The organism is Microbacterium indicum DSM 19969, assembly GCF_000422385.1.
Classification (GTDB): domain Bacteria; phylum Actinomycetota; class Actinomycetes; order Actinomycetales; family Microbacteriaceae; genus Microbacterium; species Microbacterium indicum.
The window spans coordinates 112,199-167,617 of the sequence record NZ_AULR01000002.1 but is presented as its reverse complement, the minus strand read 5'-3'; the positions used below and the strand labels follow the sequence as shown (position 1 = coordinate 167,617).

The window sequence follows — 55,419 nt, the reverse complement described above, 5'->3', positions numbered from 1 at the left end:
CGGCCCGCACACCGGGGACGCGCTCGACGGCGGCGAGCAGCGACTGCGCGATCTCAGCCTCGTGGCGTGCGATCGCGTCCATGCCGATCGCCGAGAGGTAGTCGACAGCCGCGCCGAAGCCGACGGCCTGGCTGACCGGCTGCGTCCCCGCCTCGAAGCGCTGCGGGGCCGGGAGGAACTCGGCCTCCTCCATCGTCACGACCGTGATCATCGACCCGCCCGTGCGGGCGGGGGGAAGCTCGTCGAGCAGCTCGGCGCGTCCGTACAGGGCGCCGATGCCCGTCGGGCCCGTCATCTTGTGCGCCGAGAACGCCGCGAAGTCGACGCCGAGGGTGCCGAGGTCGAGCGGCATGTGCGGCGCCGACTGGCACGCGTCGAGCACCGTGAGAGCGCCGACCTCGCGCGAGAGCTGCACGACGTCCTCGACGGGCGCGATCTGACCCGTGACGTTCGAGACGTGGGCGACCGCGATCACGCGGGTGCGCGGGCTCGTCGCCGCGCGGAGGCCGTCGATCGTCCAGAGGCCGCGCTCGTCGACCGGCGCCCAGCGCAGCGCAGCGCCCGTCTTGGCGGCGAGCCGCTGCCACGGGATGAGGTTCGCGTGGTGCTCGGCCCCCGTGACGACGATCTCGTCGCCGGGCGCGAGGGCGAAGCGCTCGCCCCCGAGGCCGGCCGAGGCGTCGGCCATGCCGAGGGCGATCATATTGAGCGCGTCGGTCGCGTTCTCGCTGAACGCGATCTCGCGTTCCCCGGCGCCGACGAAGCCCGCGATCCGCTCGCGCGCCGCCTCGTAGGCGCCGGTCGCCTCGCCCGTCGCCATGCTGGATCCGCGGTGGACGGCCGCGTAGTCGCTCCGCACGAAGGCCGCCTCGGCGTCGATGACGGCGGACGGGCGCTGCGCCGTCGCGCCGGTGTCGAGATACACCGAACGCGGGTGCGCGGCGAAGTAGGGGAAGTCGGCGCGTGCAACCGCGCCAGGAGTCGTCGGCATGCCTTCCATCCTCTCGCATCGGGGCGCACCGGGCGCCGGATCGGGGGCCGTCACCTGCGGTGGAACGCGAGCGGCTCGCCGATGTACGGCGTCCACGCGTCGCGCATCGCCCGCGGAAGGCGCACGGGGCGGCCCGACGCCTGGTCGATGAGGACGATCGTCGACGCCGCGCGCACGTGCACCGCGTCGCCGCGCACGATCTCGTACTGCAGCTCGGCCGACGAACCGCCGAGCTTCGCGAACCACATGCGCACGGTCACGGGCTCGTGCGCGTACGGCATCTGCACCGTGTACTCGACCTCGTGGCGAGCGATGACGACGAAATACGGCCCCTCGTCGCCGACCCGCAGATCGGGGCGGATCACGGCGGCGTCGTAGGAGCGGGCGGGATCCTCGTGGACCCAGAACGCCCGGAGGCGCGCCTCCTCGAGAATGCGCATCGCCTGCACGTTGTTGATGTGGCCGAAGGCGTCCTGATCGCCCCAGCGCAGGTGGATCGGGACGTCGATCGTGTGCGTCACGCGGATGCTCCGTTCTGACCGCCAGGTGAAGATCGTGTGACGGTCCGGGCGGCCCCTTCGACCCTAGCCGCGACGCCCGACACTTCTCTTATACGCGTGCGCGCGCGGGCGCGATACTCCGATCGGAAAACGGATTATGGCCGGTCCCGAGCCCTTTCGTCTGAGACCCCCGGCTATGCTTGATGAGCACGAGGCGCCGCCGCGCAACCCGGCGCCCGATGATTTCCGCCCTCGGTGACGCGTCAGACACGGCCAGGGCGACGCACTATCCAGATCCGTCAACCAGGGCTTCGAGCGTGCATGTTGCGTCATGGACGCGCTCGTCGCAGAGGAACGTGACAGAGAACAATTCAGACGTGCTCGTGCGCGTCGAGGGCCTCTACAAGGTCTTCGGACGCCGCCAGCACGAAGCCGTCGAGAAGCTGCGCGCGGGAACCCCGCGCACCGAGCTCGACGGGTCCACCGCCGCCGTGATCGACGCCTCCTTCGAGGTGAAGCGCGGCGAGATCTTCGTCGTCATGGGGCTCTCGGGCTCCGGCAAGTCGACGCTCATCCGCACCCTCAACGGGCTGCACCCCGCGACCGCGGGCTCGGTCGAGATCCTCGGCCAGGACATCACCCAGACCTCGGACGCGAAGCTGCGCGGCATCCGCCGCGACCACATCTCGATGGTCTTCCAGCACTTCGCGCTGCTTCCGCACCGCACCGTCATCGACAACGTGGCGTACCCGCTCGAGATCCAAGGCGTCGCGAAGGCCAAGCGCCTGGCTCGCGCGCAGGAGATCCTCGACCTCGTCGACCTCGGCTCGTGGGGCGACAAGCTCCCGAGCGAGCTCTCGGGAGGCATGCAGCAGCGCGTCGGCATCGCCCGCGCCCTCGCTGCCGACACCGACATCCTCCTGATGGATGAGGCGTTCAGCGCCCTCGACCCCCTGATCCGCCGCGAGATGCAGGAGCAGCTGCTCGAGCTGCAGGAGACGCTCGGCAAGACGATCATCTTCATCACGCACGACCTCAACGAGGCGATGTTCCTCGGCGACAGGATCGCGGTCATGCGCGACGGCCGCATCGTGCAGATCGGCTCGCCCGAGGACATCCTCACCGACCCCGCGAACGACTACGTCGAGCAGTTCGTCCAGGACGTCGACCGCGCGCGTGTGCTCACGGCCGGCAACGTCATGGAGCGCCCGCGACCCGTCGTCTCCGAGACGGCCGGCCCCCGCACGGCCCTACGCGCCATGCGCGACCCGTTCCTCGCCGCCGCGTACGTCGTCGACCGCAACCGCAAGCTCGTCGGCATGGTCTCGGACCGCGACGCCGTCAAGGCCGTGCGCCGCGGCGACCGCTCGCTCGCGAACATCATGAAGCCGGCTCCCGCCGTCGTCCACGCGACCGATGTGCTGGTGGACGTCTTCGTCCCCGCGGTCGAGTCGCCGCTGCCGCTCGCGGTCGTCGACGAGCGCGAGCGCCTGGTCGGGGTCATCCCCCGCGTCACGCTGCTGGCCGCCCTCGGCCCCGGCCCCGACGCGACGGGCGAGATCACCCTGCCGCAGGAGCCCGTGCCCACGAGCGTCATCGACCAGGTGCTCGCCGACTCCGACCCCGATGCCCAGCCCGCCGACACGAAGGAGGCGAACTGATGGACTTCCCCCGTCTTCCCCTCGGATCCTGGGCCGCCGACGTCGTCGACTGGCTCGTCGCCAACGCCCACGGGCTGTTCGACGTGCTCCGCACGATCTTCACGAGCATGTACAACGCGCTGTACACCCTGCTCGGCGCCGACTACTTCTGGATCGTCCCCGGCCAGCTCGCCGTCACCGGCATGTCGCTCGTCATCGTCGTCATCGTCGCGATCGCCCTCCTGGCGCGCGGCTGGGTGTTCGGCGCCGGAACGCTCATCGGCATGCTCTTCATCGCCTCGGTCGCGCAGTGGGACAACGCGATGGCGACGCTGTCGCTCGTGATCGTCGCGACCTTCTGGTCGCTCGTCATCGCGATCCCCCTCGGCATCGCGGCCGCCAAGAGCAACCGCTTCTCGGCGATCATCCGCCCCGTCCTCGACCTGCTGCAGACCATGCCGGCGTTCGTGTACCTCGTCCCCGCGCTGCTCCTGCTGCGCGTCGGCGTCGCCCCCGGCATCGTCGCGACGATCCTCTTCTCGCTCGCGCCGGGGGTCCGCCTCACCGAGCTGGGCATCCGCGGAGTCGACAGCGAGGTCGTCGAGGCCGGACAGGCGTTCGGCGCGGCCCCGAGCCGCATCCTGCGCCAGATCCAGCTCCCCCTCGCGCTCCCGTCGATCATGGCGGGCGTGAACCAGGTCATCATGCTCTCGCTCTCGATGGTCGTCATCGCGGGCATGGTCGGGGCCGGCGGCCTCGGAGGCGACGTCTACGCGAGCCTCGGCCGTCTCGACACCGCGCTCGGCGTCGAGGCAGGGCTCTCGGTGGTCGTCATCGCGATCATCCTCGACCGCCTCACGGGCGCCTTCGGCAAGAAGATGGGCCTGCTCGCGCAGATCCGCGCCTTCGTCGCGAAGCGCCGTTCGGCCAAGCAGGAAGCCGCAGCTTGACCTCCCTGACAGGCCTGCACGAAAGGAAACACACAGCATGAAGAAGCGGATCTTCTCCGCCACGGCCCTCATCGCGGCCGGAGCGCTCTCCCTCACGGGCTGCGTCGCCTCTGCAGAGGACGTGTCCGGCGGCTCGTCGGACTCCGGCGACTCGAAGGGCACCATCCGGATCGCCGAGTTCAGCGGCTGGGAGGAGGGCATCGCCACCAGCGAGCTGTGGCGCGTCATCCTCGAGGACGCCGGCTACGACGTCGAGATCGACCCCGTGGACGCCGGAACGGTGTTCCAGGGCCTGAGCGACGGCGACTACGACATCACGACCGACGTCTGGGAGCCTACGACCCACGCCGAGTACCTCGAGACCTATGGCGACCGCATCGAGAAGGTCGGCACCTGGAACGAGGACTCCAAGCTGACCGTCGCGGTCAACGCCGACGCCCCGATCGACTCGCTCGAGGACCTCGCGGCGAACGCCGACGAGTTCGGGAACACGATCGTCGGCATCGAGCCCGGCGCGGGCCTGACGAGCGCGATGACCGACTCGGTGATCCCGGAGTACGGCCTCGAGGGCATGGACTTCCAGACCTCGTCGACCCCCGCGATGCTCGCCGAGCTGCAGGCGTCGCTGAATGCGGGCGAGAACGTCGTCGTGACGCTGTGGGAGCCCCACTGGGCCTACTCGGCGTTCGACATCAAGAACCTCGACGACCCGAAGGGCGCGCTCGGCGACGCCGAGTCGCTCAACGTGTACAGCCGCGAGGGCTTCGCCGACGACTTCCCCGAGGTCGAGGGCTGGCTCGCCGGCTTCACGATGGACACCGACCTCCTCGCCGACCTCGAGGATCTGATGTTCAACCAGAACGCGGACGCCGAGGACTGGGAGCCCATCGTGCGCGACTGGGTCGCCGACAACCAGGACTACGTCGACGGGCTCACGGCCTGACCGACACGAGATACGTGTGAGGAAGGGGCCGTCACCGGCCAGGTGGCGGTCCCTTCGTCGTACACCGGCGGCGAGAGGTTCTCGCACGCCAGGAAGGACGAAGACATGCTCACCCGAAACCGAAACCGCAAGCTCCTCTTCTCCGGTGCCGCGCTCGGCGCCGTCACGCTCGCCCTCGCGGGATGCGTCGCGTCGGCCGACGACGTCGCATCCGGAGGGTCATCCTCGGGCGGCGATTCGAAGGGGTCCCTGACGATCCCCGCCATCGCCGGCTGGGACGAGGGCGTCGCGAGCTCCGAGCTCTGGAAGGCCGTGCTCGAGGAGCAGGGCTACTCCGTCGACATCGAGTACGCCGACGCCGCGACCGTCTACGCGGGCCTCGCTGCCGGCGACTACGACTTCTACACCGACACGTGGATGCCGCTGACGCACAAGACCTACATGGACGAGTACGGCGACGACATCGCGACCCTCGGCACGTGGAATGAGGACGCGCAGAACACCATCGCGGTCAACGCCGACGCGCCCATCGACTCGCTCACCGAGCTCGCCGACCACGCCGACGAGTTCGGCGACACACTCGTGGGCATCGAACCCGGCGCCGGCCTCACGGAGGCCACGCAGGACAGGGTGATCCCGACGTACGGCCTCGAGGGCATGGACTACCAGACCTCGTCGACCGCCGCGATGCTCACCGAGCTGCAGGCATCGGAGGACGCGGGCGAGAACGTCGTCGTGACGCTCTGGCAGCCCCACTGGGCCTACTCGAAGTTCGACCTCAAGAACCTCGAGGACCCGGAGAACACGCTCGGCGACGCCGAGACGATGCAGGTCACGGCGCGGTCCGACTTCGCCGACGACTACCCCGAGCTCGCCGACTGGCTGTCGAACTTCACGATGAGCCTCGACCAGCTCCAGTCGCTCGAGGCCGTCATGTTCTCGGACGACGAGGAGATCGACGACTTCGGTCCCGTCGTCTCCGACTGGATCGCCGACAACCAGGACTACGTCGACGGGCTCACCGCCTGATCGACCCGCCCATCGTGCGACGAGGGGGTCACAGCAGCGGCCCTGTGCCCTGCGGCGGCCCCCTCGTCGCGTGCGGACGGCGGGAGCGTCCCGCCGCCCAGGAAGGAAGCACATGATCACCCGAAGGATCGCGACGGCCGGAGCCCTCGCGGGCGCGGCCGCGCTCGCCCTGACGGGCTGCGTCGCCTCGACGGAGGACGTCGCCTCATCCGGAGGATCCGACGCGAAGGGATCCCTGACGATCCCCGCCATCGCCGGTTGGGACGAAGGGATCGCGAGCTCCGAGCTCTGGAAGGCCGTGCTCGAGGAGCAGGGCTACTCCGTCGACATCGAGTACGCCGACGCGGCCGCGGTCTACGCGGGCCTCGCGGCCGGCGACTACGACTTCTTCACCGACACGTGGCTGCCCGTCACGCACGCGTCGTACTTCGACGAGCTGGGCGACCAGCTCGACGTCCTCGGCACCTGGAACGAGGACGCGCAGAACCACCTCGCGGTCAACGCCGACGCCCCGATCGACTCGATCGCGGAGCTCGCCGACCACGCCGCCGAGTTCGACGGGACGATCGTGGGGACCGACCCCGGCGCCGGCCTCACGACCACGACGGCCGACGTCGTCATCCCGACCTACGGCCTCGAGGGGATGGACTTCACGACCTCCTCGAGCGCCGCGATGCTGTCCGAGCTCGACGCCGCGATGTCGTCGGGCGAGAACATCGTCGTCACGCTCTGGGAGCCGCACTGGGCTTACGACCAGTACGACCTCAAGAACCTCGAGGACCCCGAGAACACCTACGGCGACGCCGAGACCATGCAGATCACGGCGCGCACGGGCTTCCGGGAGGACGAACCCGAGGTCGCGGGGTGGCTCGAGGGCTTCACGATGGACCTCGACCACCTGCAGTCGCTCGAGGCCGCGATGTTCGCGAGCGGGGAGCAGGTCGACGACTACGGCCCCGTCGTCGCCGACTGGATCGCCGACAACCGCGACTACGTCGACGGCCTGACGGCGTAGCCCCCCCGGACGACGGATGGCCCGCACCGGGTTCGGTGCGGGCCATCCGTCGTCTGCGCGTCAGTCGCGCGTGAGCTTGCGGTGCGTCGTGCGGTGCGGGCGCGCGGCGTCGGGGCCGAGACGCTCGACCTTGTTCGCCTCGTAGGCCTCGAAGTTGCCCTCGAACCAGTACCAGTTCGCGGGGTTCTCCTCCGTGCCCTCGTAGGCGAGGATGTGGGTCGCGATCCGGTCGAGGAACCACCGGTCGTGCGTCACCACCACAGCGCAGCCCGGGAACTCGAGGAGCGCGTTCTCGAGCGAAGCCAGCGTCTCGACGTCGAGGTCGTTGGTCGGCTCGTCGAGGAGCAGCACGTTGCCGCCCTGCTTGAGCGTGAGCGCGAGGTTCAGGCGGTTGCGCTCGCCGCCCGAGAGGACGCCGGCCTTCTTCTGCTGGTCGGGGCCCTTGAACCCGAACTTCGACACATAGGCGCGCGAGGGCACCTCGGTCTTGCCGACCATCATGATGTCGAGCCCGTCGGACACGACCTCCCAGAGCGTCTTCTCGGGGTCGATGCCGCCGCGCGTCTGGTCGACGTAGCTGAGCTTGACGGTCTCGCCGATGCGCAGCTCGCCGCCGTCGAGCGGCTCGAGGCCGACGATCGTCTTGAACAGGGTCGTCTTGCCGACGCCGTTCGGGCCGATCACGCCGACGATGCCGTTCGGCGGGAGGCTGAAGCTCAGGTCCTGGATGAGCGTGCGGTCGTCGAAGCCCTTGACGAGGTCCTTCGCCTCGATCACGAGGGATCCGAGGCGCGGGCCCGCTGGGATCTGGATCTCCTCGAAGTCGAGCTTCTTCGTGCGCTCGGCCTCGGCCGCCATCTCCTCGTATCGAGCGAGGCGCGCCTTCGACTTCGCCTGGCGGCCCTTCGCGTTGGACTTGACCCACTCGAGCTCGTCCTTGAGGCGCTTCTGGAGCTTCGCGTCCTTCTTGCCCTGGACCTCGAGACGCTCGGCCTTCTTCTCGAGATAGGTCGAGTAGTTGCCCTCGTAGGGGTAGAGGCGGCCGCGGTCGACCTCGGCGATCCACTGCGCGACGTGGTCGAGGAAGTACCTGTCGTGCGTGACGGCGATGACGGCGCCGGGGTACTGCTGGAGGTGCTGCTCGAGCCAGAGCACGCTCTCGGCGTCGAGGTGGTTGGTGGGCTCGTCGAGGAGCAGCAGGTCGGGCTTCTCGAGGAGCAGCTTGCAGAGCGCGACGCGGCGCTTCTCGCCGCCCGAGAGGTTCGCGATCTGCGCGTCGCCCGGGGGCGTGCGCAGGGCGTCCATCGCCTGTTCGAGCTGCGCGTCGAGGTCCCACGCGTCGGCCGCGTCGATGGCCTCCTGGAGCTTGCCCATCTCCTCGAGCAGCGCGTCGAAGTCGGCGTCGGGCTCGGCCATCTCGGCGGAGATCTGGTTGAAGCGGTCCACCTTGTCCTTGATCTCGCGGACGCCGTCCTGCACGTTCTCGAGCACCGACTTCGTTTCGTCGAGCTCGGGCTCCTGCATGAGGATGCCGACCGAGAACCCGGGCGTCAGCGTCGCGTCGCCGTTCGAGGGCTGGTCGAGCCCGGCCATGATCTTGAGGATCGTCGACTTCCCCGCGCCGTTCGGACCGACCATGCCGATCTTGGCGCCCGGGAAGAACGACATCGAGACGTCGTCGAGGATCACCTTGTCGCCCACCGTCTTGCGGGCGCGGACCATCTGGAAAATGTACTCAGCCATAGTTGCGCCCAGTCTACGGGGAGACGCACCGCGGCACGAGCCGTTCCGCCGGTGTCAGAAGGGCGTCTCCGCGAGCTCGATGCCGCCCTCCGGGACCGCGATGGCGTCCCACTCGCCCGGGGCCGACGCGGGCGGGGGCTCCTCGGGCGGGGCCGTGCGCTGCGGGGGCTCCCCCGGCGTCGCCCACGCCTCGCCATCGCCCGCGGGCGCGCGCTCGACGGACTGCGTCGACGCCTCCTCCGGCTGCCGCGACGACGCCGTGCGCTGGAAGGTCGCGCGGCCGAAGCGCAGATCGGGCCCGATCGCGTCGGCCTGGATCTCGACCGCGATCCCCGAGCGCTCGTCGCGGTGCCACCGCTTCACGCGCAGCTGCCCGGCGACGACGACGCGCTGCCCCCGCACGAGAGACGCCTCGGCGTTCTCGCCGAGCGCGCCGCGCACGAGGACGTCGAACCAGCTCGCGGGCCCGTCGACCCACTCGCCCGTCTCCCTGTCGCGCATGCGCGCGGAGCTCGCGACCGTGAACTTCACGACGGTGCGCCCGTCAGGGCTGGGGATGCGCGCGGCGTCGGAGCCGATGTTGCCGCAGATCGAGATGTGGTCGGACACGGTGTGATCCCTTCGTCGGGCGGCCGCCGATCGGCCGCTGGGATCACGCTCGACCGCGAGGCACCCCGGTCACTCGGACAGCTGTCGAGGATGTCGCACAACTCCCCGGGATCCGCGGCTGTGGACGCGCTGACCCGGGCCCCGACACGCCCGGCGGCCGGACCCGTCAGCCGCCGAGGCGGACGACGGCCGCCGCGACGCGGCGCGGCAGGCTCCCCGCCACCACCTCGGGAAGAGCGTCGACGTCGAACCACCTGACGTCCTCCGATTCGTCGCTCACGACGAGCTCGGTGTGCGGATCCGCGATCGCTATGACGCCGAAGTCGAGGTGCGACGCGCACGCCCCGAAGGCCGCGTCAAGCGCGTGGTGGTCGAGGTCGAGCCCGCGGACGCTGTCGGCGCCGAGGCTCACGCCCGTCTCCTCGCGCAGCTCGCGGAGCCCGGCCTCGACGATCGACGCATCGCCCTCCTCGATGTGGCCGCCCGGCTGCACCCAGAAGCGGCCCTTGCCGTGGAACACCAGGAGCGTGCGCGCGAGATCCGATGAGAGCACGACGCACGAGGCCGTCGCGTGGTCGCGGCCCGCGCCCCGCCCCATCGGCCCGTCGCCCGCCTCGAAGAAGCCGCGGAACGACGCGAGCGTGCGTCGCTCGTCGTCGTTCCGCGGCTCCCAGCCGACGAGGGTCCGCGCCGCGTCGCCCGCGAGATCGGCCGTCACGCGACCTTGACGTACTGCGAGAAGGCCGCGCGGACCTTGTTCACCTTGGGCACCGCGACCGCGAGGCAGTACCCCTGGCCCGGGTTCTTCGTGAAGAAGTCCTGGTGGTAGTCCTCGGCGTCCCACCACGTCCCCGCGGGCTCGATCGTCGTGACCACGGTGCCCTCGACCCGCCCGATCGGGGCGTCCCACGTGTCGGCCGCGCGATCGCGCGCGGCCTCGAACAGCGCCTTCTGCGCGTCGTCCGCGAAGAACATCGCCGAACGGTACTGGGTGCCCGTGTCGGCGCCCTGGTGGTCGAGCTGGCGGGGGTCGTGCATCGTGAAGTAGGCGTCGAGGATCGTGTCGGCGGGGATCACGTCGGCGTCGAAGGTCACCTTCACGGCCTCGGCATGGCCCGTGCGGCCCGTGCAGACGAGCTCGTACGACGGGGCGTCGACCGAGCCGCCTGTGTATCCGGAGACGACGCTCTCGACGCCGTCGAGCGCGCGATACGCGGCGTCGAGGCACCAGAAGCACCCACCCGCGAGGACGAAGGTCTGGAGGTTCTTGCTCATGCCTCCCACGGTACGCGGCGCCCGCGGAGGAGGCGCCGGTAACCTGATACGGCACACCCCCTAGTAGCTCAGCGGAAGAGCACACGCCTTCTAAGCGTCGTTGTCGCAGGTTCGAATCCTGTCTGGGGGACGACGCATGTCAGACGAAGAGAATCGAGGCGCGCTGTGAGCGCAGCAGAGAACGACCGGCTCGTGTGGATCGACTGCGAGATGACGGGTCTCGACCCCGCGATCGACGAGCTCGTCGAGGTGGCGGTCGTGGTGACCGACTTCGACCTGAAGATCCTGGACCCCGGTCTCGACCTCGTCATCAAGCCCTCGCAGGCGGCGCTCGACCACATGAACGACTTCGTGACGAAGATGCACGAGACGAGCGGCCTCGACCTCGAGATCCCGAACGGCCTCGACCTCGCCGAAGCCGAACGCCAGGTCATCGAGTACGTCCGGCGCTTCGTGCCGCAGGAGGGCAAGGCGCCCCTCGCGGGCAACACGATCGGCACCGACCGCATGTTCCTCGCGAAGTACATGCCCGACCTCGACACCTACCTGCACTACCGCAACGTCGACGTGTCGAGCATCAAGGAGCTCGCGCGCCGGTGGATGCCCCGCGTGTACTTCCAGTCGCCCGAGAAGAACGGCGGCCACCGCGCGCTCGCCGACATCCTCGAGTCGATCCGCGAGCTGCGCTACTACCGCAGGACCGCCTTCGCCGAGCCCGGCCCGACCTCGGACGAGGCGCAGGCGATCGCCGCCGAGGTCGTCGCGGACTTCGCCCAGCACCTCTGATCCGCCTCCCGGCGCGACACGCTGGGTGCCCGATGTGCGCCGCGCTCACAGCGCGTGCAAGAATAGTCAGGTTGCCCCGCACTGCGAGGCTACGGTGGCTATAGCTCAGTTGGTAGAGCGCCTGGTTGTGGTCCAGGAGGTCGCCGGTTCAAGCCCGGTTAGCCACCCCAATCATGTTGAGTCTTGACTCCGACGCCTTCGAGGCACTCGTCGTCGCAGAGCTCGACGCCCTCCCCGACGAGATGATCGACGGCCTCGACAACGTCGTGTTCGTCGTCGAGGATCGCCCTGAGGACGGATCCCTCGACCTCCTCGGTCTGTACGACGGCCTCGCCCTGACCGAGCGCGACCGCTACGGCATGGGCGAGCTGCCGGATCGGATCATCGTGTACCGCGAGCCCCACCTCGCCGCCTGCGAGACCCTGGACGAGCTGCGCGACGAGGTCCACACGACGCTCGTGCACGAGATCGGGCACTTCTACGGGATCGACGACGAACGGCTGCACGAGTTGGGGTGGGCGTGATGTCGATCGCGATGCCGGAGACCGGCGAGCGCGTCGCCGAGGAGGCCGCTCTCGACCCGCAGACCCCGTGGCAGACCGTCGTGTGGGACGATCCCGTCAACCTCATGAGCTACGTCGTGCGCGTCTTCCGCGAGTACTTCGGCTTCACGCAGGAGAAGGCGACCGAGCGCATGCTCGCCGTGCACAACGACGGCCTCGCGGTCGTCGCCGAGGGCGCACGCGAGCAGATGGAGCTGCACGCGCAGGCGATGCACGACTACGGCCTCTGGGCCACCGTACGAAGGGCACCGCAGTGACCGACCGCCTCGTCATCCTCACCCTCACCCGCATCGAGGCGACGCACCTGCTCGATCTCGTGACGCAGTTCGCCGAGCTCGTCGGCGAGGACCCGCAGCACGACGATCCCGCCGTCGAGCGGCTCACGCCCCCGGCGTACACCGACGACCCCGATGCGGCGCGGGAGTTCCAGCAGGTGACGCGCGGCGAGCTCCTCGGCCGGCGCGCCCACGACGCCGCGATCGTGCAGCAGGACCTCCAGCGCATCGATCACGCCGAGCTCGACGAGGCGCTCTCGCCCGTCGACGTCTCGATCGAGGGCGAGGAGAAGCTCGAGGCATGGCTGCGCACGCTCGCCGCCGTCCGGCTCGTGCTCGCGAGCCGTCTCGGGATCGACGCGGGCGCCGAGCACGACGACGCGGATCCGCGGTTCGGCCTCTACGAGTGGCTGGGATACCGCCTCGAGGGCCTCATCGAGGCGGCAGAGAGCTGACGATGTCGGCGAGCGACGCGGGGTCCTCGGCCGCGATGTGCTCTCGCTCCTGCTCGGCCCACATGTCCCAGTAGGGCTCGAAGAGCTCGCCGTCGCGGTCGAGCGCGCGCCGCCGGCGCTCAGCGGCGTCGCCGTCCATCCACACCGCGAGGTCGGCGAAGGCCGCGGCGTCGGCGGTGAGCGCACCGCACCCCTCGACGACGAGCGCCGTCCCGGGATCCACGACATGCGCCTCGGGGGTCCACTCCTCGCGCTCCCAGTCCCAGCGGCGGTACTCCCCCGCCAGCCCCTCCGCGTGGGCCCGCAGCAGTCCGGCCGCGATCGGCGACGCGGCCCGCAGCCCGCCCCACCCCGGGTAGAGCTCATCGAGCGACACGAGGCGCGCGCCGCCCGGGAGCGGCCACGCGTCGACGAGGGCGCGGGCCGCCGTGGTCTTCCCCGCGCCGCTGCGCCCGTCGATCACGACGCGGCGAGCCCACGTCTCCCGGACGCGGCGGACGGTCGCGGCCGCCGCGTCGGCCGCCGCGACCGTGCGGGTCGGAGCCGTCAGCGCTTCTTCTTCGCGGTCTTGAGCACGAACCCGAGGGCGCGCCCCGAGACCCACACGAAGGGCGTGAGGACCGCGAGGAGCGTCACGATGTTCGGCGCGAAGCGGAACTCGGATCCGCGGCGCACGTAGGCGCCGACGGGCAGCGAGAACCCGCCGCCGCCACCGCCGCCCGTGCCCGCCTCGTCGGAGCCCCCGCCGAAGCCGCTCCAGGTCGCCGCGACGGGCAGCACCTTCACGCCGTCGAGGTCCTGCTGCTCGCCGTAGGCGGCCGTGACGCCGAGGTTCGCACTGATCTTGCCGAGTTCGATCGCGATGTTGGGCATGGGTCCATGCTAACCGCTCAGTCGCTGTCCTCAGCGGGGCGATCGGACGACGGGAGGTGGGCGCCGCGCGTCTCGGTCGGAAGGAACGCCGCGCGCGTCAGGGCGCCGGCGCCGAACTTCGCCGCCGCGCGGTCGAGGGCGTTCTCGGCCTTCTTCCACTCTCCGTCCTCGTCCCAGAGAGCCAGCGCGGCCGACCCCGCGGGGACGAGGCGCTCGGCGCGCACCCCGATGAGGCGCACGGGCGCCCGCAGCGCGACCCCGTCGAACAGGGTGCGCGCCTCCTGCCCGATCCGCTGGCCGAGCGCGGTCGGCTCGGCCAGCGCCTGGGACCGGGTGATCGTCGCGAAGTCGCTGAAACGCAGCTTGATCGCGACGCCGGATGCCTCGACGCCCGAGCGCCGGAGGCGCACCGCGACGCGGTCGGCCAGGCGCAGGAGCTCGGCGCGCAGCAGTTCGGGATCGGTCACGTCTCGGGGGAAGGTCTCCTCGTGCGAGACGCTCTTCTCGACCCGTTCGGTCTCGACGCCGCGCGCGTCGCGCCCGTGGGCGAGGTCGTGGATCCGCCGCCCCTGGGCCGGGCCGACGATCCGCGCCAGGGCGTCGACCGGCGTCTCACGGACGTCGGCGATGGTCCGGATCCCGCGGTTCCCGAGCGCCTCGGCCGCTTTGGGGCCGACGCCCCACATGGCGCCCACGGGGCGCGGATCGAGGAACTCCTGCGTGCGCGACTCGGGCACGATCACCAGGCCGTCGGGCTTCGAGATCGTCGACGCCATCTTCGCGACGTGCTTCGTCGCGGCGGCGCCGACGCTGCACACGATCCCCGCCTCCGCGCGCACGCGGCGCCGGAGCATGCGCGCGATCTCGCCCGGGCCTCCCCAGAGGCGACGGGCGCCCGACACGTCGAGGAAGGCCTCGTCAATCGAGAGCTGCTCGACGAGGGGCGTGATGCTGCGGAAGATCTCCATCACCTGCTCGGAGACGGCGCGGTAGCGGTCGAAATGCGGCGGCACGATGACGCCCTGGGGGCAGCGCCGGATCGCCTGTGCGATCGGCATCGCCGAGCGCACGCCGAAGCGCCGCGCCTCGTACGACGCGCTCGAGACGACCGACCGGCCGTCGGGATGCGCGATGATGACGGGCCTGCCCGCGAGGGAGGGGTCGTCGAGCACCTCGACCGACGCGTAGAAGGCGTCCATGTCGACGTGCAGCACGACCGCCCCCGTGTCGTCGGCGCCCTCGGGCGACACGAGCCGCCCTGATCCGTCCTGCCTGCCCACCCCTCCATTCTCGCCGAGACCTCCGACACCCGGGCGCGCCCCCGACACCGCCTGTTCAACACGTGTTCATTCCGCTTTCCTAGGTTCGCGGGCGGTGCCCGAGAGGCACCGGATCCCCCACCCCCGAAAGGACCCCGATGTCCCTGGCACCCTTCCGCCGCCGCGCGATCCCCGCCGCCGTGTGCGCCGCGGCGCTCGCCTCCCTGACGTTCGCCGCGCCCGCCGCCGTGGCCGCGACCGACGACGGCCTCCTCGACGACAGCGCGATCGCGCCGCACGAGGGCCGCAACGGCTTCTTCGTCGACGCGTGGGCCACGAACGACTCGAGCGTCGACCCCGCGGAGAACGCCGCGGTCGGCGTGCTCAGCGAGATGTACGACCTCTGGACCCCCGGCAGCGACTGGGACAACGGCACGAAGAAGGCGCCGTCGCTCCTCGACGAGAACATCCAGAAGGTGGTCGACATCACGACGGGCGCGTCCGACGAGACGCAGGAGCGCGCGTACGTCATCGACCGCCGCAACCAGAACTACACCGCGTCGGAGGGTCTCGGCGCGTACTACGACGCCTACGCCGAGGCGGTGGATCTCGGGACGACGATCCCCGACGAGGTTCCGGCCGAGGCCTCCACGACGAAGTTCGAGGACGAGGGGAACGAGAACGGCGCCTGGGCCGACCAGGACGGCGAGCTCGGCTCGACCGTCGCGCTCGTCGAGGCGATCCGCGGCCACGCCGCGAGCTCGAACCCGTCGAAGAACGCGTTCCAGTACCCCCGCCCCTTCCGCTGGACCGACGACGTCGACATGCCCAGCTACGCGCTCCCGCTCAAGAAGGACGTGTCGGAGGCCGCGAGCGACGGCGGCTTCCCCTCGGGCCACACGAGCGCGGGATCCATGGCGGCGAGCGGCCTCGCCTACGCCTTCCCCGAGCAGTACGACGAGCTCATGATGAAGGCGGCCGAGATCGGCACCTCGCGCATCGAGCTCGGTATGCACTCGCCGCTCGACGTCATGGGCGGCCGCATCCTCTCGACCGCCATCACGGCCGGCGCCCTGAGCGACGCCGACCTCGACGACGTCAAGGACGCCGCTCGCGCCGACGCGGCGGCCTGGCTCGCCGAGCAGGACGTCGAGCCCGACGCCGTCGACTACGACGCCGAGCTCGCCGAGTACGAGCAGTACCTCACGATGGGCTTCGAGCAGACGGGCGACGCCGGTGAGGCGATGCGCGTCCCCAAGGGCGCCGAGACCCTCATCGAGACCCGCTACCCCTACCTCTCCGACGAGCAGCGCCGCTGGGTGATCTTCTCGACGGGCCTCGAGTCGGGCTACCCGCTGAACGACGACGCCGAGGGCTGGGGCCGCATCAACCTGCTCGCCGCCGCGAACGGCTACGGCTCGTTCGACACCGACGTCGCCGTCGCGATGGACGCCGCGGACGGCGGCTTCGACGCCGCCGACGAGTGGAAGAACGACATCGCGGGCGCGGGATCCCTGACGCTCTCGGGCACGGGATCGCTCACGCTCTCGGGCGACAACACCTACTCGGGCGGCACGACGCTCGCGGGCGGCGAGATCGTCGCCGCCGCGGCAGGCGCGCTCGGAACCGGGTCGGTCGCGAACGACGCCGGAACCCTCACGGCGCCACAGGCGATCACGGTCGCCGGATACTTCAGCCAGGGCGGCGGCGCCGAGCTGCACCTCGCAGCCGACGCGACGGTCACGGTCGCGGGCGCCGCGGCCCTCGCGGGCGGCCTCGAGCTCGACGCCGTGCCGGCCGACGGGACGGCCCTCGTGAGCGCAGCCTCGATCTCCGGGGCCTTCGACGCCGTGACGGTCGACGGGCAGCCGATCGAGACGCACGTCGCCGACGGCGTGCTGTACGCCGGCGCGGCCGCCGAGGAGCCCGCCGCCACCGCGGAGCCCACCGCCTCGCCGACGGCCGAGCCGACCGAGTCGGCGACCGCCGCCCCCGCGACGACGGCGACGCCCGCAGCGACCGCCGACGCGACCCCGGCCGCGGACGCGGACGCCGAGAAGCTCACCGCCGCGGGCGGAGACGTCGACGGCCGGCTCGTCGCGATCCCCGCGACGGCGATCATCGCGGGCCTCACGGCCCTCGCGATCCGGTTCGTGACGCGCCGCCGGAACCGGGCGTAGCGACACGCGAAGAGGCGGCCGTCACCCTCGGGTGGCGGCCGCCTCTTCGCGTGAGCGACGCGTCAGGCCTGGGCGCGCTCGAGGATCAGCTCGCGCACGCGCGCGGCGTCGGCCTGGCCCTTCATGGCCTTCATGACCGCGCCGATGATCGCGCCGGCGGCCTGCACCTTGCCGCCCTTGATCTTCTCCATGACGTCGGGCTGCGCCGCGAGCGCGTCGTCGATCGCCGCGATGAGCGCGCCGTCGTCCGAGACGACCGCGAGCCCGCGGGCGTCGACGACCTGCTGCGGGTCGCCCTCCCCGGCGATGACGCCCTCGAGGACCTGGCGCGCGAGCTTGTCGGTCAGCGTGCCCGCGTCGACGAGCTGCTGGAGCTGCGCGACGTGCGCCGGGCTCACCATGTCGGCGGGCTCGCGGTCGGCGGCGTTCGCGAGGCGCGTGATCTCGCCCGTCCACCACTTGCGCGCCGACTGCGGCGCCGCGCCGGCCGCGATCGTCTGCTCGACGACGTCGGTCAAGCCGCCGTTCGCGACGTCCTGGAACTCGAGGTCGGTGAAGCCCCACTCGGCCTTGAGGCGCCGGCGCTTCACCGCGGGCGCCTCGGGCAGCTGCGCACGCAGCTCCTCGATGAGCTCCTCGCTCGGCGCGACCGGGAGCAGGTCGGGCTCGGGGAAGTAGCGGTAGTCGTCGGCGTCGCTCTTCGGGCGGCCGGGCGACGTCTCGCCGGTGTCCTCGTGCCAGTGGCGCGTCTCCTGCGTGATCGTGCCGCCGTCGGCGAGGATCGCGGCCTGGCGACGGATCTCGTACCGCACGGCGCGCTCGACCGAGCGCATCGAGTTGACGTTCTTCGTCTCGGTGCGGGTGCCGAGCTTCTCGGCGCCGCGCGGGCGCAGCGAGACGTTGGCGTCGCATCGGACGTTGCCGCGCTCCATGCGCGCCTCGCTGATGCCGAGCGATCGCGCGATGTCGCGGATCGTGCCGAGGTACGCCTTCGCGAGCTCGGGCGCGCGGTGCTCGGCGCCGAAGATCGGGTGCGTGACGATCTCGACGAGCGGGACTCCGGCGCGGTTGTAGTCCACGAGCGAGTGGTCGGCGCCCTGGATGCGGCCCGTGGATCCGCCGACGTGCGTCAGCTTGCCCGCGTCCTCCTCCATGTGCGCGCGCTCGATCGGCACCGTGAAGATCGTGCCGTCCTCGAGCTCGACCTCGACGGATCCCTCGAACGCGATCGGCTCGTCGTACTGGCTGATCTGGTAGTTCTTGCCGAGGTCGGGATAGAAGTAGTTCTTCCGCGCGAAGCGACTCGACGGCGCGATCGAGCAGCCGAGCGCGAGGCCCAGGCTGATCGACTTGCGCACGGCCTCGGCGTTGACGGTCGGCATCGAGCCCGGGAGGCCCAGGTCGACGGGCGAGACGAGCGTGTTGGGGCCCGCGCCCTGGAACTCGTCGTTGGCCGGGTTGCCCGACGCCGAGAACATCTTCGTGCGCGTGTTGAGCTCGACGTGCACCTCGAGCCCGATGACAGGCTCGAAGATCTCGAGCGCCTTGTCGTAGTCCATGAGCGCGGCCATCAGCGCGCACCTCCCTCGAGTGCGGGGGCCCGGTCGAGGAGCGGACCTCCCCATGCGTCGACGAGCAGCGCCTCGAGCGCGGCGCCGACGCGGTACAGGCGCGCGTCCTCGTGGGCGGGCGCGAGGAACTGGATCCCCACCGGGAGCCCGTCGTCGTGCGCGAGGCCCGACGGGATCGAGATGCCGGGGACGCCGGCGAGGTTCGCCGGGATCGTCGTCAGGTCGTTGAGGTACATCGACAGCGGGTCGTCGATCTTCTCGCCGAGGCGGAACGCCGTCGTCGGCGCCGAGGGCGTCGCGATGACGTCGACGCCGGCGAAGGCGCGGGCGAAGTCCTGCTGGATCAGCGTGCGCACCTTCTGGGCCGAGCCGTAGTAGGCGTCGTAGTAGCCCGCCGAGAGCGCATAGGTGCCGAGGATGATGCGGCGCTTGACCTCGGGGCCGAAGCCCGCGTCGCGCGTGACCGACATGACGTCCTCGACCGTTCCGCCCGCGACCTCCGACCGCAGGCCGAAGCGCACGGAGTCGAACTTGGCGAGGTTGCTCGACGCCTCGGCGGGGAGGATCAGGTAGTACGCGGCGACGGCGTACTCGAAGTTCGGCGCGCTGATCTCGACGATCTCCGCGCCCGCGGCCTCGAGGGTCGCGAGAGCGTCGCGGAACGAGCGGGCGACGCCGGGCTGGAAGCCGTCGTCGGGGAGCTCCTTCACGACTCCGACGCGGAGGCCGCGCAGGACCTCGCCCGACGCCCCCTCGCGCGCCGCGGCCGCGAACGAGGGCCACTCGGTCGTGAGGCTCGTCGCGTCGTGCGGGTCGTGCCCGCCGATGACGTCGTGGAGGAGCCCCGCGTCGAGGACCGTGCGCGTGACGGGGCCGACCTGGTCGAGGCTCGACGCCAGGGCGATCGCGCCGTAGCGGCTCACCCCGCCGTAGGTCGGCTTCACGCCGACGGTTCCCGTGACGTGCGCGGGCTGGCGGATCGAACCGCCCGTGTCGGAGCCCAGCGCGAGGGGAGCCTCGAAGGCCGCGACCGCCGCGGCCGAGCCGCCGCCCGATCCGCCGGGGATCCGGTCGAGATCCCAGGGGTTGTGGGTGGGGCCGTACGCCGAGTGCTCGGTCGACGAGCCCATCGCGAACTCGTCCATGTTGGTCTTGCCGAGCGGCACGAGGCCCGCGGCGCGAGCACGCGCGACGACCGTCGCGTCGTACGGCGACATGTAGCCCTCGAGGATCTTCGACGCCGACGTCGACGGCATGTCGGTCGTCACGAGGACGTCCTTGACCGCGAGCGGGACGCCCGCGAGCTCGGGGAGGTCCTCGCCCGCGAGGCGACGCGCGTCGATGTCGCGCGCGGTCTCGACGGCGTGGTCGCTCACGTGCAGGAACGCGTGGACGTCGCCGTCGACCTGCGCGATGCGGTCGAGGTGCGCCTGCGTCGCCTCGGCACTCGAGACGTCGCCGGAGCGCAGCTTCTCGGCCAGCTCGGCCGCTGTCAGGCGGATGATGTCGCCCATCACTGCTCCTCCCCCAGGATCGCCGTCACGCGGAACCGGTCGCTGTCAGCGTCGGGCGCGTTCTGCAGAGCCTGCTCGAGCGTGAGCATCTGCCCCGGCTCGTCGGGCCGGAAGACGTTCTGCAGGGGGATCGGGTGGCTCGTCGCAGCGACATCGGACGTCGCGACCTCGCTCACCTTGGCGATGTTCGACACGATCGCGTCGAGCTCGCCGGTGAGGCTGGTCACCTCGTCGTCCGAGAGCTGGATCCGAGCGAGCACACCGAGATGACGCACGAGATCGGGGGTGATTTCAGACACCTCCCCAGTCTAGGCGGGCTGCGACTCAGGGCAGTGCAGGACCCCGTCGACCTCGACGTGCTCGCGCTTGACGTGGCCGCACCGCGAGCAGGGCGGGCCGTCGACGGGCGCGTACGGCCCGACGGTCGGCGGGCCCGCGTAGCGGATCAGCCGGGAGTTGACGTACTGATAGAGGCCGCCGGCCTCGCGGATCCGTTCGCTCAGGGGCTTCTTCTGTGCCATAACAATTAGTGTACTCACTATTCGTGGTGACAGAATGGATCCATGACAGATCCCCGTGATGACCTTCTGCGGCTCGACAACCAGCTCTGCTTCGCGATCGTCACGGCCGCGCGCAACGTCGTCTCGATCTACCGGCCGGTCCTCGAACCGCTCGGTCTGACGCACCCGCAGTACCTCGTCATGCTCGCGCTCTGGGAGGATTCGCCCCGCTCGCTCCGCGAGCTCGCCGACGCGCTCGCGCTCGAGCCCGCGACTGCGTCGCCTCTCATCAAGCGGCTCGAGGCGCAGGGGCTCGTGACCCGCGCTCGCCGTGCAGGCGACGAGCGCCGCCTCGACATCTCGCTCACCGACGAGGGCGCGGCGCTACGCGAGCGCGCCCTCGACGTGCCCGGCCAGGTCATGGAGAGGACGGGGCTCGCCCCCGACGAGATCGCCCGCGTGCGCGACTCCCTCGCGGCGTTCGCCGGCGGGGCTTGATCAGCCGACCCGCTCGAGCAGCAGCTGCTTGACCTGCCGGCGCATGACCTTGCCGATCATCGACTTCGGCAGCTCGTCGACGACGACGAGGCGGCGCGGCGCCTTGTAGGGCGTCAGGACGCGCTTGACGAAGGCGCGCACCTCCTCGGGATCGAATTCGGGCGTGCCGTCGAGCACGACCGCCGCGACGACCTCCTCGCCCTTCTCCCCCGGCAGGCCGACGACCGCGGCGTCCTCGATCGCGGGGTGCTGGCGCAGCGCGATCTCGACCTCGGTCGGGGCGACGTTGAAGCCGCCCGTGATGATGAGCTCCTTGATGCGGTCGACGACCGTGAAGAATCCGTTCTCGTCCATCTCGACGACGTCGCCCGTGCGGAACCAGTCGCCCGAGAACACCGCCTCGGTCTCCTCGGGCTTGCCGTAGTAGCCGCCGAAGACCTGCGGACCGCGCACCCACAGCTCGCCCGGCGCGCCCTGCGCAACGTCGGAACCCGTCTCGGGGTCGACGACGCGGCACTCGGTTCCGGGCAGCGGCAGCCCGATCGAGCCCGCCTTGCGGTTGGGCGCCACGGGGTTCACGATCAAGACGGGCGAGCACTCGCTGAGGCCGTAGCCCTCGACGAGATAGCCGCCCGTCTCGGCCTCCCACGGTCCGACGAGGGCCTCGGCATCGAGCGCCATGGCGCCCGAGACCCCGACCTGCGTGCCGGCGAGGGAGACGCCCTTCTCCTGCGCGCGCGCCAGCAGGCGCTGGGCGATCGGCGGGACGGCGGGGAGCACCGTCGCGGGGCGCTTCTTCGTGACCGCGAGGACCATGTCGGGGTCGAACTTCGGGAAGAGGACGAGCCGGGCGCCCTGCGACATCGCGAACGTCAGGCACAGCGTGAGCCCGTAGGCGTGGAACATCGGGAGCACCGCGTAGACGACGTTGCCGGGGCCGCGCTGGATGTCGGGCAGCCAGGAGCGCGCCTGCGCCGCGTTCGCGAGCAGGTTGCGATGCGTCAGCGCCGCCCCCTTGGGATCGCCCGTCGTGCCGCTCGTGTACTGGATGATCGCGATGTCATCGGTCGCGGGCCCGGGGACGTCGCGGTCGAGCGGAGCGGATCCGACGACCTCCTCCCAGCTCACGGCGCCGCGCACGCGCTCGGTGAGCTGCGCGCGCTGGCGCCGGAGCGCGGGGATCGGGAGCCGCAGCGCGGCGCGCATGTACCCGGGCATGCCCGTCGTCACGTCGACCGAGACGAGCGTCGACACGGCGAGGTCGGCGGGGAACTCCTGCACCGTCTTCGCGACCTTGCTCCAGACGATCGCGTGCTTCGCCCCGTGGTCCTCGAACTGCTTGCGCAGCTCGCGCGGCGTGTAGAGCGGGTTGTGCTCGACGACGATCGCCCCGAGCCGCAGCACGGCGTAGAAGGCCACGATGTGCTGCGAGCTGTTGGGGAGGATCAGCGCGACCGGATCGCCCTCGCGCACACCGAGCCGGCGCAGGCCGTTCGCAGCCCGCTCGATCGCGTCGGCCAGCTTGCGGTAGCTCGTCTCGCGGCCGAAGAACTGCAGCGCGGTCGCGTCGGGGAAGTCGGCGGCCGAGCGCGCCACGAGATCCATGAGGGATCCCGTCTGCGGTTCGAGGTCGACCGGGACGCCCTGTGCGTAGGAGGCGGTCCAGGGGCGCGGCGGATCGAACGCGGTGCTCACGCGCCGATCCTACGACGCCGAGGCGTCTTCGCCGTGGATCCCCTCGAGGACGATCGCGCCCGTGCGGGTGAACTCGTCCTGGATCTCGCGGTCGTCGACCGTGTCGGGCCGGTGCGTCGCGAGGCTCACGACGACCGCGGCCACGAGGCCGATCACGAAGCCCGGCAGCAGCTCGTAGAGCCCCGTGCCGAAGATCGGCCAGATGAAGACCGTCGCGGATCCGAGCACCATGCCCGCGATCGCGCCCCAGTTCGTGAGACGTCGCCAGAACAGCGAGAGCAGGATCAGGGGCCCGAACCCGGCGCCGAAGCCGGCCCAGGCGAAGCTCACGAGCTCGAGGATCGAGCTGTTCTGATCGAGGGACAGCAGGATCGCGACGACCGAGATCACGAGCACGCCGAGGCGGCCGAGCCAGACGCCGGCCTTCGGCGACGGCTTCTTCTTGAAGATCACGATCCCGATGTCGTCGATGAGGGCGGACGACGACACGATGAGCTGGCTCGAGATCGTCGACATGATCGCCGCGACGACCGCCGCGAGCACGAGACCCGCGATGAACGGGTGGAACAGCAACTGCGCCATCTCGAGCACGACAGTCTCGGCCGTCACGTCGTCGAGCTCGATGCCGTTGAGGCTCAGGTACGCAATACCGAGGAATCCGGACACGATCGTGCCGAGGAGCGACAGGACCATCCAGCCCATGCCGATGCGGCGGGCCGTCTTCGCCTCGCGCGCGTTGCGCAGCGCCATGAAGCGCACGATGATGTGCGGCTGGCCGAAGTAGCCGAGGCCCCACGCGAGCGCCGAGACGATCACGATCACGGTCGAGAACGAGAAGTCGTCGCCGAAGAACGAGAGCTGCCCCGGCGTCATGTGCGACTCGAACGCCGCCGTCGCGGAGTCGCCCGCGTTGAGGACCGCGATGAAAGCCAGGATCGGCACGCCGATGAGGGCGAGCATCATGAGGACGCCCTGCACGAAGTCGGTGTACGAGGCGCCGAGGAACCCGCCGAACAGCGAGTAGAGCACCGTGACGCCGCCGATCACGAGCATGCCGGTGAGGTAGTCGCCGCCGAAGGAGCTGACGAAGAACTTGCCGCCGGCGACCATGCCGCTCGACACGTACAGGGTGAAGAACACGAGGATCACGACGCCCGCGACGATGCGCAGGAGGTGCGTGCGGTCGTGCGTGCGGTTCTCGAGGAAGATCGGGACCGTGACCGAGTCGTTCGCGACCTCGGTGTAGGCGCGCAGGCGCGGGGCGACGAGCCGCCAGTTGAGGTAGGCGCCGATCGTCAGCCCGATCGCCATCCACGCCTCGATGAGGCCCGAGAGGTAGATCGCGCCGGGCAGGCCCATCATGAGCCACCCCGACATGTCGGAGGCGCCCGCGCTGAGCGCGGCCACGGCTGGCGGCAGGTCGCGGCCGCCCAGCATGTAGTCGTCGTGGTTCTTCGTCCTGCGGAACCCGTAGTACCCGATCGCGATCATCGCGACCAGATAGACGCCGAGGGCGATCAGGTAAACCGTCGTGGCGGGCATGGTGGAGCCTCCTCTTCCGGGAATTCAGCGGCTCACGATACGGACCCGTTCAGCGGGATTCCAGGCGACACGTGGGAAACGCACAGATCCGGTTTCGCCCCCGATCAGCCTTCGGGCTCCGGATCGGGGAGCGCGGCCGGCCCCTGCTCGACCAGGATCCGGAACAGCGCGGCGTCGAGGACGCGGATGCCGAGCTCTTCGGCCTTCGCGAGCTTCGAGCCAGCCCCTGGCCCCGCGGCGACGTAGTCGGTCTTCTTCGAGACGCTGCCCGCGGCCTTGCCTCCCGCCTGGATAATCGCCTCCTTGGCGCCGTCGCGCGTGTATCCGTCGAGCGTGCCCGTCGCGACGACCGTCAGGCCCTCGAGGACTCCGCCGCCCGAGACGGCGGCGCCGGGGCCAGGGTGCCCGGGGATCGCGAACGACACGCCCGCGGCCGCCCAGCTCTCGACGATCGCGCGATGCCAGTCGACCTCGAACCACGCGAGGAGCGACTCGGCGATGATGGGGCCGACGCCGTCGACGGCCGCGAGGTCGTCGACCGAGGCCTCGCGGATCGCGGCGAGCGCGCCGAAGTGCTGCGCGAGGGCGCGCGCGGCGACGGGGCCGACGTGGCGGACGTTGAGCGAGACGATCTGCCTCCAGAGGTCCTTCGTCTTCGCCTTCTCGAGCTCGTCGAGGAGCGTGCGCGCCTGCGACGACACGATCTCGAGGGCGTCGCCGTCGAAGGGTCCGTCGGGATCGAACGCGGGGTCGGCGTCGCGCCCCGTGAGACGGCGCCTGCGGCGGAACGGGCGGCGCACCGACACGACGCCGTCGGCGTTCTCGCGGGGCTGCCCCGTCTCGGGATCCTTCACGACGACGTCGATCGGGAAGAGGTCGCGGAGCGTGAGGTCGAACAGGCCGGCCTCGGTGCGGAGCGGCGGCTCCGACGGGACGTCGGGCTGCGTGAGCGCCGCCGCCGTCACCTCTCCGAGCGCCTCGACGTCGAGAGCTCCGCGCGAGCCGATGTGCTCGACGCGGCCGCGGACCTGCGCGGGGCAGTCCTCGCCGTTGGGGCAGCGGAGGTCGATGTCGCCCTCCTTCATCGCCCGCAGGGGCGTGCCGCACTCGGGGCACGCCTCGGGCATCACGAACGCGCGCTCGGTGCCGTCGCGCAGCTCGACGACGGGCCCGAGCACCTCGGGGATCACGTCTCCCGCCTTGCGCAGCACGACCATGTCGCCGATCAGGACGCTCTTCTGCTCGACGACCTCGCGGTTGTGCAGCGTCGCCCGCGAGACGACGCTTCCCGCGACGAGCTTGGGCTCCATGACGGCGTACGGGGTCGCGCGGCCCGTGCGGCCGACGCCGACCTGGATGTCGAGGAGCCGCGTCTGCACCTCCTCAGGCGGGTACTTGTAGGCGATCGCCCACCGCGGGGCCCGGCTCGTCGCGCCGAGCTCGTCGTGGAGCGCGAGCTCGTCGACCTTCACGACGATGCCGTCGAGCTCGTGCTCGACCGAGTGGCGGTTCTCGCCGTAGCGCTCGACGTAGCCGAGCACGTCGTCGATGCCGTCGAACACCGCGAAGTGCGGGCTCGTCGGCAGGCCCCAGCCCTTCAGCAGCGCGTACACGTCGCTCTGCGCCGCGACGGGCGGATCGGGCCACGCGCCGATGCCGTGCACGTAGAGCCGCAACGACGCGAGCCGCGCGACCCCGGCCTCGAGCTCGAGGCCGTCCTTTTTGTCGAGCTGCTGGCGCAGGCCGCCCGACGCCGCGTTGCGGGGGTTCGCGAACGCCGGGAACCGGCGCTCGGCGGCGGAACGCGCCCGCTCCTCGTCGAAGGCGCGCTTCGTCGCGCTGCGCACGGCGTCGTGCTTCGCACGCGACTCGGCGTACGCGCGCTCGCGCAGCGACGCCTGCAGGGCGTTGAGCTCCTCGAACTCGCGCACGGGGATGAACACCTCGCCCCGTACCTCGACGATCGCGGGGTGCCCCTCGCCGCCCAGCTTCTCGGGGATCCCCGCGACGCGCAGCGCGTTGCCCGTGACGATCTCGCCGACCCGTCCGTCGCCGCGCGTCGCGGCCGACGTCAGGACCCCGTCCTCGTAGCGCAGATTGATCGCGAGACCGTCGATCTTGAGCTCGGTGAGCCAGCGGACGGGCCGCCCCGCCGCCTCCGCGGCGCGGACGCACCACGCGCGGAGCTCGTCCGGAGAGAACACGTTGTCGAGGCTCAGCATGCGCTCGGCGTGCTCGATCGTGTCGAGCCCCGTCGACGCCGCGGCCCCGACCGTCTGGGTCGGCGAGTCCTGCCCGCGGAGGACGGGGAACGCCGCCTCGAGCGCCTCGAGGCGATGCATCCACCCGTCGTACGTCTCGTCGTCGACGAGCGACGCGTCGCCGCCGTAGTAGGCGTCGCGCGCGGATTCGATGCGCGAGACGAGATCCTGCGCCTCGGTGCGGGCGTCGTCGAGGGAAGAGGGTGCGTCGGTCACAGGTCGATTCTAGATTTCGACCCCCGACACGCGAAGGTCAGGCAGCGACGGGGACGGCGCTCTCGGCCCGGTCGATCGTGCACTGCCCGAGCACGCGCGTGCCGACGTACACGACGGCGGTCTGCCCCGTCGCGACCCCGACGATCGGCTCGTCCGGCACGACGACGAGCTCGCCGTCCTCGACGTGCGCGATCGCCGGCACGGGCTCGCCGTGGGCGCGGATCTGCACCTCGCACGCGAACGGCGTCGCGGGGTCCTCGGGCGCGGCTCCCGCCCAGGAGTAGCGGGATCCCGCCAGCTCCCGCACCGCGAGGGCCTCCTTCGGCCCGACGACGACGGTGTTCGACACGGGCCGCACCTCGAGGACGAAGCGGGGCTTGCCGTCGGGCGCAGGCACGCCGAGCCGCAGGCCCTTGCGCTGGCCGACCGTGAACGCGTGCGCCCCGTCGTGCGATCCGATCACGGCGCCCCCGCGGTCGACGATGTCGCCGGGCTCGGCGCCGACCTTCTCGGCGAGGTAGCCGCGCGTGTCGCCGTCGGGGATGAAGCAGATGTCGTAGCTGTCGGGCTTCTGCGCGACCGTGAACCCGCGCTCGGCCGCCTCGGCGCGCACGAGGTCCTTCGACGGCGTGTCGCCGAGCGGGAAGTAGGTGTGCGCGAGCTGCTCGGCCGTGAGCACGCCGAGCACGTACGACTGGTCCTTCGCCTCCTCGCTCGCGCGGTGGAGCTCGAGCCCGCCCGGACCGTCGACGAGCGAGGCGTAGTGGCCCGTCGCGACGGCGTCGAAGCCGAGCTCGATCGCGCGCTCGAGGAGAGCCGCGAACTTGATCCGCTCGTTGCACCGCATGCAGGGGTTGGGGGTGCGACCCGCGCGGTACTCGCTCACGAAGTCGTCGATCACGTCGTCGCGGAAGCGCTCCGAGAAGTCCCACACGTAGAACGGGATCCCGAGCCGGTCCGCGACGCGGCGCGCGTCCATCGCGTCCTCGATCGTGCAGCAGCCGCGGCTGCCCGTGCGGAGCGTGCCGCCCGCCCGCGAGAGCGCCAGGTGGACGCCCACGACCTCGTGACCCGCTTCGACGGCGCGGGCCGCCGCCACGGCGGAATCGACACCGCCGCTCATCGCCGCCAGAACTCGCATGATCCCAGGGTATGCGGGTCAGCTGGTGAGGCGGCGGTACGCGTCCAGGATCGCGGCGGCCGCGGCGTCGACGTCGCCCGCCGTCGTCGTGCGCCCGAGCGACACCCGGAGCACCTGCCGCGCCGCGGCCTCGCCGAGCCCCATGGCCCGGACGACGTGCGACGCCTCGGTGATCCCGGCCTGGCACGCCGACCCCGTCGACGCCGCGACGCCCGCCATGTCGAGGAGGTAGAGGACCGACTCCCCCGCGGCGCCGGGCAGGAGGAGATGCGCGGTCCCCGCGAGCCGGTGCTCGGCGTCGCCGAGCGCCCGGATCCGCGGCTCGGCCGCCAGCGCCGCGAGGAGCCGCGCGCGCAGGGCGCCGAGCCGCGCGTTCTCGGCCTCGCGCTCGCGCTCGGCGAGCTCGAGCGCCGTCGCGAGGGCCGCGGCGCCCGCGACGTCCTGCGTTCCCGAGCGCAGCGAGCGCTGCTGCCCTCCCCCGTGCAGGAGGGGCGCGAGCGCGGCGTGCCGGGACACGACGAGCGCCCCGGTCCCGACGGGCGCCCCGACCTTGTGACCCGAGACGCTGAGCGCGACGAGCCCCGCGGATCCCGCGGCCCCGCCGCGCCAGGCGCGGAAGCGCACGGGCTCGTGTCCGAGGGCCGCGACGGCGTCGACGTGCATCGGGACGCCCGCCGACGCGGCCGCACCCGCGAGCGCCGCGACGTCCTGCACCGTGCCGACCTCGTTGTTCGCCGCGATGGCCGTCGCGACCGCGACGTCGGGTCCGAGCGCCGCCGCGAACGCCGCGGGCTCGATGTGGGCCGTGCCCGTGATCGCGACGGGGCGCACCTCGGCGCCCTCGGCCGACCGCAGCCACTCGACCGCGTCGAGGGTCGCGTGGTGCTCGCCGTCCGGCAGCACGATCGTCGTGCGGCCGGCGCCACGCGCCCACCAGAGCCCCTTGAGGGCGAGGTTGGCCGACTCGGTGCCGCCCGAGGTGAAGACGACCTCGAGGGGATCGCAGTCGAGCACGGCCGCGGCCCGCTCGCGGGCGTCCTCGAGGGCGCGCCTCGCCCGCTGACCCGCCGCGTGCACCGACGAGGCGTTCCCCGTCGCCTGCGCCTCGAGCCACGCGTCGCGCACCTCGTCGCGCAAGGGCGTCGTCGCGGCGTGGTCGAGGTAGATCACGTCAGAACAGAAGGCTCGTGAGGCGTCCCCGGGCCGCGATCACCCGCGCGTCGCCCGCGCCCACGACCCCGAAGAGCTCGACGAGGCGATCCCGCACGGGGCCGCGCTCGTCGGAGGGCAGCGCCGCGAACAGGTCGAGGAGGCGCGAGAACGCGTCGTCGACGTGCCCGCCCACGACGTCGAGGTCGGCGACGGCGAGCTGCTCGGCGACGCCCTGCGGCGCCTCGGCGGCCGCGCGGCGCGCCTGCTGCAGGTCGGCGCCCGCCGTGCGCTGGAGGAGCCGCACCTGCCCGAGGCCCGCCTCCGCGTCTGCGTCGCGGGGGTTCTCCTTGAGCGCCTTCTCGTACGCCGCGACGGCGGCCGCGTAGTCGCCGCGCTGGATCGCGTCGTAGGCCTCCTGGTGCAGCGGCGGAAGCGGCGGCTCGGCCGGCTCCTCCTGCGCGCTCCCGGAGGGCGGCGTGACGGATCCCGTGATCCCCTGCTGCTGCGCGATCTGCAGCAGCTGGTCGAAGACCTCGCGGATCTGCTCCTCGGGGACGACCTCGTTGAACATCGGCACGGGGCGCCCTCCGATGAGGGCGACGATCATGGGGATCGACTGCAGCTGGAAGGCCTGCGCGATCTGCGGGTTCTCGTCGACGTCGACGCGGGCCAGGACGATGCGGCCCTCGTACGAGCGCACGACCTTCTCGATGAGGGGGCTCAGCTCGGCCGCGACGCCGCTGCGCGGGGACCACAGGTCCATCACGACGGGGATCTGCTGCGAGAGCTGCATGATCTGCGGGAACGTCGCGTCGGACACCGTCGTGACGAGGTCGGGCGCGCCGGCGGGCGCGTCGCCGCCCGCGGCCGGCTGCTGCGCCGCGGCGGGGCGGTTGCGCAGGGAGGAGAGGTCGACGGCACCGCGCAGCGCGGCGCCCAGCGAGGGATCGGACATCGATCACCTTTCGGTTCTGTCGGGAAGGGGCGTTGCCGCCCTCTATTCTCCCTCAGCCTCGGGCAGCAGCTCCGAACCCGTGAGGGCGTACTGATAGCCGAGGATCCGGATCGGCTCGTCGGACGACTTCGCCGGGACGTAGAAGAAGAGCTCGCTCTCGTAGCTCGTCGTGAGCCCCGTCGCGGTCTCGGTCTCGTCGACGAAGTGCTGGATCTGCGGAGCGTCGGGGATGAGGATGAACGCGTCCTCGTTGGTGGGACGCGCCGTCTCGGAGTCGGTCAGCGATACCGCGACGATCGCGCCGCTGTCGAAGGTCGCGAGCGACACGGGGTCGCTGTCGCCCGGGCCTTGGTCGAAGGTCATCTCGGCCGTGCCCTCGCCCGTCTCGTTGAAGTTCGCGAGGGTCGTGTCGCGCTTGTCCTGGAGCGCCGTGCGGAACGTGTCGTCGTCGAGGTCGAAGAGCGGCGCGTAGCTGCTGTCCTCGCCGTTGGCGATGATGTCGGCGTATGCCGCCGCGAGGTCCTGCGGGGCGATCTGCAGGAACGACGAGTCGGGGGTCACGAGCGCGGCGCCGAGCCAGGCCGGTGCGAGCTCGGGGAGCTCGACGTTCGCGCCGATGTTCGCGACGTAGGTCGCCTTGTACTCGGCCCACGGGTCGGCCTGCTGCATCGTGAGGATCGTGGGGCTCTGGTCGCCGTCGGAGTCGCCGACGACGACGAGCGCGGTGCGGGGCCAGCCGTCGTTCGCCTGCGGGAGCAGGACGCTGACGGGGCCGTCGGGGAACGTCGTCGGGGCGGCGTAGTCGGTGACGTCGGCCCGGATCCCGTAGGTCGCGGTGCGCAGCGCGAGGGCGGCGCCGTCCATGCGCTGCGAGGCGAGGTCGGCGTCGTTGTCCTGGTCGGCCTGCGCGATCGTGTCGGCCATGCTCGCGACGATCCGCGCGGCCTGCGCGTCGGTGATCGCGGGGGTCTCCTGATCGGCCTGCGCATCGCTCGTCGGGGTGGGGGTCGGCGAGGGGGTGCTCGAGAAGTCGGGCCACGCGCTCGGCGAGCAGCCCGCGAGCAGCGCGCCCGTCGCGAGGAGCGCGGGGATCCCCGCGAGCGCGCGACGGCGCGCGGGCACGGCGATGCGCTTCGCGGTCGGCTCGGCGTCGCCCTCGGCCGCGGCGATCTCCTTCTTCGAGATCGGGGCGGTCGGAGGCAGCTTCGGCCCCTTGCGGCGCGGGCCGCGGCGCCGGCGCAGGCCGATGAAGCCCGCGATCCAGAAGACGAGGCCGACGAGGAGCGCGAGCGCGCCGAGCGCGATGAGGGGGCCCGCCCACGGCGTCGTGACGTCGACGTCCCAGGTGAGGCTCAGATCCGCGGGAGCCGCGGCACTGCCGTCGGTCGCGAGGAGGACGCTCATGCCGTCGGGAAGCGAGAAGTTCTGCTCGAGGGAGCCGTCGCCCGTGTCCTCGCTGACCCAGAGATCGGATCCGCGCGGGTCGTTCGTCGCGCGGTCGCCCTCGAAGTCGCCCGTCGGATCGACGACCTCCACGTCGACGCTCGGCTGACCGTCTTCGGATCCGCCCGCGGTCGCGTGGTTGTACGAGACGTCCGAGAGCCATGCCTCGATGTCGGAGGTGCGCCCGACCGCCGCGACGATCTCGCCGTCGGCGCCCGACGCGGAGAACTGCTGCTGGCCCGGGTTCTCCGAGAAGACGTCGGCGTCGATCACGGTGTACGGAAGAGACGCGTCGGCGGGGGCGATCTCGCTCGTCAGCGTCTCGGGGCCCTTGAGCACCGTCAGCTGCGCAACGCCCGCCCCGATCAGAACCACGGCCGCCAGGAACGACACGACCGCCCATACGAATCGCACGAAACAACTCTCCTCGTTCACGCGCCGGAACGGAACAGCCCGGCGCCACGGACGCTCCACCCTAGCGGCGTGACCTGGGAGAAGCGGCTCCGGCCGGTACGCTCGGCTGAGACCCGTTCGAGCCCCAGGAGACGCATGAAGATCCACAACCCGTTCCGCCTCGGCTTCATCGCCGCGCTCGGCGTCGGGCTCGCGATCATGCTCCTGCAGGGCGTGCAGACGCTCTCGAGCGTGCTCCTCTACGTCGGAACGGCGCTGTTCATCTCGCTGGGCCTCGATCCCGTCGTGTCGTGGTTCGAGCGCCGGGGCCTCCCCCGCTGGGCGGCCGTCCTGATCTCGATCGTCGGCGTGCTCGGCGCCTTCGCCGCGATCCTCGTGATCGTCCTGCCGACCGTGATCGACCAGATCTCGCAGCTCGTCCGGCGCATCACCTACCTCCTCAACCGCTCGTCCTGGCAGAACGACATCGAGGCGTGGGTCGAGCAGACCTTCCCGAACCTCGACTTCCCCGTCGTGATCCAGGCGATCAACGACTGGCTGACGAGCAACATCTTCTCGATCTCCGAGAGCGTCGTGAACATCACCGTGAGCGTCGCGAACGGGCTGTTCGGCGGCCTCATCATCCTGATCCTCACGATCTACCTCACGGCGTCGACGCCCGCGCTGAAGTCGGCGATCTACCAGGTCGTCCCCGCGTCCAAGCGCGACGGCTTCGTGAACATCGCCGAGCAGATCACCGACTCCGTCGGCTACTACGTCATGGGCCAGGTGACGCTCGCCGCGATCAACGGCATCCTCAGCGCGGTGTTCCTCACGATCATCGGGGCGCCGTTCCCGATGGTGCTCGCCGTCGTCGCCTTCATCGGATCGATGATCCCCCTCGTCGGCACGATCACGGGATCCGCGATCATCGTCCTCCTGTGCCTGCTGCCCGACGTGGGATCGACGACGACCGCGATCATCGCCGCGGCCTGGTACCTCGTGTACATGCAGATCGAGGCGTACGTGCTCAACCCGCGCATCATGAGCCGGGCCGTCTCGGTGCCGGGCGGCGTCGTCGTCGTCGCGGCACTGTCGGGCGGCGCGCTCCTCGGGCTCCTGGGCGCGCTCATCGCGATCCCCGTCGCCGCGAGCGTCCTGATCATCTACCGCCAGGTGCTCATCCCGCGCATGAACGCGCGCTGACGGCCGTCAGGCGTCGGGCCATTCCCCGGGCAGAGGAAGCGCCGACGGGTTCACGGCGCGCACGATCTCGGTGAGCGCGCGGAGCGCCTGCTTCTCGCCGACCCAGAGGTGCTTCGCGCCCGAGACGGCGACGAGCTCCGCCTGCGGGACGACGGCGAAGCGCTCGGCGGCCTCGGCGGGACGGAGGTAGTCGTCGAACTCGGGGACGAGGACGAGCATCGGCCGGGGGTCACCCGCCCAGGCCGCGAGCTCCTCGGCGGTCGTGCGATGCAGGGGCGGCGAGAGCAGGATCGTGCCGCGCGTGTCGAAGCCGCGACCGTACTTCAGGGCGAGCTCCGTCCCGAAGGACCAGCCGAGGATCCACGGATCCGGCAGTCCCCGCTCCGCGACGAAGCGCATCGCGGCCTCGACGTCGGCGCGCTCGCCGACGCCCTCCTCGAACGCGCCGTCGCTCGTGCCGCGCGGCGACGAGGTGCCGCGCGTGTTGAACCGCAGCACCGCGACGTCGGCGAGCGCGGGAAGGCGCGCGGCGGCCTTCCGGATCACGTGCGAGTCCATGAAGCCGCCCGCCGTCGGCAGGGGGTGCAGCGTCACGAGCGTCGCGACGGGCTCGCGACCCTCGGGGAGGGCGAGCTCCCCCACGAGCGTCAGCCCGTCGTCGGTCGTGAGCTCGATGTCCTCGCGCCGCGCGGGCAGCACGGCGGCTCCGCGGATCTCCATGACGGCCTCCCTCAGGCGATCTGCCAGCAGTGCGTGTGCCAGTGGCGGCGCGCGTCGAGGTCGGCGCGGGCGCCCATGACGCCGTCCTCGCGCCATGTCACGACGTGTGCGACGCCGGGCTCGATCGCGCGCCCGCACCCGGGGCACGAATAGGTCTTCTCGGATCGGCCGGGCCCGATGGGCTGCACCGTCCACTCCCCGCCGCGGCGCGTCTCGGTGCGGCGGAAGCCGGAGAGCAGCCGCTCGAAGGACTCGTCGGATCGGCGCGGCTCGGGCCGCCTCCTACGCGATCTCGCCATGCGAGTCGCGGGTCACCACCAGTGGTTGGAGGTCCAGAACGCGTACGCCGCGGCCCAGCTGCCGTAGCGGCCCACGGCGTAGCCGTTGCCCCACTGCAGGTTCGCGACCGGGTCGTATCCGCCGCCCGCGACCTTGCTGCACGGAAGCGCCTGCACGAGGCCGCACGCGCCGGACGACGCGTTCGTCGCGTTGGGGTTCCAGCCGCTCTCCTGGCTCACGATGTAGTCGACGTAGCCCCAGTCGGACTCAGCGATGCCCGCGGCGGCCATCCAGTCGGACGGCGCCCCGCCGCCCGTGTACTGCACGGGGGCGTAGGGGGCGGGGAGCGCGTCGGACGACGAGTCGTCCGTCGCCGTCGCGTCGTCGGTCGTCTCGCCGGACACGGCGGCGACCTCCGCCTCCTGCGTGGGAGTCGGGGTCGGGGTCGGGGTGCGCAGCTCGGCCGAGTACGTGACGGTCGCGAGCGCGCCGAGCGTGCCGCCCTTCTCGGTCGCCGCGAAGACCTGGGCCTCGTCGGACGCCGAGGCGTAGGCCGAGAGCGCCTGATCCTGGCTCGCCTGAGCCGGTTCCTGGGATCCGAGAACCGGGAGGACCGAGGCCGCGACGATGCCGAGCACGGCGGCTCCCCCGACGACGGCGGCGACCACGCGCTTCGTCGCACTGTGCCCGTGCGGCGCGGACGCCTGGCGGCGCTTCGCGACATCGGCACGGGTCGTGCGGCGGACCGATGCGACGACGGAGCGCTCGATCGCGCGCGCCTCGCGACGGGTCATGGGCCGGTTCTCGGGGGATTCGGGAGTCACAGTGCGGCCCACTCTACCCGAGTGTTACCCGACCGTGACAATCCCCCCGCGGGCGTGTCCGCGAGATACGCGCCCTGGGTCACCGGACGGCGAGGATCACCTGGACGACGGCGTCGAGCGCCGCGTCCACCTGCTCCTCGCGATAGCCCCCGCGCTGCGGCCGGAAGGCGGCGCGGCGGACCTGGTCGACCGTGATCGGATCCCCCGTCGCGAAGTAGCGCGCGATGCGCGCCGCGACGGCGTCGACCTCGGCCACCGAGTAGCCCGACGAGAACGGGCCGACGCGCGCGAATCGCTGGCGCTCGGGGCGGCTCATGCGCGCGAGCAGCACCTGCGCGTCGTCGCGGGCGCCGTCGACCCAGGCCGACGCGCCGGCGCTGTCGATCGCCGCGTCGCGCTCGCGCCGCGCGAAGGCGTCCTCGAGCCGGGCCAGCGCCTGATCGACGACCGCGATCTCGTACCCGCCGCGGACGAGCGGGAACGAGGCGGTGCGGACGTCGGCGCTCGTCACCTCGGCCGAGCGGCTCTGGAACGTCTCCCGCGCCGAGGCGAGGAAGGCGTCCACCGCCTCGGGATCGTATCCCCGCTTTCCGCCGGTGAGGCGGACGAAGGGGGTCTCGGCGGGAGCGGTTCGGGTGTCGGTCATGATGCGAGGGGCCCCAGGAAGAAGAACAGGACGAGCGCCACGGCGGCGGACGGGAGGATGCTGTCGAGCCGGTCGAGGATCCCGCCGTGGCCCGGAAGGATCGAGCTCATGTCCTTGACGCCGAGGTCGCGCTTGATCATCGACTCGCCGAGGTCGCCGAGGGTCGCGGCGCCGACGAGGACGACGCCGAAGACGATCCCGGACCACCACGGCAGGCCGAGGAGGAAGATCGCCACGAGGACACCGGCGACGGCGCCCATCGCGAGGGCCCCGTAGAAGCCCTCCCACGTCTTCCCGGGGCTGATCGACGGCGCGAGCTTGTGGCGCCCGCCGCGGCCGAAGAGGAGGCCCGAGGCGTAGGCGCTCGTGTCGGAGACGACCACGACGATGAGGAAGCCGAGCACCCACCACTCGCCGCCGTCGCCGCGCGCCAGCATGAGCGCCGCGCTCGCGAGCAGCGGGATGTAGATCGGAACGAAGCAGCCGACGACGATGTCGCTGAAGATCGACGCGTAGACGCGGCCGTCGCGCGCCATCATCTGGCTCAGCACCCGCCACACGATGATGAGGGCGAGGGCGAAGAACAGCGCCGTCCACACGACGGGCATCGCGAACCAGTAGGCCGCGATCATGATCGCGGCCGTGCCGATGAGCTGGGGCGCGAGGTCGATCCGGCGCCCACGCGCGCGCAGCGCCGCCGAGAGCTCGACGACGGCCGCGCCCGCGATGATCACGGCGGCGATGACGAAGACGACCTTCGCGAACAGCAGCGCGGCGAGCAGGCCGAGGCCCGCGACGACGCCGACGCCGATCGCGGCGAAGAGATCGCGACCCGTGCGCTTCTTGATGCGCTCGTTGGTCGCCTCGAACTGGTCGCGCGCGTGCTCGACCTTCTGCTCGAGCTGGTCGCGCGCCTGCTGCGCGCGCTGCTCGAGGTCGCCGCGGGCGCCGCTCACGCGGTCGTGCAGCGACACGTGAGCCGGGCGCGCCGGATCGGCGGCCGGATCCTCCGGCACCGGACCCTCTGCGGACTCGGCGGTCATCATCAGACCTCGAGGAGCTCGGCTTCCTTGACCTTCAGCGCGTCGTCGATCGCGTCGACGTGCTTCTTCGTCAGGGCGTCGAGGTCCTTCTCGCCGCGGGCGATCTCGTCCTCGCCGATCTCGTCCTTCAGCGCGTCGAGGTCGTCCTTCGACTGACGGCGGATCCCGCGGACGCGGACCTTGCCGTCCTCGCCCTTCGCGCGCACGATCTTGACGTACTCCTTGCGGCGCTCCTCGGTGAGCTCGGGCATCGTGATCCGCACGACCGTGCCGTCGTTCGTCGGGTTCGCCCCGAGGTTCGGCATGTCGCGGATCGCGTCCTCGATCGCCTTGAGAGCCGACTTGTCGTAGGGCGTCACGACGATCGTGCGGGCCTCGGGGTTCTGCATCGAGGCGAGCTGCTGCAGCGGCGTGGGCGTGCCGTAGTAGTCGACCATGATGCGCTGGAACATCTGCGGGTTGGCGCGGCCCGTGCGCACGGTCGCGAAGTCCTCCTTCGCGGCCTCCACGGCTCGGTCCATGCGGCTCGTGGCATCGGCCAGAACGTCGGCGATCACGGTGACTCCATTCGTCGGTGTAGCTCAGAGAATTCTAGCGGGGCCCGCGCTCGCGACCGCCGCGCCGCGCAGTGTCAGCGCGTGACCAGCGTGCCGATCTGCTCGCCGAGGAGCGCCCGCGTGACGTTGCCGGCCGGCTCCATGCCGAACACGCGCATGTTCATGCCGTTGTCCATGCACAGGCTGAACGCCGTCGAGTCGACGACCTTGAGGCCCTTGACGAGGGCGTCGCCGTACGTCACGTGGTCGAGGCGGGTCGCCGTCTCGACGACGCGCGGGTCGGCGGTGTAGACGCCGTCGACGCCGTTCTTCGCGACGAGGACCTCCTGGGCGCGGATCTCGAGCGCGCGCTGCGCCGCGACGGTGTCGGTCGAGAAGTAGGGCAGGCCCGCGCCGGCGCCGAAGATGACGATGCGGCCCTTCTCGAGGTGGCGCTCCGCGCGGCGCGGCACGTAGGGCTCGGCGACCTGGCGCATCTCGATGGCCGACTGGACGCGGGTCTCGGCGCCGGCCTGCTCGAGGAAGTCCTGCAGCGCGAGGGCGTTCATGACGGTCCCGAGCATGCCCATGTAGTCGGCGCGCGAGCGATCCATGCCGCTCTTCGAGAGCTCGGCTCCGCGGAAGAAGTTGCCGCCGCCGACGACGATCGCGATCTCGACCTGCTTCGCGGCCTCGGCGATCTGCGCGGCGATCTCGCCGACCACCGACGGGGCGACGCCGAGCTGTCCACCCCCGAACGCTTCTCCCGAGAGCTTCAGCAGGACGCGGCGGGTGGCGCTGGACACGATCGTGGGTTCCTCTCGGCGGGGGTGCAGGTCGCGATGCCCACGCTAGCGCAGGGGCATCCGTCCCATCTTTCCGCGCCGCGGCTGTGGACACGCCCCGAACGGCAGGAGGGCCCGGACCCGCGTGATGCGGATCCGGGCCCTCCTGGCCGTCGGACGGTGCTTACGCGCCGACCTTGAAGCGGCTGAAGCCCGAGATGGCGAGGCCCGCGTCGGCGGCGACCTTCGCGATCGAGAGCTTGTTGTCCTTCGCGTACGCCTGGTCGAGCAGGACGACCTGCTTGAAGAACGCGTTCACGCGGCCCTCGACGATCTTGGGCAGAGCAGCCTCGGGCTTGCCCTCGTTCTTCGAGATCTCGGTGACGATCTCGCGCTCCTTGTCGACGACCTCGGCGGGAACCTCGTCGCGCGTGAGGTACTCGGGCGCGGCGAACGAGATGTGCTGGGCGATCGAACGGGCGGTCTCGGCGTCGTCACCCGAGTAGGCGACGACGACGCCGACCTGCGGGGGCAGGTCCTTGCTCGTCTTGTGGAGGTAGATCTGGAAGGCGTCGCCCGAGAGCGTCGAGGCGCCCTTGAGCTCGAGCTTCTCGCCGATGACGGCGGCGTCGTCCTCGATGAGCTGGGCGACGGTCGTGCCGTCGACCGGGGCGGCGAGAGCGGCCTCGACCGAGTCGGCGCCCGCGGCGGCGACGGCGGCGAGGACCTTGTCGGCCAGCGCGATGAACTTGTCGTTCTTCGCGACGAAGTCGGTCTCGCAGCCGAGCTGGATCATCGTCGCCGACGTTCCGTTGTCGACGGCGGCGACGAGGCCCTCGGACGCGTCGCGGTCGGCGCGCTTGGCGTTGCCCTTGGCGCCCTTGAGGCGCAGGATCTCGACGGCCTTGTCCAGGTCGCCGTCGGCCTCTTCGAGGGCCTTCTTGGTGTCGACCATGCCGGTGCCGAGCTGCTCGCGGAGAGCCTTGATGTCGGCGATCGTGAAGTTTGCCATGAGTGGCTTTTCCCCTTGGTTTCGGAGGTGGACCGGAGTCAGTTCAAGTCTAGGGTGCGAGGTCGCACGAACGAGGGCGGGCGCCGCAGTCGGCACCCGCCCTCGTGGCGATCACTCCGCGGCGGGAGTCGCCTCGGCCGCGGGGGCCTCGGCCTCGGGCGCCTCGGCGGGGGCCTCAGCGGCCTCGGCCTCGCCGCCCTGGAGCAGCTCCTGCTCCCACTCGGCGAGCGGCTCGGCCGCCTCGTCGCCCTCGGGGTTGTGCTTCTGCTGCAGGCCCTCGGCCGCGGCGTCGGCGATCACGCGGGTGAGCAGGCCCACCGAGCGGATGGCGTCGTCGTTGCCCGGGATCGGGTACGCGAGGTCGTCGGGGTCGACGTTCGTGTCGAGGATGCCGATGACGGGGATGCCCAGCTTGCGCGCCTCGTCGATCGCGAGGTGCTCGCGCTTGGCGTCGACGACCCACAGGGCCGACGGCGTCTTCGTGAGGTTGCGGATGCCGCCGAGCGACTTGTGGAGCTTGTCGAGCTCGCGCTTCTTGAGGAGGAGCTCCTTCTTCGTGAAGCCCGTGCCGGCGGGGTCGTCGAAGTCGAGCTCCTCGAGCTCCTTCATGCGCGCGAGGCGCTTCGACACCGTCTGGAAGTTGGTGAGGAGGCCGCCGAGCCAGCGCTCGTTGACGTAGGGCTGGCCGACGCGGGTCGCCTGCTCGGCGAGCACCTCCTGGGCCTGCTTCTTCGTGCCGACGAAGAGGATCGTGCCGCCGTGCGCGACCGTCTCCTTGACAAAGTCGTACGCCTGGTCGATGTACGTCAGCGACTGCTGGAGGTCGATGATGTGGATACCGCTGCGCTCCGTGAGGATGAAGCGCTTCACCTTCGGGTTCCACCGGCGGGTCTGGTGTCCGAAGTGGACGCCGCTGTCGAGCAGCTGGCGGATAGTGACGACGGCCATGGCCGTTCTCCTTGCGTAGGGGCGCGCTGAGCGCACCGATTCGGTTGATGTCCGGCGGGTGCCGGCGATCCTGGTGCCCGACGCGCTTCCGCCCTCCGAGGAGGGACCGGGGGAAGCGGCGACGCGGCCTAAGCCGCTGTGAGCACGCGAAGTCACCCCGACATGCGGGGTGCGACCTCCAGTGTATCAGCGCCGCGGCCCGTCCCGTACGCGCGTCCACAGGCGGGATCTGCGCGACTTGTCCACAGTTCGGCGCGCACGGCGCGGAATGCGCGGAGGGTGGGCGCATGAGCATCCCCGCACGCGCCGTGGCCGCCTCCGCCGTCGCCGCGCTCCTCGTCCTCGTCCCCGCGTCTCCCGCCGGCGCCGATCCCGCCCCTTCGGGGTCCGCTCACGCCGGATCCTGGGTCTGGCCGGGCGGCGTCGCCGCGGTCGTCCGCCCGTGGGAGGCACCCGCCCACGACTACGGCCCCGGCCACCGCGGCGTCGACGTCGCGGTCGCCGACCCGTCGAGCGTCGTCGCGCCCGACGACGGCGTCGTGGCTTTCGTCGGGACGGTCGTCGACAGGCCGCTCGTCACGATCGACCACGGCGGCGGCCTCGTGTCGACGATCGAGCCCGTCGCGAGCGACCTCTCCCCCGGCGACCGTGTCGCGCGCGGCGGCGTCGTCGGAGCGCTCGCGTCCGGCGGGCACACCGCGCCGGGCGCGCTGCACCTCGGGGTCCGCCGCGACGGCGAGTACATCGATCCCCTCGCGCTGCTGGGCGCGCGGGAGCGGCCCGTGCTCCTGCCGGTCTGAGGCCTACGCCCGCGGGTGCGCGAGCCGGTACGCCGCCGCGAGCCGCTCGCTCGACACGTGCGTATAGATCTGGGTGGTGCCGAGGCTCGCGTGGCCGAGGATCTCCTGCACCGCGCGCAGGTCCGCGCCCCCGTCGAGCAGATGGGTCGCCGCCGAGTGGCGCAGAGCGTGCGGCCCGACGGCGCTCGAGCCGACGAGGGGGCCGACGGTGCGGGCGACGAGGTCGTACACCGCGCGTGGGCCGATCCGGCGACCCCGCGCGCCGAGGAGCAGCGCCCGCGACTCGTCGTCGGCGCGCGCCGCGAGCACGGGCCGCGCGCGCACGAGATACGCCTCGGCCGCGCGCCGCGCCGGTGCGCCGAAGGGCACGACGCGCTCCTTGGATCCCTTGCCCAGGACGCGCGCGGTCGCCCGGTCGAGATCGAGGTCCGCGAGATCCAGCCCGCAGAGCTCGGCGACGCGCATGCCCGACCCGTAGAGCAGCTCGAGGATCGCGTGGTCGCGCAGCGCGATCGAATCGCCCTCCTCCGCGGCCGATCGCGCGGCGTCGAGCATCTCCGCGAGGCCGTCCGCCGTCGCCACGCGCGGGAGCGTGCGCCCCTTCTTCGGCGTCACGAGGCGCAGGCTCGGGTCGGAGCCCGCGAGCCCCGACTCGAGAGCCCAGGCGAAGAAGCCGCGCGCCGAGGAGGTGCGCCGCGCGAGGGTCGAGCGTGCGTCCCCGCGCTGCGCCGCGCGCCAGAGCCAGTCGCGCAGATGCTCGAGGTCGACCTCCGACACCTCGAGGTCGCCCGCGGCCCGCGCGAGATCCGCGAGGTCGGCGCGATAGGCGCGCGCCGTCGCGGGCGAGAGACGGCGCACGTCCGCGAGGTGCGCCGCGAACGCCTCCGCCGCCTCCGAGATCCTCATGCCCCCAGTCTGCCTCGGGCGTGTCGGGGGCCGGGTCAGCGCGTCCACAGGACGCGGATCCCGGCGTCGATCCACGGAACGGCCCCTTTCGGCGCTTCGCGCGCCGCACGACGTCGCCCCCGCACGGCACCGTGTCGGTCATGACCCACAACACGACACTCGGAGCGGCCGGCGAGGAACGCGCCGCCCGGCACCTCGCCCTCGCCGGGTACGAGGTGCTCGACCGCAACTGGCGCTGCGCCGAGGGCGAGCTCGACATCGTCGCGGCGCGCGGACGGGTCCTCGCGATCGTCGAGGTCAAGACCCGCACGAGCACGCGCTACGGGCACCCCCTCGAGGCGCTCGACGACGAGAAGGTGCGCCGGCTGTGGCGGCTCGGGCACGCGTGGGTGCGAGCCCACCCCGAGCGGGCGCGGGGCCTCGTGATGCGGGTCGACGCGATCGCGATCACGGGGCGCGAACCCGAGAGCGCGCGGATCGAGCACCTCGAGGGGCTCCGATGATCGTCGCCCGCACCTGGGCCGTCGCGCTCACGGGGCTCGCGGGATCCCTCATCGAGGTCGAGGCCGACATCACGCAGCACAAGCCCGACTTCCGGCTCATCGGCATGCCCGACAAGTCGCTCGGCGAGGCCGTGCGCCGCGTCATGAACGCGAGCGAGAACAGCGGTCTCCGACTGCCCGACCGGCGGCTGACCGTCAACCTGTCCCCCGCGAGCCTGCCCAAGCAGGGATCGGCATTCGACCTCGCGATCGCCGTCGCGGCGCTCGCGACCGACGGCCGGCTCGACCCCGAGTCGCTCGCCCGCACGGTGCACATCGGCGAGCTCGGCCTCGACGGGCGCGTCCGCGCGGTCCCCGGCGTGCTGCCGTCGGTCGTCGCGGCCGTCCGCGCGGGGCGCCCGCGGATCGTCGTCCCCGAGGAGAACCGGGCCGAGGCCGAGCTCGTCACGGGAGCCGAGATCACGGGGGTGCGCACGCTCGCGCAGGTCGCTCTGCTGCACGGCGCCGACGTCGACGAGCCGATGGTCGAGCCGATCGACGCCCCCGCAGCGCCGCCGCCCGCCGGCGCCCCGGCGGAGGTGCTCGACCTGGCCGACGTCGTGGGTCAGCCGCAGGCCGTCGACACGCTCCTCGTCGCCGCGGCGGGCGGTCACCACATGCTGATGTCCGGCCCGCCCGGCGCCGGCAAGACGATGCTCGCGCGGCGGCTGCCGGGGATCCTCCCGCCGCTCGGCGACGACGCGGCGCTCGAGGTCGCGTCGATCCGGTCCCTCACGGGCGAGCGCGTCGCGTCGCTGTCGCGCACCCCGCCGTTCGAGGCGCCGCATCACTCGGCGACCCTCGCCGCGCTCGTGGGCGGCGGATCCCGCCGCGCGAGCCCCGGCGCGATCGCCCGCGCATCCCGCGGCGTCCTGTTCATCGACGAGGTCGCCGAGGCGCCGCGCTCCGTGCTCGACGCGCTCCGCCAGCCGCTCGAGCTCGGGGCGATCGAGATCCATCGTTCGGGGTTCACGGCGAGCTTCCCCGCGCGCTTCCAGCTCGTCCTGGCCATGAATCCCTGCCCCTGCGGGGAGTTCGGCGTCGCGGGAGGCGCGTGCACCTGCTCGCCCGCCGAGGTGCGCCGCTACGCGGGCAAGATCTCCGGCCCGCTCCTCGACCGCGTCGACATCGACATGCGCATGCAGCGCGTCTCGCGGATCGACGGGGATCGCGCGCTCGTGACGACGGCCGCGGCGCGCGATCGGGTCAGGGAGGCGCGCGAGCGCGCGGCCCGACGGCTGGCCGAGACCCCGTGGCGGACCAACGGCGAGGTCGCGGGCACGTGGCTCCGCTCGGGGCCGCACCCGCTCGACGCGGGCGCGCGTTCGGTGCTCGACGGCGCGCTCGATCGGGGCCACATCACCCTGCGCGCATATGACCGCATCGTGCGGGTCGCCTGGTCGGTCGCCGATCTCGCGGGCCGCGCGCGCCCGACCGCGGCCGACGTCGGTCGCGCGCTCTTCCTCAAGAAAGGCATCTCGGCATGACGACCCTCCCCGCGCCCGACGCGCTCCTCACCGCCGACGTGCGACGCGCGGCCGAGCGCCTGCTGCCCTCCGACGACCTCTTCGACGAGCGGCTGGCACGGCTCGCATGGAGCGTGGTCGTCGAGCCGGGCGACGGGACCGCGGGAGAGCTCGTGGCGGCCTCGGGCGCTCGTCGCGCGCTCCGGGTCGCGGCATCGCGCGACGCCGACGGATCGCGGGCGCTCGCCGACGGCCGCGCGCGATGGCGCCCGCGCTGGAGGCCCGACATCCTGCTGGGGGCGATCGAGGAGGGCGCGCATCGCGGCATGCGCTTCGTCACGCCGCTCGACGAGGCCTGGCCCGGATCCCTCGACGACCTCGGCGCCCATGCCCCGCTCGCGCTGTGGGTCCGCGGTGATCCCGGGGCGCTCGTCCGCGCGCCGAGCGTCGCCCTCGTGGGCGCGCGGGCCGCCACCGCGTACGGATCCCAGGTCGCGACCGATCTCGCCGCCGAGCTCGCGGCGTCGGGCGTCGCGATCGTCTCGGGCGCGGCGTACGGGGTCGACGGCGCCGCGCACCGCGCCGCCCTGCGCGCGGGCGGCACGACGATCGCGTTCGTCGCCGGCGGGGCCGACCGCGTGTATCCCGCGGGCCACGCGGCGCTGCTCGCCCAGATCGTCGAGACGGGAGCCGTCGCGGCCGAGTGCGCCCCGGGCACGACGCCCACGCGCTGGAGATTCCTCGCGCGGAACAGACTCATCGCAGCTCTCGCCGATGCGACGGTCGTCGTCGAAGCCGGGGCGCGCAGCGGCACCATCAACACCGCCGGGGCGGCCGCGAGCCTCGGCCGCCCGCTCGGCGCCGTCCCGGGCCCGATCACGAGCTCGACGTCGGCAGGCTGCCACCGGCTGCTGCGCGAGTACGCCGCGCAGTGCATCACCGGCACCGCCGACGTCCGCGAGCTGCTCGGCGAGCTGCGCCCCGTCGATCCGCGCTCGGGCGACTCGGCCGAGACGACGCGCGTCGTCGACGCCCTCACGCGCGGTCGCCCCCGCACGGTCGACGAGATCGCGGTCCGCAGCGGGCTGTCGCGGTCCGACGTCGAGGCGTGCCTCGGCCTCCTGTCGCTCGCGGGCCGCGCCGCCGCGGCGGCCGAGGGGTGGATCCCTCTCGTCTGACCCGGCGCCTCCCCGCCAGGCTTCGATCCCCTGCGCCGCGCACGACGACGGCAGGAGCCCGCCGACGCGCCTCGACACGCCGCCCGGGGCGCCGCCGCGACAGTTTCTGCCGTATTCCTGCTCCGGTGCCGGAGGGCACCGGGCGCCCGCCACCCGATGCCCGCCCCATGCTGCTCGGCCGGTCGGCCGGTCGACCGCCAGCCCCCAGCCGCGCCGCCCCGCGCCCGTGCAGGACGACGGCAGGAACTCCCCGACTCGCCTGGACACGGCGCCGCCGCGACAGTTTCTGCCGTGCTCCTGCACGGCGGGGACGGGGATCGGCATCGCCTCGCCCCCTGCGCCCGCGGCTCCCGCGCGGACGCCAACCGCCCGGCCGCCCTGTCCCTCCGCGACGCCGGCGCACGACTACGGCGAAAACACCCCGAGGGGCCGCAACACGCCGGGCGAGACGCCGCGACGGAGAGATCCGCCGTACTCCTGCACCGGGCCAGGGCAACATCGCGAGCTGCGCACCACCCGAGTCGACCCGGACGCGGCCGCCCGACGCCGGCGCACGACTACGGCAGAAACACCCCCGAGGGGTCGCAACACGCCGGGCGAGACGCCGCGACGGACAGATCCGCCGTACTCCTGCGCCGGGCCGGGCGCCGGGCGGGGCGGGTCAGCTGCTCTTGCCGCCGAGGGACAGATCGTCGGGCAGCTCGAAGTCGCGGCGCGAGAGCTCCTCGATGTTGACGTCCTTGAAGGTCAGGACGCGCACCGACGTGACGAATCGGTCGGCGCGGTAGATGTCCCACACCCACACGTCGCGCATCGTCAGCTCGAAGTAGAAGTCGTTCTCGGTGTCGTGGCGCACGACGCCGACCTCGTTGGCGAGGTAGAACCGCCGCTCGGTCTCGATCACGTACTGGAACTGCCCCACGACGTCGCGGTACTCGCGATACAGGGCCAGCTCGAGCTCTCGGTCGAAGTCGTCGAAGACGTCGTCATCCATGGTGCGTCAATCCTACGAGGTTCAGAACAGGCCGTCGGCGGGCGCGATCGCCCACGAGCGGCGGTGGTGGATCGTCAGGCCGTGGTCGGCGATCGCGGCCCGGTGCGCGGGGCTCGCGTAGCCCTTGTTGCGTTCCCACGCGTACGGCTCGAAGCCGGGCGCGAGCGCGGCCATCAGCGCGTCCCGTTCGACCTTCGCCGCGATGGAGGCGGCCGAGATCGACGCCCTGTCGCGGTCGCCCTTGACGACCGTGCGGACGTCGAGGCGCCCGAGCTCGGCCCGCGCGACGCTCGACACGTAGTCGCGATCCCCGTCGAGGAGGACCACGGCGGATCCGACGTCGATCCCCGAAGCCGCGAGCCCCGCGAGGGCGCGCGCCGCCGCGAGCCCGAGTGCGCCGAGGATCCCGACCTCGTCGACCTCGCCGGGCGTCGCCCAGCCGAGGGCCGACGAGCGCACCCAGGCAGCCGTCCGCTCGGCCACAGCGGGCCGCCGCTTCTCGGTCACGAGCTTCGAGTCGCGCAGCCCGTCCGGAACGCCGTCGGCTGCGGCCGCGGCGTCGATCGCCGCTGCGCCCACCGTGACGGGGCCCGCAAGCGCGCCCCGGCCGACCTCGTCGAGACCGATCACGAGGGGCGCGCTCTCGAGCAGCCGGTTCTCGAGATCGAGCGAGGGCTCGACGACCGGCGTCACTCCTTCGACCGGTCGGGCACGCCGAGGAACGCGTCGGTCCCGCCGCCGACGACGCCGATGTCGCCCAGCGGCCAGGTGCGCAGGAAGACGCGCCCGACGATGTCGTCGATCGGCACGAACCCGCCGCCCGGCAGGTCCTCGTGGTAGCGCGAGTCCTCGGAGCGGTTGCGGTTGTCGCCCATGACCCAGACGGATCCCTCGGGAACCGTGACGTCGAAGTCGATCGTCGACGCGAGCGTGGATCCGTCGGGCAGGTTCAGGTAGTCGAGCTCGTCGATCCCCACCCCGTTGACCTCGACCTGACCGAGCGCGTTGCAGCACGTGACGTGATCGCCCGGCATGCCGATGATCCGCTTCACGAGGTGGTCGTTCGAGTCGCTCGCCGACAGCCCGACGGAGGTGAGGACCCAGTCGAGCCCGCTCGCGATCGGGTTCGTCTCGGTCGCGGGGACGTCCGTGAGCCACCCGCCCGGGTCGGCGAAGACGACGACGTCGCCGCGGTGGTAGCCCGTCCAGTCGGGCGTCAGCTCGTCGACGAGGATCCGATCGCCCGTCATGAGCGTCTCCTCCATGGAGGCGGACGGGATGTAGAAGGAGCGGACGACGAAGGCCTTGATGAGCACCGAGACGACGACGGCGACCACGACGATCACGACGATGTCGCGGAGGAAGATGAGCGCGCCGCGACGACGCGACGGGCGCTCTGACGCGGCAGGTGCTTCGGAAGACATCACAGATCAGGTTCCCACATGCACATCGCCCCGCGACGCAGGCGTCGCGGGGCGATGTGCTCGGAAGAAGCTGGGTATCAGCCGTTCTCGCGCTTCTCGCGGATGCGCGCCTTCTTGCCGCGCAGCTCGCGGAGGTAGTACAGCTTGGCGCGGCGCACGTCGCCGCGGCTGACGACCTCGAGCTTCTCGATGATCGGCGAGTGCACGGGGAACATGCGCTCGACGCCGACCTGGAAGCTGATCTTGCGGACGGTGAAGGTCTCGCGCAGGCCATCGCCCTGGCGGCCGATCACGATGCCCTGGAAGACCTGGACGCGCGAGCGGTTGCCCTCGATGATGTTGACGTGCACCTTGACGGTGTCGCCGGGGCCGAACTCGGGGATGTCGCTGCGCAGCGAGGCTGCGTCGACGGCGTCGAGGATGTTCATGCTGAATCGCTTTCTGCGGCCGCCGCGGGTCGGTCGCATCCGGAAGTGGAAGAGTGTGTTCGTGCGGTGAGGAGGGGCGGAGGCCCGGACCCTCGACTCCCCCTGCGGCAGAGTCGAAACGAGGCGCACCGACGGGCGCGCCGGTCACGGCACAATCGACCATTCTGCCACACCCGACGCACACCCGCCAACCGGATCCGTGCGGGAGAATGGCGGGGAACGAGAGGACCTCCATGATCGAACTGCGCACCCCCGCCGAGATCGAGCAGATGAAGCCGGCCGGCCGGTTCGTCGCCGAGACGCTCCAGACCCTGCGCGAGGAGACGAAGGTCGGCACGAACCTTCTGGCGATCGACGACCGCGCCCACGACCTGATCCGCCGTGCGGGCGCCGAGTCCTGCTACCTCGACTACGCGCCCTCGTTCGGCAGCGGCCCGTTCGGCAAGGTCATCTGCACCTCGGTCAACGACGCCGTGCTCCACGGCATGCCGTACGACTACGACCTGCGCGACGGCGACCTCGTGACGCTCGACTTCGCGGTCTCGGTCGACGGGTGGGTCGCCGACTCGGCGATCTCGTTCGTCGTCGGAACGCCCCGCCCCGAGGACCTGCGCCTCATCGAGACGACCGAGACCGCGCTCGAGCGCGGCATCGCGGCAGCGCAGCCGGGCAACCGCGTCGGCGACATCTCGGCGGCGATCGCCGAGGTCGCTCATGCCGAGGGCCTGACGATCAACACCGACTTCGGCGGCCACGGCGTCGGGCGCACGATGCACGGCGACCCGCACATCGCGAACGAGGGCCGCGCGGGCCGCGGCTTCCCGCTGCGCCCGGGTCTCGTCATCGCGATCGAGCCGTGGTTCCTGCAGACGACCGACGAGCTCGTGACCGACGAGCGCGACGGATGGACGCTGCGCAGCGCCGACGGATCGCGCGGAGCCCACAGCGAGCACACGATCGCGATCACCGAGACGGGGCCCATCATCCTGTCGCGCGCGTGACGCGTCGCGCACGGAACCCTCACATCCCGCAGTGGCGGATGTGAGGGTTTCGTTCGTCCGGGGTAATCGCCGGGGGATCCGCCGGGTAACACCCGATTCCTAGCGTGGCCGCATGCCACCCGTGACACCCCTCTCCCCCGGCCGCGTCGTCGTCGTCGGCGCCGGCATGGTCGCGCACCGCTTCGTCGAGAGCCTCGTCGCGCGCGGCGGCGCCGACATGCGCGTCACCGTGATCGGCGACGAGGGGCGCCACCCGTACGACCGCGTCGGCCTCACGTCCTTCTTCTCGGGGCGCACGCCCGACGAGCTGACGCTCGCGCGCGACCCGTTCGAGGATCCGCGCGTGACGCTCGTCCCAGGCGACCCGGCCGAGGTCATCGACCGCGAGCGGCGCACGGTGCGGACCGCGAGCGGCGCGAAGCACGCCTACGACGCGCTCGTCCTGGCGACGGGATCCTTCGCCGCGCGCCCCGACGTCGACGGCGCAGACCTCCCCGGCACCTTCGTCTACCGCACGATCGACGACCTCGACGCGCTCACGGCGTTCGTCGCGCGGCGCCGCGCCGAGCTCGGCCGCCCGCTCGTCGGCCGCGTCGTCGGCGGCGGGCTCCTCGGCCTCGAGGCGGCGGGCGCTCTGCAGGGCCTCGACGTCGAGTGCACAGTGCTGCAGTCGGGCACCCACCTCATGTCGGCGCAGGTCGACCGCGCCGCCGGCGAGGTGCTCGGCCGCCTGATCACGCAGCGCGGGATCGGCGTGCGCACCGAGGCTCGCACGACGCGCATCGACCCCGACCGCTCCGGCTGCGTCGCGGGCCTCGAGCTGCGCGACGGATCGTACGAGAGCGCCGACGTCGTCGTCTTCACGGTCGGCGTCCGCCCCAACGACACGATCGCCCGCGGCGCGCAGCTCGAGAGCGCGCCCCGCGGGGGCGTGATCATCGACGAGGCCTGCCGAACCTCCGATCCCGCGATCTCGGCCATCGGCGAGGTCGCGAGCTTCGGCGGCCGCTGCGTCGGCCTCGTCGCCCCCGGGTACGCGATGGCCGAGGTCGCGGTGGATCGCCTCCTGGGCGGCGACGCGACCTTCCTCGGCTTCGACGAGTCGACGAAGCTCAAGCTCTCGGGCGTCGACGTCGCGAGCTTCGGCGACGCGATGGCCGAGACCCCGGGCGCGCTCGACGTCGTCTACACCGACCCCGTCGCGGGCGTCTACAAGAAGCTCGTCCTCTCGGACGACGCGAAGACCCTCCTCGGCGGCATCCTCGTCGGCGACGCCGCGGCGTACGGCTCGCTGCGCCCGCTCGTCGGCGGCGCGCTCGGCGCCGACCCCGCCGCGTACCTCATGCCGGCCGACGGCGTCGAGGCGCCGACGGGCGACCTGCCCGACGAGGCCGTCGTGTGCTCCTGCTCGAGCGTGACGGCGGGACGGATCCGCGAAGCCGTCCGCGACGAGGGCTGCGCCGACGCGACCGAGGTCAAGGCCTGCACGAAGGCGGGCGCGACCTGCGGATCCTGCTTCACGATGGTCAAGAAGATCACGGCGAAGCAGCTCACCGACATGGGCCAGACGGTCTCGAACGCGATGTGCGAGCACTTCGCGATGTCGCGCCGCCAGCTCTTCGACGCCGTCCTCGTGTCGGAGCTCCGGACCTTCTCGGCGATCATCGAGCGCTTCGGCCACGGCCGCGGCTGCGACGTCTGCAAGCCGACCGTCGCGAGCATCCTGTCCGGCCTCGTCGGCGAGCACGTCCTCGACGGCGAGACCCAGACGCTGCAGGACACCAACGACCACGTCATGGCGAACATGCAGAAGGACGGCTCGTACTCGGTCGTCCCGCGCATGCCGGGCGGCGAGGTGACGCCGGAGGGGCTCATCGTGATCGGGAGCGTCGCGCGGAAGTACGGCCTCTACACGAAGCTGACGGGCGGCCAGCGCATCGACATGTTCGGCGCGCGGCTCGAGCAGCTGCCCGACATCTGGCGCGAGCTCGTCGACGCGGGCTTCGAGTCGGGACAGGCGTACGGCAAGTCGCTGCGCACCGTGAAGAGCTGCGTCGGATCCGCCTGGTGCCGCTACGGCGTGCTCGACGCCGTCGGGATGGCCGTCCGTCTCGAGCTGCGCTACCGGGGCCTCCGCTCGCCGCACAAGCTCAAGCTCGGCGTCTCGGGGTGCGCCCGCGAGTGCGCTGAGGCCCGCGGCAAGGACGCCGGGATCATCGCGACGGAGAAGGGCTGGAACCTCTACGTCGGCGGCAACGGCGGCTTCACGCCCCGCCACGCCGAGCTGCTCGCCGAGGGCCTCGACGACGACGGGCTGATCCGGGCGATCGACCGCTTCTTCATGTACTACATCCGCACGGCCGACCGCCTGCAGCGCACGGCGCCCTGGTTCGCGGAGCTCGAGGGCGGCATCGACGGGCTGCGCGAGGTCATCTTCGACGACTCCCTCGGGATCGCCCATGACCTCGACCGCGCGATGGCCCGCCACGTCGAGAACTACGAGGACGAGTGGGCGGCGACGCTCGCCGACCCCGAGAAGCTCAAGCGCTTCGAGTCGTTCGTCAACGCCCCGGACACCGCGGATCCCTCGCTCGCCTACGTCGCGGAGCGCGGGCAGGTGCGGCCCGCGTCGGCCGACGAGAAGCGCGACGGCGCCGTCATGATCGCGGGGACGACGCTGGAGGTGCGCCGATGAGCGGCACGGTCACGAGCACGTGGGTGCGCCTGTGCGCCCTCGACGACCTGTTCGTCGAGCGCGGCCGCGCGGCGCTCCTCGGCGCGACGCAGGTCGCGCTCTTCCGCCTCGCCGACGGCACGGTGCGCGCCGTGTCGAACTATGACCCGTACGGCGATGCCAACGTGCTGAGCCGGGGTATCGTCGGCACGAAGATGCTGGCCGACGGATCCGAGGTGCCGACCATCGCGTCTCCGCTGCACAAGCAGGCTTGGGATCTGCGCACCGGCGCCGTCGTCGAGACGCAGGGCAAGGACGAGCGCCCGATCCCCGTGTACCCGGTCGCGGTGGACGAGGGCCAGGTCCTCATCAAGTGGAAGGACGCGTGACATGACGACGATGCTCGGTGTCTCGCTCGCCGGTCGGCGGGTCGTCGTCGTGGGCGGCGGATCGGTCACGGCCCGGAGGCTTCCGCGGTTCCTCCGCGAGGGGGCGGAGATCGAGATCGTTTCGCCCGTCCTCGCGCCCGAGACGGCCCAGATCGTCGCCGACAACGACATCCCCTGGCGCGCGCAGCCCGTCGCCGAGCGCGACGTGGCGGGTGCGTGGCTCGTGCACACCGCGACGGGCGACGCCGAGACCGACGCCGCCGTCGCCGCGTGGTGCGACGCCGCGCGGACCTTCTGCATCAACGCGTCCGACGGCGCCCACGGATCCGCGCGCATGACGGCCGAGACGCGCGCCGGCGACGTCCTCGTCGGCACGACGAGCGACGCGGGCGTCGACCCGCGGCGCACCGCCCGCGTGAACCGGTCGATCCGCGAGCTCCTCGAGTCCGGATCCGCTCCCCTGCGCCGTGTGCGCGACTCGGCCGCGGGCCAGGTGTCGCTCGTCGGCGGCGGCCCGGGGCCCGTCGACCTCATGACTCTGCGCGCGCGTCGGCTCATCGCGGAGGCCGACGTCGTCGTCGCCGACCGCCTCGGCGCGGCGGCCGTGCTCGACGAGCTCGACCCCGACGTCGAGATCGTCCACGTCGGCAAGGCGCCGGGGCACCACCCGGTTCCGCAGGACGAGATCAACGCGATCCTCGTCGCCCGCGCCCGCGCCGGTAAGCGGGTCGTGCGGCTGAAGGGCGGCGATCCGTTCGTCTTCGGCCGCGGCGGCGAGGAGGTCACGGCCTGCCTCGAGGCCGGCGTGCCCGTCGAGGTCGTCCCCGGAACGACGAGCGCCGTCTCGGTGCCGCAGGCGGCGGGGATCCCCGTGACCCACCGCGGCGTCGCCTCGAGCGTCCACGTCATGAACGGGCAGATGGGCCTGCGCCCCTCAGCCCTCGCGTCGCTCGCCGACGACACCGTCACGACGGTCCTGCTCATGGGCGTCGCCGCGTTCCCCGCGCTCGCCGCACAGGCGCTCTCGCAGGGCGTCCCGGCGGATCGGCCCGTCGCCTTCGTCGAGAGCGGGCACACCGAGCACCAGCGCACGACCCGCACGACGCTCGGCCGGGCCGGCGTCGATGCGGCGCGCGCCGGCGTGCGCAACCCCGCCGTCATCGTGATCGGCGACGTCGCGCGGGCCGACCTCCTGCTGCCCGCGCTGCCCTCCACGACGCATGCGCCGCGCGAGGGCGAGGCCGCATGACGGACGCCCCCGACCGACCCCATCTCTCCGCGGCCCTCGACGGCTGCACGATCGTCATCGCGGTCGACAGGCGCTCGAGCGAGCTGACCGCGGCCCTCGAGCGGCACGGCGCGACGGTGCGCCAGGCCCCGGCGCTCACGATCCTGTCGCACATCGACGACGAGGCGCTCCTCGCCGCGACGCGCGAGCTCATCGCCGACCCTCCCGACATCGTCGTCGCGACGACGGGCGTCGGCTTCCGGGGCTGGGTGGAGGCCGCCGTGGAGGCGGGCCTCGACGAGGAGATGGAGCGCGCGTTCGCGGGCGCCCAGATCATCGCGCGCGGCCCCAAGGCGCGCGGAGCGATCCAGCAGGCGGGCTTCACGGCCGACTGGGTCGCCGAATCGGAGACCTCGCACGAGCTGGGCGAGTACCTCGTCGCCGAGGGCATCGCGGGCCGCCGCATCGCCGTGCAGCACCACGGCTCGGGTGCGGACGGCCTCGACGAGCTGTTCCGCGCGAACGGCGCCGAGGTCGTGAGCCTCACCGTGTACCGGTGGGGCCCGCCCGCCGATCCCGAGGTCGTGCGGCAGTCGGTTCTGCAGACGGCGTCGGGCGGCGTCGACGCCGTGCTGTTCACCTCGGCGCCCGGCACGAGCGAGTGGCTCGCCGAAGCCGAGCGCGCCGACGCGATCGAGCGGATCCGCTCGCTGGCCGACCGCGGCCGGCTCGTGATGGCGGCCGTGGGCCCCGTGACGGTGCAGCCGCTCGTCGCGCACGGGATCCCCGCCATCGTCGCGGAGCGCGGGCGGCTCGGGTCCCTCGTGCGCGGCGTCGTCACGCACTTCGGCGGCGGGCACGCGCCCGGTGTCGACACGGATCACGGGCGCCTCGAGATGCGCAGCTCGGGCGCGGTCCTCGCGGGATCGTTCCTCCCGCTCTCACCCACGTCGACGGCCGTCCTCGGCGCGCTGTTCGACGCGCGCGGGGCCGTGATCCCGCGCCGCGAGCTGCAGGGCGTCCTCCCCCGCTCGAGCCAGTCGGCGCACGCCGTCGAGATGGCGATCGCGCGCCTGCGCGACGGGCTCGGGCACCCCGATCTTGTGAAGACCGTGGTCAAGCGCGGCTACCGGCTCGACGTGGAGGTTCCGTGGATCCGACCCTGATCTGCTGCTCGCACGGCACCGACTCGCCGGAGGGGCGCGCGACGATCACCCGCCTGGTCGCCCGCGCGCAGGGCCTTCTCGGGGTCCCGGCCGTCGAGACGTACGTCGACGTGCAGCACCCCCAGGTCGACGAGGTCGTCGCGTCGTCGACGGGGCCGGCCGTGATCGTGCCGCTCCTCCTCTCGCCCGGCTTCCACACCGCCGTCGACATCGGCCGCGCCGCCGCCTCGCGCCCCGGCGTCGTCGCGACGGGCACCCTCGGCCCCCATCCGCTCCTCGCCGACATCCTCGCCGAGCGGGTCGCGGCCGCGGGGCTCCGACCGGGCGATCACGTCGTGCTCGCCGCGTCGGGGTCGTCGCGCACCGAGGCGGCCGAGCGCGTGCGACGGGTCCGCGACGACCTCGCCGAGCGGATCTCCGCGCCCCTCACGGTCGGCTACGCGTACGGCGCGACGCCGAAGGTCGCCGAGGCCGTCGCGGCGGCGCGCGCGGCCGGGGCGACGCGGGTCATCGCGGCGAGCTACGTCCTCGCGCCCGGACACTTCTCGGGCCTCGTCCGCGCCGCGGGCGCCGACGTCACGACCGATCCGATCGGCGACGACCCGCGCGTCGCCGAGATCGTCGCCGAGCGCTACCGCGCGGCGCTCTAGCCGCCGATCGCGTTCATCCCGCGCGCCGGCTGCAGGAACGACTCATCGCCGACGGCGTGGCCCGGCAGCTTGCCCCAGATCGCCCGCCGCAGCATGCCCTCGATCGCGGCGTCGTCGGATCCGCCGCGCAGCAGCGGCACGAGGTCGAACTCGCTGTTCGAGAACAGGCAGTTGCGGATCTGCCCGTCGGCCGTCAGGCGCATGCGATCGCACGCGCCGCAGAACGGCGCCGTCACCGACGCGATGACGCCGACGGTGCGCTCCGAGCCGTCGAGGCGCCACGACTCGGCGGGCGCGCCGCCGCGGCCGGGGACCGGCTCGATCGCCCACCGCTCGCGGAGCCGCCCGAGGATCTCCTCGCGCGTCACCATCTCGGACCGCGACCACGTGTGCCCCGCGTCGAGCGGCATCTGCTCGATGAAGCGCATCTGCGCCCCGTGATCGATCGCGAACTGCACGAGGTCCGCGATCTCGGTGTCGTTGACGCCCCGCATCGCGACGGCGTTGAGCTTGAGCGGCCCGATGCCCGCCTCCGACGCGGCGCGGATCCCGCGGAGGACGTCGTCCAGGCGGTCGCGGCGGGTCAGCTCGCGGAAGCGGTCGCGGT

Annotated in this window: 57 protein-coding genes and 2 tRNA genes (2 of these 59 only partly in view); 24 read left to right on the top strand and 35 right to left on the bottom strand. The window is 72.1% G+C overall.

The genetic code is table 11. The features are described 5' to 3' along the window. On the bottom strand, positions 1–1,000 hold the 5' portion of the coding sequence (locus H576_RS0103420; protein ID WP_084502412.1) for a SufS family cysteine desulfurase. The gene continues 263 nt to the left of window position 1, outside the view; the window shows 1,000 of its 1,263 coding nt (coding positions 1–1,000); the start codon lies at positions 998–1,000; the stop codon falls past the left edge of the window. A 41-nt stretch (positions 1,001–1,041) separates the two neighbouring features. Continuing rightward, positions 1,042–1,512: an acyl-CoA thioesterase gene (locus H576_RS0103415; RefSeq protein WP_029149770.1), complete on the bottom strand. Its 471-nt coding sequence runs from the start codon at positions 1,510–1,512 to the stop codon at positions 1,042–1,044. Positions 1,513–1,847: 335 nt separating this feature from the next. Between H576_RS0103415 and H576_RS0103410 the strand changes: the two genes are divergently transcribed. The 5 genes from H576_RS0103410 (at position 1,848) to H576_RS0103390 (ending at position 7,068) form a co-directional block, all read left to right on the top strand. After that, positions 1,848–3,152, top strand: a complete 1,305-nt coding sequence (locus tag H576_RS0103410) for a quaternary amine ABC transporter ATP-binding protein (protein WP_342664872.1) — start codon at positions 1,848–1,850, stop codon at positions 3,150–3,152. Further along, a complete protein-coding gene (locus H576_RS0103405; protein ID WP_029149768.1) occupies positions 3,152–4,081 on the top strand; it encodes an ABC transporter permease in 930 nt (309 codons plus the stop codon). Before H576_RS0103410 ends, H576_RS0103405 begins: the two co-directional genes overlap by 1 nt. 37 nt (positions 4,082–4,118) lie before the next feature. Next, entirely contained in the window at positions 4,119–5,024 is a 906-nt protein-coding gene (locus tag H576_RS0103400) for a glycine betaine ABC transporter substrate-binding protein (protein ID WP_029149767.1), read from the top strand. Positions 5,025–5,129: 105 nt separating this feature from the next. Further along, positions 5,130–6,053 (top strand): glycine betaine ABC transporter substrate-binding protein, encoded by a 924-nt coding sequence (locus tag H576_RS0103395; RefSeq protein WP_029149766.1) that lies wholly within the window; start codon positions 5,130–5,132, stop codon positions 6,051–6,053. Positions 6,054–6,165: 112 nt separating this feature from the next. Beyond that, a complete protein-coding gene (locus tag H576_RS0103390; RefSeq protein ID WP_029149765.1) occupies positions 6,166–7,068 on the top strand; it encodes a glycine betaine ABC transporter substrate-binding protein in 903 nt (300 codons plus the stop codon). Positions 7,069–7,128: 60 nt separating this feature from the next. On the opposite strand, the gene ettA is transcribed toward H576_RS0103390, so the two are convergent. The 4 genes from ettA to msrA all read right to left on the bottom strand — a co-directional run bounded on the left by ettA (position 7,129) and on the right by msrA (position 10,695). Next, entirely contained in the window at positions 7,129–8,811 is a 1,683-nt protein-coding gene (gene ettA / locus H576_RS0103385; protein WP_029149764.1) for an energy-dependent translational throttle protein EttA, read from the bottom strand. A gap of 54 nt (positions 8,812–8,865) precedes the next feature. Next, on the bottom strand, positions 8,866–9,420 hold the full coding sequence (locus tag H576_RS16060; protein ID WP_051172105.1) for a single-stranded DNA-binding protein: 555 nt from the start codon (positions 9,418–9,420) through the stop codon (positions 8,866–8,868). Positions 9,421–9,586: 166 nt separating this feature from the next. Beyond that, positions 9,587–10,138, bottom strand: coding sequence for an NUDIX hydrolase (locus H576_RS14150; protein WP_051172103.1), 552 nt, complete (start codon positions 10,136–10,138; stop codon positions 9,587–9,589). Next, positions 10,135–10,695, bottom strand: a complete 561-nt coding sequence (msrA, locus tag H576_RS0103370; RefSeq protein ID WP_036319089.1) for a peptide-methionine (S)-S-oxide reductase MsrA — start codon at positions 10,693–10,695, stop codon at positions 10,135–10,137. Before msrA ends, H576_RS14150 begins: the two co-directional genes overlap by 4 nt. Positions 10,696–10,752: 57 nt before the next feature. Between msrA and H576_RS0103365 the strand changes: the two genes are divergently transcribed. The 6 genes from H576_RS0103365 (at position 10,753) to H576_RS0103340 (ending at position 12,774) form a co-directional block, all read left to right on the top strand. Beyond that, positions 10,753–10,825, top strand: a tRNA-Arg gene (locus H576_RS0103365). A 35-nt stretch (positions 10,826–10,860) separates the two neighbouring features. Further along, positions 10,861–11,481, top strand: a complete 621-nt coding sequence (orn, locus tag H576_RS0103360; RefSeq protein ID WP_029149762.1) for an oligoribonuclease — start codon at positions 10,861–10,863, stop codon at positions 11,479–11,481. A 94-nt stretch (positions 11,482–11,575) separates the two neighbouring features. Continuing rightward, a tRNA-His gene (locus tag H576_RS0103355) sits at positions 11,576–11,651 on the top strand. 3 nt (positions 11,652–11,654) lie between these two features. Further along, positions 11,655–12,005 carry a metallopeptidase family protein gene (locus tag H576_RS0103350; protein WP_029149761.1) on the top strand — a complete coding sequence of 117 codons (351 nt, stop codon included), beginning with the start codon at positions 11,655–11,657 and terminating at the stop codon, positions 12,003–12,005. Then, a complete protein-coding gene (gene clpS / locus H576_RS0103345) occupies positions 11,996–12,301 on the top strand; it encodes an ATP-dependent Clp protease adapter ClpS (RefSeq protein ID WP_029149760.1) in 306 nt (101 codons plus the stop codon). The genes H576_RS0103350 and clpS overlap by 10 nt, the downstream gene beginning before the upstream one ends. Next, positions 12,298–12,774 (top strand): DUF2017 family protein, encoded by a 477-nt coding sequence (locus tag H576_RS0103340; protein WP_029149759.1) that lies wholly within the window; start codon positions 12,298–12,300, stop codon positions 12,772–12,774. The genes clpS and H576_RS0103340 overlap by 4 nt, the downstream gene beginning before the upstream one ends. On the opposite strand, the gene H576_RS0103335 is transcribed toward H576_RS0103340, so the two are convergent. Genes H576_RS0103335 through dinB form a run of 3 tightly spaced genes read right to left on the bottom strand, consistent with a single transcriptional unit; the run spans position 12,752 to position 14,927 of the window. Beyond that, complete coding sequence (locus H576_RS0103335; protein WP_029149758.1) at positions 12,752–13,324, bottom strand: nucleoside/nucleotide kinase family protein; 573 nt, start codon at positions 13,322–13,324, stop codon at positions 12,752–12,754. The genes H576_RS0103340 and H576_RS0103335 overlap by 23 nt on opposite strands. After that, positions 13,321–13,647, bottom strand: coding sequence for a hypothetical protein (locus tag H576_RS0103330; protein ID WP_029149757.1), 327 nt, complete (start codon positions 13,645–13,647; stop codon positions 13,321–13,323). The genes H576_RS0103335 and H576_RS0103330 overlap by 4 nt, the downstream gene beginning before the upstream one ends. A 17-nt stretch (positions 13,648–13,664) precedes the next feature. Then, the gene (dinB, locus tag H576_RS0103325; protein WP_029149756.1) at positions 13,665–14,927 is read right to left on the bottom strand and encodes a DNA polymerase IV; all 1,263 of its coding nucleotides are present in this window, start codon (positions 14,925–14,927) and stop codon (positions 13,665–13,667) included. Between the two features lie 137 nt (positions 14,928–15,064). On the opposite strand from dinB, the gene H576_RS14145 reads away from it, so the two are divergent. Then, on the top strand, positions 15,065–17,086 hold the full coding sequence (locus H576_RS14145; RefSeq protein WP_051172100.1) for an acid phosphatase: 2,022 nt from the start codon (positions 15,065–15,067) through the stop codon (positions 17,084–17,086). Positions 17,087–17,148: 62 nt separating this feature from the next. Here H576_RS14145 and gatB read toward each other — a convergent pair whose 3' ends face one another. The 4 genes from gatB to H576_RS0103300 are packed head-to-tail and all read right to left on the bottom strand — an operon-like array spanning position 17,149 to position 20,692. Next, positions 17,149–18,657, bottom strand: coding sequence for an Asp-tRNA(Asn)/Glu-tRNA(Gln) amidotransferase subunit GatB (gatB, locus tag H576_RS0103315; protein WP_029149755.1), 1,509 nt, complete (start codon positions 18,655–18,657; stop codon positions 17,149–17,151). Beyond that, positions 18,657–20,171, bottom strand: a complete 1,515-nt coding sequence (gatA, locus tag H576_RS0103310) for an Asp-tRNA(Asn)/Glu-tRNA(Gln) amidotransferase subunit GatA (RefSeq protein ID WP_029149754.1) — start codon at positions 20,169–20,171, stop codon at positions 18,657–18,659. Before gatA ends, gatB begins: the two co-directional genes overlap by 1 nt. After that, the gene (gene gatC, locus H576_RS0103305; protein ID WP_029149753.1) at positions 20,171–20,470 is read right to left on the bottom strand and encodes an Asp-tRNA(Asn)/Glu-tRNA(Gln) amidotransferase subunit GatC; all 300 of its coding nucleotides are present in this window, start codon (positions 20,468–20,470) and stop codon (positions 20,171–20,173) included. The genes gatA and gatC overlap by 1 nt, the downstream gene beginning before the upstream one ends. Before the next feature lie 9 nt (positions 20,471–20,479). Next, positions 20,480–20,692, bottom strand: a complete 213-nt coding sequence (locus H576_RS0103300) for a hypothetical protein (RefSeq protein ID WP_029149752.1) — start codon at positions 20,690–20,692, stop codon at positions 20,480–20,482. A 42-nt stretch (positions 20,693–20,734) separates the two neighbouring features. Here H576_RS0103300 and H576_RS0103295 point away from each other — a divergent pair, with 42 nt between their 5' ends. Beyond that, positions 20,735–21,169, top strand: coding sequence for a MarR family winged helix-turn-helix transcriptional regulator (locus tag H576_RS0103295; protein ID WP_029149751.1), 435 nt, complete (start codon positions 20,735–20,737; stop codon positions 21,167–21,169). Here the strand turns inward: H576_RS0103295 and H576_RS0103290 are convergent, their stop codons facing one another. From H576_RS0103290 to H576_RS0103260, 7 genes are all read right to left on the bottom strand, one after another. Further along, complete coding sequence (locus tag H576_RS0103290) at positions 21,170–22,864, bottom strand: long-chain-fatty-acid--CoA ligase (protein WP_029149750.1); 1,695 nt, start codon at positions 22,862–22,864, stop codon at positions 21,170–21,172. 9 nt (positions 22,865–22,873) lie between these two features. Beyond that, positions 22,874–24,406 (bottom strand): sodium/proline symporter PutP, encoded by a 1,533-nt coding sequence (putP, locus tag H576_RS0103285; protein WP_029149749.1) that lies wholly within the window; start codon positions 24,404–24,406, stop codon positions 22,874–22,876. A 104-nt stretch (positions 24,407–24,510) separates the two neighbouring features. Next, complete coding sequence (ligA, locus tag H576_RS0103280; protein WP_029149748.1) at positions 24,511–26,883, bottom strand: NAD-dependent DNA ligase LigA; 2,373 nt, start codon at positions 26,881–26,883, stop codon at positions 24,511–24,513. Positions 26,884–26,920: 37 nt separating this feature from the next. Beyond that, entirely contained in the window at positions 26,921–28,024 is a 1,104-nt protein-coding gene (gene mnmA, locus H576_RS0103275; protein ID WP_084502408.1) for a tRNA 2-thiouridine(34) synthase MnmA, read from the bottom strand. 18 nt (positions 28,025–28,042) lie between these two features. Further along, positions 28,043–29,194, bottom strand: coding sequence for a cysteine desulfurase family protein (locus H576_RS0103270; RefSeq protein WP_029149746.1), 1,152 nt, complete (start codon positions 29,192–29,194; stop codon positions 28,043–28,045). Between the two features lies 1 nt (position 29,195). Further along, entirely contained in the window at positions 29,196–30,131 is a 936-nt protein-coding gene (locus H576_RS0103265; protein WP_029149745.1) for a tetratricopeptide repeat protein, read from the bottom strand. Positions 30,132–30,173: 42 nt separating this feature from the next. Further along, positions 30,174–31,988, bottom strand: a complete 1,815-nt coding sequence (locus tag H576_RS0103260) for a DUF8094 domain-containing protein (protein WP_156888116.1) — start codon at positions 31,986–31,988, stop codon at positions 30,174–30,176. A gap of 135 nt (positions 31,989–32,123) precedes the next feature. On the opposite strand from H576_RS0103260, the gene H576_RS0103255 reads away from it, so the two are divergent. Beyond that, entirely contained in the window at positions 32,124–33,173 is a 1,050-nt protein-coding gene (locus H576_RS0103255) for an AI-2E family transporter (RefSeq protein WP_029149743.1), read from the top strand. 6 nt (positions 33,174–33,179) lie between these two features. Here the strand turns inward: H576_RS0103255 and H576_RS0103250 are convergent, their stop codons facing one another. The 9 genes from H576_RS0103250 to rpsB form a co-directional block, all read right to left on the bottom strand. Further along, complete coding sequence (locus tag H576_RS0103250; protein WP_029149742.1) at positions 33,180–33,893, bottom strand: alpha/beta hydrolase; 714 nt, start codon at positions 33,891–33,893, stop codon at positions 33,180–33,182. 11 nt (positions 33,894–33,904) lie between these two features. Next, positions 33,905–34,192, bottom strand: coding sequence for a hypothetical protein (locus tag H576_RS0103245; RefSeq protein WP_029149741.1), 288 nt, complete (start codon positions 34,190–34,192; stop codon positions 33,905–33,907). Between the two features lie 12 nt (positions 34,193–34,204). Beyond that, positions 34,205–34,996, bottom strand: coding sequence for an aggregation-promoting factor C-terminal-like domain-containing protein (locus H576_RS16265; RefSeq protein WP_245559101.1), 792 nt, complete (start codon positions 34,994–34,996; stop codon positions 34,205–34,207). 79 nt (positions 34,997–35,075) lie between these two features. Then, positions 35,076–35,642, bottom strand: a complete 567-nt coding sequence (locus H576_RS0103230) for a DivIVA domain-containing protein (protein WP_029149740.1) — start codon at positions 35,640–35,642, stop codon at positions 35,076–35,078. Next, complete coding sequence (locus tag H576_RS0103225) at positions 35,639–36,685, bottom strand: phosphatidate cytidylyltransferase (RefSeq protein WP_029149739.1); 1,047 nt, start codon at positions 36,683–36,685, stop codon at positions 35,639–35,641. Before H576_RS0103225 ends, H576_RS0103230 begins: the two co-directional genes overlap by 4 nt. Positions 36,686–36,687: 2 nt before the next feature. Continuing rightward, complete coding sequence (gene frr, locus H576_RS0103220) at positions 36,688–37,242, bottom strand: ribosome recycling factor (RefSeq protein WP_029149738.1); 555 nt, start codon at positions 37,240–37,242, stop codon at positions 36,688–36,690. A 74-nt stretch (positions 37,243–37,316) separates the two neighbouring features. Continuing rightward, the gene (pyrH, locus tag H576_RS0103215) at positions 37,317–38,027 is read right to left on the bottom strand and encodes a UMP kinase (protein ID WP_425411263.1); all 711 of its coding nucleotides are present in this window, start codon (positions 38,025–38,027) and stop codon (positions 37,317–37,319) included. A gap of 163 nt (positions 38,028–38,190) precedes the next feature. Continuing rightward, positions 38,191–39,018, bottom strand: a complete 828-nt coding sequence (tsf, locus tag H576_RS0103210) for a translation elongation factor Ts (protein ID WP_029149736.1) — start codon at positions 39,016–39,018, stop codon at positions 38,191–38,193. A gap of 111 nt (positions 39,019–39,129) precedes the next feature. Continuing rightward, positions 39,130–39,966 (bottom strand): 30S ribosomal protein S2, encoded by an 837-nt coding sequence (gene rpsB / locus H576_RS0103205; protein WP_029149735.1) that lies wholly within the window; start codon positions 39,964–39,966, stop codon positions 39,130–39,132. 287 nt (positions 39,967–40,253) lie between these two features. Here rpsB and H576_RS0103200 point away from each other — a divergent pair, with 287 nt between their 5' ends. Continuing rightward, complete coding sequence (locus H576_RS0103200; RefSeq protein WP_029149734.1) at positions 40,254–40,766, top strand: murein hydrolase activator EnvC family protein; 513 nt, start codon at positions 40,254–40,256, stop codon at positions 40,764–40,766. 3 nt (positions 40,767–40,769) lie between these two features. Here the strand turns inward: H576_RS0103200 and H576_RS0103195 are convergent, their stop codons facing one another. Continuing rightward, the gene (locus H576_RS0103195; protein ID WP_029149733.1) at positions 40,770–41,672 is read right to left on the bottom strand and encodes a tyrosine-type recombinase/integrase; all 903 of its coding nucleotides are present in this window, start codon (positions 41,670–41,672) and stop codon (positions 40,770–40,772) included. A 140-nt stretch (positions 41,673–41,812) separates the two neighbouring features. Here H576_RS0103195 and H576_RS0103190 point away from each other — a divergent pair, with 140 nt between their 5' ends. The 3 genes from H576_RS0103190 to dprA are packed head-to-tail and all read left to right on the top strand — an operon-like array spanning position 41,813 to position 44,858. Next, positions 41,813–42,175 carry a YraN family protein gene (locus tag H576_RS0103190; protein ID WP_029149732.1) on the top strand — a complete coding sequence of 121 codons (363 nt, stop codon included), beginning with the start codon at positions 41,813–41,815 and terminating at the stop codon, positions 42,173–42,175. Then, the gene (locus H576_RS0103185) at positions 42,172–43,701 is read left to right on the top strand and encodes a YifB family Mg chelatase-like AAA ATPase (RefSeq protein ID WP_029149731.1); all 1,530 of its coding nucleotides are present in this window, start codon (positions 42,172–42,174) and stop codon (positions 43,699–43,701) included. The genes H576_RS0103190 and H576_RS0103185 overlap by 4 nt, the downstream gene beginning before the upstream one ends. Next, positions 43,698–44,858 (top strand): DNA-processing protein DprA, encoded by a 1,161-nt coding sequence (gene dprA, locus H576_RS0103180; protein WP_029149730.1) that lies wholly within the window; start codon positions 43,698–43,700, stop codon positions 44,856–44,858. Before H576_RS0103185 ends, dprA begins: the two co-directional genes overlap by 4 nt. A gap of 661 nt (positions 44,859–45,519) precedes the next feature. Here the strand turns inward: dprA and H576_RS0103175 are convergent. The 4 genes from H576_RS0103175 to rplS form a co-directional block, all read right to left on the bottom strand. Then, positions 45,520–45,852, bottom strand: coding sequence for a DUF2469 family protein (locus tag H576_RS0103175; protein ID WP_029149729.1), 333 nt, complete (start codon positions 45,850–45,852; stop codon positions 45,520–45,522). A 21-nt stretch (positions 45,853–45,873) separates the two neighbouring features. Further along, entirely contained in the window at positions 45,874–46,545 is a 672-nt protein-coding gene (locus tag H576_RS0103170) for a ribonuclease HII (protein ID WP_029149728.1), read from the bottom strand. Then, complete coding sequence (gene lepB / locus H576_RS0103165) at positions 46,542–47,276, bottom strand: signal peptidase I (RefSeq protein WP_029149727.1); 735 nt, start codon at positions 47,274–47,276, stop codon at positions 46,542–46,544. Before lepB ends, H576_RS0103170 begins: the two co-directional genes overlap by 4 nt. A 77-nt stretch (positions 47,277–47,353) precedes the next feature. Then, positions 47,354–47,704: a 50S ribosomal protein L19 gene (gene rplS, locus H576_RS0103160; RefSeq protein WP_029149726.1), complete on the bottom strand. Its 351-nt coding sequence runs from the start codon at positions 47,702–47,704 to the stop codon at positions 47,354–47,356. A 233-nt stretch (positions 47,705–47,937) separates the two neighbouring features. Between rplS and map the strand changes: the two genes are divergently transcribed. From map to H576_RS0103130, 6 genes are all read left to right on the top strand, one after another. Beyond that, positions 47,938–48,705 (top strand): type I methionyl aminopeptidase, encoded by a 768-nt coding sequence (gene map, locus H576_RS0103155; RefSeq protein ID WP_029149725.1) that lies wholly within the window; start codon positions 47,938–47,940, stop codon positions 48,703–48,705. A 112-nt stretch (positions 48,706–48,817) separates the two neighbouring features. Beyond that, on the top strand, positions 48,818–51,400 hold the full coding sequence (nirB, locus tag H576_RS0103150; protein ID WP_036319082.1) for a nitrite reductase large subunit NirB: 2,583 nt from the start codon (positions 48,818–48,820) through the stop codon (positions 51,398–51,400). Next, a complete protein-coding gene (nirD, locus tag H576_RS0103145; protein ID WP_029149723.1) occupies positions 51,397–51,768 on the top strand; it encodes a nitrite reductase small subunit NirD in 372 nt (123 codons plus the stop codon). Before nirB ends, nirD begins: the two co-directional genes overlap by 4 nt. A 1-nt stretch (position 51,769) precedes the next feature. After that, the gene (gene cobA / locus H576_RS14135; RefSeq protein WP_036319078.1) at positions 51,770–53,017 is read left to right on the top strand and encodes a uroporphyrinogen-III C-methyltransferase; all 1,248 of its coding nucleotides are present in this window, start codon (positions 51,770–51,772) and stop codon (positions 53,015–53,017) included. Further along, positions 53,014–54,162 (top strand): uroporphyrinogen-III synthase, encoded by a 1,149-nt coding sequence (locus H576_RS0103135; protein WP_029149722.1) that lies wholly within the window; start codon positions 53,014–53,016, stop codon positions 54,160–54,162. Before cobA ends, H576_RS0103135 begins: the two co-directional genes overlap by 4 nt. Next, entirely contained in the window at positions 54,147–54,812 is a 666-nt protein-coding gene (locus H576_RS0103130) for a sirohydrochlorin chelatase (RefSeq protein ID WP_029149721.1), read from the top strand. Before H576_RS0103135 ends, H576_RS0103130 begins: the two co-directional genes overlap by 16 nt. Here the strand turns inward: H576_RS0103130 and moaA are convergent. Further along, positions 54,809–55,419, bottom strand: partial view of a GTP 3',8-cyclase MoaA gene (gene moaA / locus H576_RS0103125; protein ID WP_029149720.1) — the 3' portion only. Its footprint extends 436 nt past the window's final position; the window shows 611 of its 1,047 coding nt (coding positions 437–1,047); its start codon lies off the right edge, out of view; its stop codon occupies positions 54,809–54,811. The genes H576_RS0103130 and moaA overlap by 4 nt on opposite strands.

Bases quoted from the DNA above. Each gene is read 5' to 3' on its own strand.
- H576_RS0103350 (WP_029149761.1), top strand. From the start codon at position 11,655: ATGTTGAGTCTTGACTCCGACGCCTTCGAGGCACTCGTCGTCGCAGAG.
- nirD (WP_029149723.1), top strand. From the start codon at position 51,397: ATGAGCGGCACGGTCACGAGCACGTGGGTGCGCCTGTGCGCCCTCGAC.
- H576_RS0103255 (WP_029149743.1), top strand. From the start codon at position 32,124: ATGAAGATCCACAACCCGTTCCGCCTCGGCTTCATCGCCGCGCTCGGC.
- map (WP_029149725.1), top strand. From the start codon at position 47,938: ATGATCGAACTGCGCACCCCCGCCGAGATCGAGCAGATGAAGCCGGCC.
- H576_RS0103265 (WP_029149745.1), bottom strand. From the start codon at position 30,131: ATGTCCGATCCCTCGCTGGGCGCCGCGCTGCGCGGTGCCGTCGACCTC.
- dprA (WP_029149730.1), top strand. From the start codon at position 43,698: ATGACGACCCTCCCCGCGCCCGACGCGCTCCTCACCGCCGACGTGCGA.
- rpsB (WP_029149735.1), bottom strand. From the start codon at position 39,966: ATGGCCGTCGTCACTATCCGCCAGCTGCTCGACAGCGGCGTCCACTTC.
- msrA (WP_036319089.1), bottom strand. From the start codon at position 10,695: ATGAGCAAGAACCTCCAGACCTTCGTCCTCGCGGGTGGGTGCTTCTGG.
- H576_RS0103330 (WP_029149757.1), bottom strand. From the start codon at position 13,647: ATGCCCAACATCGCGATCGAACTCGGCAAGATCAGTGCGAACCTCGGC.
- H576_RS0103225 (WP_029149739.1), bottom strand. From the start codon at position 36,685: ATGACCGCCGAGTCCGCAGAGGGTCCGGTGCCGGAGGATCCGGCCGCC.
- H576_RS0103405 (WP_029149768.1), top strand. From the start codon at position 3,152: ATGGACTTCCCCCGTCTTCCCCTCGGATCCTGGGCCGCCGACGTCGTC.
- gatB (WP_029149755.1), bottom strand. From the start codon at position 18,657: ATGGCCGCGCTCATGGACTACGACAAGGCGCTCGAGATCTTCGAGCCT.
- H576_RS14145 (WP_051172100.1), top strand. From the start codon at position 15,065: ATGTCCCTGGCACCCTTCCGCCGCCGCGCGATCCCCGCCGCCGTGTGC.
- cobA (WP_036319078.1), top strand. From the start codon at position 51,770: ATGACGACGATGCTCGGTGTCTCGCTCGCCGGTCGGCGGGTCGTCGTC.
- H576_RS0103185 (WP_029149731.1), top strand. From the start codon at position 42,172: ATGATCGTCGCCCGCACCTGGGCCGTCGCGCTCACGGGGCTCGCGGGA.
- H576_RS0103175 (WP_029149729.1), bottom strand. From the start codon at position 45,852: ATGGATGACGACGTCTTCGACGACTTCGACCGAGAGCTCGAGCTGGCC.
- H576_RS0103200 (WP_029149734.1), top strand. From the start codon at position 40,254: ATGAGCATCCCCGCACGCGCCGTGGCCGCCTCCGCCGTCGCCGCGCTC.
- H576_RS0103230 (WP_029149740.1), bottom strand. From the start codon at position 35,642: ATGACCGACACCCGAACCGCTCCCGCCGAGACCCCCTTCGTCCGCCTC.
- H576_RS0103390 (WP_029149765.1), top strand. From the start codon at position 6,166: ATGATCACCCGAAGGATCGCGACGGCCGGAGCCCTCGCGGGCGCGGCC.
- gatA (WP_029149754.1), bottom strand. From the start codon at position 20,171: ATGGGCGACATCATCCGCCTGACAGCGGCCGAGCTGGCCGAGAAGCTG.
- H576_RS0103245 (WP_029149741.1), bottom strand. From the start codon at position 34,192: ATGGCGAGATCGCGTAGGAGGCGGCCCGAGCCGCGCCGATCCGACGAG.
- rplS (WP_029149726.1), bottom strand. From the start codon at position 47,704: ATGAACATCCTCGACGCCGTCGACGCAGCCTCGCTGCGCAGCGACATC.
- ettA (WP_029149764.1), bottom strand. From the start codon at position 8,811: ATGGCTGAGTACATTTTCCAGATGGTCCGCGCCCGCAAGACGGTGGGC.
- H576_RS0103295 (WP_029149751.1), top strand. From the start codon at position 20,735: ATGACAGATCCCCGTGATGACCTTCTGCGGCTCGACAACCAGCTCTGC.
- lepB (WP_029149727.1), bottom strand. From the start codon at position 47,276: ATGTCTTCCGAAGCACCTGCCGCGTCAGAGCGCCCGTCGCGTCGTCGC.
- H576_RS0103250 (WP_029149742.1), bottom strand. From the start codon at position 33,893: ATGGAGATCCGCGGAGCCGCCGTGCTGCCCGCGCGGCGCGAGGACATC.
- H576_RS0103300 (WP_029149752.1), bottom strand. From the start codon at position 20,692: ATGGCACAGAAGAAGCCCCTGAGCGAACGGATCCGCGAGGCCGGCGGC.
- H576_RS0103395 (WP_029149766.1), top strand. From the start codon at position 5,130: ATGCTCACCCGAAACCGAAACCGCAAGCTCCTCTTCTCCGGTGCCGCG.
- H576_RS0103195 (WP_029149733.1), bottom strand. From the start codon at position 41,672: ATGAGGATCTCGGAGGCGGCGGAGGCGTTCGCGGCGCACCTCGCGGAC.
- putP (WP_029149749.1), bottom strand. From the start codon at position 24,406: ATGCCCGCCACGACGGTTTACCTGATCGCCCTCGGCGTCTATCTGGTC.
- H576_RS0103400 (WP_029149767.1), top strand. From the start codon at position 4,119: ATGAAGAAGCGGATCTTCTCCGCCACGGCCCTCATCGCGGCCGGAGCG.
- H576_RS0103135 (WP_029149722.1), top strand. From the start codon at position 53,014: ATGACGGACGCCCCCGACCGACCCCATCTCTCCGCGGCCCTCGACGGC.
- nirB (WP_036319082.1), top strand. From the start codon at position 48,818: ATGCCACCCGTGACACCCCTCTCCCCCGGCCGCGTCGTCGTCGTCGGC.
- tsf (WP_029149736.1), bottom strand. From the start codon at position 39,018: ATGGCAAACTTCACGATCGCCGACATCAAGGCTCTCCGCGAGCAGCTC.
- H576_RS0103190 (WP_029149732.1), top strand. From the start codon at position 41,813: ATGACCCACAACACGACACTCGGAGCGGCCGGCGAGGAACGCGCCGCC.
- mnmA (WP_084502408.1), bottom strand. From the start codon at position 28,024: ATGCGAGTTCTGGCGGCGATGAGCGGCGGTGTCGATTCCGCCGTGGCG.